This is a genomic window from Actinokineospora inagensis DSM 44258, assembly GCF_000482865.1.
GTDB classification, from domain to species: Bacteria; Actinomycetota; Actinomycetes; order Mycobacteriales; family Pseudonocardiaceae; genus Actinokineospora; species Actinokineospora inagensis.
In genome coordinates this window covers 1-50,711 of sequence record NZ_AXWW01000057.1, presented here as the reverse complement: position 1 = coordinate 50,711, position 50,711 = coordinate 1, and the positions used below count along the sequence as shown (strand labels likewise).

The 50,711-nt window shown below is 71.1% G+C and carries 52 protein-coding genes, 1 rRNA gene and 1 pseudogene; 43 read left to right on the top strand and 11 right to left on the bottom strand.

Annotated features, from left to right (window positions below):
* On the bottom strand, window positions 1-286 hold a 286-nt coding region (locus tag H504_RS43260), incomplete at its 3' end, for a transposase (protein ID WP_245614401.1).
* A gap of 221 nt (window positions 287-507) precedes the next feature.
* Window positions 508-645, bottom strand: a pseudogene (locus H504_RS44085) (transposase); the annotation flags it as partial.
* A 793-nt stretch (window positions 646-1,438) separates the two neighbouring features.
* On the opposite strand from H504_RS44085, the gene aroC reads away from it, so the two are divergent.
* The 4 genes from aroC to aroQ are packed head-to-tail and all read left to right on the top strand — an operon-like array spanning window position 1,439 to window position 4,696.
* Entirely contained in the window at window positions 1,439-2,629 is a 1,191-nt protein-coding gene (aroC, locus tag H504_RS0121115; protein WP_026424393.1) for a chorismate synthase, read from the top strand.
* Window positions 2,626-3,153, top strand: a complete 528-nt coding sequence (locus H504_RS0121110) for a shikimate kinase (protein ID WP_026424392.1) — start codon at window positions 2,626-2,628, stop codon at window positions 3,151-3,153. Before aroC ends, H504_RS0121110 begins: the two co-directional genes overlap by 4 nt.
* On the top strand, window positions 3,150-4,259 hold the full coding sequence (aroB, locus tag H504_RS0121105; RefSeq protein ID WP_026424391.1) for a 3-dehydroquinate synthase: 1,110 nt from the start codon (window positions 3,150-3,152) through the stop codon (window positions 4,257-4,259). Before H504_RS0121110 ends, aroB begins: the two co-directional genes overlap by 4 nt.
* On the top strand, window positions 4,256-4,696 hold the full coding sequence (gene aroQ, locus H504_RS0121100; RefSeq protein ID WP_026424390.1) for a type II 3-dehydroquinate dehydratase: 441 nt from the start codon (window positions 4,256-4,258) through the stop codon (window positions 4,694-4,696). Before aroB ends, aroQ begins: the two co-directional genes overlap by 4 nt.
* Here aroQ and H504_RS0121095 read toward each other — a convergent pair.
* Window positions 4,683-5,087 (bottom strand): B-4DMT family transporter, encoded by a 405-nt coding sequence (locus H504_RS0121095; protein WP_026424389.1) that lies wholly within the window; start codon window positions 5,085-5,087, stop codon window positions 4,683-4,685. The genes aroQ and H504_RS0121095 overlap by 14 nt on opposite strands.
* Window positions 5,088-5,281: 194 nt before the next feature.
* On the opposite strand from H504_RS0121095, the gene H504_RS0121090 reads away from it, so the two are divergent.
* From H504_RS0121090 to nusB, 3 genes are read left to right on the top strand one after another with little or no spacing between them, the layout of a single operon-like run.
* Entirely contained in the window at window positions 5,282-6,373 is a 1,092-nt protein-coding gene (locus tag H504_RS0121090) for a M24 family metallopeptidase (RefSeq protein WP_026424388.1), read from the top strand.
* Window positions 6,374-6,415: 42 nt separating this feature from the next.
* Entirely contained in the window at window positions 6,416-6,979 is a 564-nt protein-coding gene (gene efp / locus H504_RS0121085; protein ID WP_026424387.1) for an elongation factor P, read from the top strand.
* A 2-nt stretch (window positions 6,980-6,981) separates the two neighbouring features.
* The gene (gene nusB / locus H504_RS0121080) at window positions 6,982-7,401 is read left to right on the top strand and encodes a transcription antitermination factor NusB (protein ID WP_026424386.1); all 420 of its coding nucleotides are present in this window, start codon (window positions 6,982-6,984) and stop codon (window positions 7,399-7,401) included.
* An 860-nt stretch (window positions 7,402-8,261) separates the two neighbouring features.
* Here nusB and bldD read toward each other — a convergent pair.
* Window positions 8,262-8,750: a transcriptional regulator BldD gene (bldD, locus tag H504_RS0121075; protein ID WP_018686187.1), complete on the bottom strand. Its 489-nt coding sequence runs from the start codon at window positions 8,748-8,750 to the stop codon at window positions 8,262-8,264.
* Between the two features lie 253 nt (window positions 8,751-9,003).
* Here bldD and pyrR point away from each other — a divergent pair, with 253 nt between their 5' ends.
* The 14 genes from pyrR to H504_RS0121005 all read left to right on the top strand — a co-directional run bounded on the left by pyrR (window position 9,004) and on the right by H504_RS0121005 (window position 24,265).
* Window positions 9,004-9,594, top strand: coding sequence for a bifunctional pyr operon transcriptional regulator/uracil phosphoribosyltransferase PyrR (gene pyrR / locus H504_RS0121070; protein ID WP_026424385.1), 591 nt, complete (start codon window positions 9,004-9,006; stop codon window positions 9,592-9,594).
* Window positions 9,591-10,541 (top strand): aspartate carbamoyltransferase catalytic subunit, encoded by a 951-nt coding sequence (locus tag H504_RS0121065; RefSeq protein ID WP_026424384.1) that lies wholly within the window; start codon window positions 9,591-9,593, stop codon window positions 10,539-10,541. Before pyrR ends, H504_RS0121065 begins: the two co-directional genes overlap by 4 nt.
* Window positions 10,538-11,833 (top strand): dihydroorotase, encoded by a 1,296-nt coding sequence (locus tag H504_RS0121060; RefSeq protein WP_026424383.1) that lies wholly within the window; start codon window positions 10,538-10,540, stop codon window positions 11,831-11,833. Before H504_RS0121065 ends, H504_RS0121060 begins: the two co-directional genes overlap by 4 nt.
* Window positions 11,830-12,393, top strand: a complete 564-nt coding sequence (locus H504_RS0121055; RefSeq protein ID WP_084467972.1) for a PH-like domain-containing protein — start codon at window positions 11,830-11,832, stop codon at window positions 12,391-12,393. The genes H504_RS0121060 and H504_RS0121055 overlap by 4 nt, the downstream gene beginning before the upstream one ends.
* Window positions 12,386-13,513 carry a glutamine-hydrolyzing carbamoyl-phosphate synthase small subunit gene (carA, locus tag H504_RS0121050; RefSeq protein ID WP_026424381.1) on the top strand — a complete coding sequence of 376 codons (1,128 nt, stop codon included), beginning with the start codon at window positions 12,386-12,388 and terminating at the stop codon, window positions 13,511-13,513. Before H504_RS0121055 ends, carA begins: the two co-directional genes overlap by 8 nt.
* On the top strand, window positions 13,513-16,821 hold the full coding sequence (gene carB / locus H504_RS0121045) for a carbamoyl-phosphate synthase large subunit (RefSeq protein WP_026424380.1): 3,309 nt from the start codon (window positions 13,513-13,515) through the stop codon (window positions 16,819-16,821). The genes carA and carB overlap by 1 nt, the downstream gene beginning before the upstream one ends.
* Window positions 16,818-17,645 (top strand): orotidine-5'-phosphate decarboxylase, encoded by an 828-nt coding sequence (pyrF, locus tag H504_RS0121040; protein WP_026424379.1) that lies wholly within the window; start codon window positions 16,818-16,820, stop codon window positions 17,643-17,645. The genes carB and pyrF overlap by 4 nt, the downstream gene beginning before the upstream one ends.
* A 368-nt stretch (window positions 17,646-18,013) precedes the next feature.
* Window positions 18,014-18,331: an integration host factor, actinobacterial type gene (gene mihF, locus H504_RS0121035; RefSeq protein WP_018686179.1), complete on the top strand. Its 318-nt coding sequence runs from the start codon at window positions 18,014-18,016 to the stop codon at window positions 18,329-18,331.
* Window positions 18,328-18,945: a guanylate kinase gene (gene gmk / locus H504_RS0121030; RefSeq protein WP_026424378.1), complete on the top strand. Its 618-nt coding sequence runs from the start codon at window positions 18,328-18,330 to the stop codon at window positions 18,943-18,945. Before mihF ends, gmk begins: the two co-directional genes overlap by 4 nt.
* Window positions 18,942-19,229 (top strand): DNA-directed RNA polymerase subunit omega, encoded by a 288-nt coding sequence (gene rpoZ, locus H504_RS0121025; protein WP_157440545.1) that lies wholly within the window; start codon window positions 18,942-18,944, stop codon window positions 19,227-19,229. The genes gmk and rpoZ overlap by 4 nt, the downstream gene beginning before the upstream one ends.
* Window positions 19,226-20,461 (top strand): bifunctional phosphopantothenoylcysteine decarboxylase/phosphopantothenate--cysteine ligase CoaBC, encoded by a 1,236-nt coding sequence (gene coaBC / locus H504_RS0121020; RefSeq protein ID WP_026424376.1) that lies wholly within the window; start codon window positions 19,226-19,228, stop codon window positions 20,459-20,461. Before rpoZ ends, coaBC begins: the two co-directional genes overlap by 4 nt.
* A gap of 86 nt (window positions 20,462-20,547) precedes the next feature.
* A complete protein-coding gene (gene metK / locus H504_RS0121015) occupies window positions 20,548-21,729 on the top strand; it encodes a methionine adenosyltransferase (RefSeq protein WP_157440547.1) in 1,182 nt (393 codons plus the stop codon).
* Between the two features lie 55 nt (window positions 21,730-21,784).
* Window positions 21,785-22,216 (top strand): DUF5313 family protein, encoded by a 432-nt coding sequence (locus H504_RS36215; RefSeq protein ID WP_245614399.1) that lies wholly within the window; start codon window positions 21,785-21,787, stop codon window positions 22,214-22,216.
* A 21-nt stretch (window positions 22,217-22,237) separates the two neighbouring features.
* Complete coding sequence (locus tag H504_RS0121005) at window positions 22,238-24,265, top strand: primosomal protein N' (protein WP_026424374.1); 2,028 nt, start codon at window positions 22,238-22,240, stop codon at window positions 24,263-24,265.
* A gap of 846 nt (window positions 24,266-25,111) precedes the next feature.
* Here the strand turns inward: H504_RS0121005 and H504_RS0120995 are convergent.
* Together H504_RS0120995 and H504_RS36210 are read right to left on the bottom strand one after the other, a co-directional pair.
* Window positions 25,112-25,810: a hypothetical protein gene (locus H504_RS0120995; protein WP_026424373.1), complete on the bottom strand. Its 699-nt coding sequence runs from the start codon at window positions 25,808-25,810 to the stop codon at window positions 25,112-25,114.
* Window positions 25,807-26,445, bottom strand: a complete 639-nt coding sequence (locus tag H504_RS36210) for an RNA polymerase sigma factor (RefSeq protein WP_084467970.1) — start codon at window positions 26,443-26,445, stop codon at window positions 25,807-25,809. Before H504_RS36210 ends, H504_RS0120995 begins: the two co-directional genes overlap by 4 nt.
* Window positions 26,446-26,534: 89 nt before the next feature.
* Between H504_RS36210 and def the strand changes: the two genes are divergently transcribed.
* From def to H504_RS36205, 5 genes are all read left to right on the top strand, one after another.
* The gene (gene def / locus H504_RS0120980; protein WP_026424371.1) at window positions 26,535-27,080 is read left to right on the top strand and encodes a peptide deformylase; all 546 of its coding nucleotides are present in this window, start codon (window positions 26,535-26,537) and stop codon (window positions 27,078-27,080) included.
* Window positions 27,080-28,006, top strand: coding sequence for a methionyl-tRNA formyltransferase (gene fmt, locus H504_RS0120975; protein WP_026424370.1), 927 nt, complete (start codon window positions 27,080-27,082; stop codon window positions 28,004-28,006). Before def ends, fmt begins: the two co-directional genes overlap by 1 nt.
* On the top strand, window positions 28,003-29,430 hold the full coding sequence (locus H504_RS0120970; RefSeq protein ID WP_026424369.1) for an RsmB/NOP family class I SAM-dependent RNA methyltransferase: 1,428 nt from the start codon (window positions 28,003-28,005) through the stop codon (window positions 29,428-29,430). Before fmt ends, H504_RS0120970 begins: the two co-directional genes overlap by 4 nt.
* Window positions 29,427-29,933, top strand: coding sequence for a flavoprotein (locus tag H504_RS0120965; protein WP_026424368.1), 507 nt, complete (start codon window positions 29,427-29,429; stop codon window positions 29,931-29,933). Before H504_RS0120970 ends, H504_RS0120965 begins: the two co-directional genes overlap by 4 nt.
* Before the next feature lie 75 nt (window positions 29,934-30,008).
* Entirely contained in the window at window positions 30,009-30,983 is a 975-nt protein-coding gene (locus tag H504_RS36205; RefSeq protein ID WP_245614397.1) for an asparaginase, read from the top strand.
* Here H504_RS36205 and H504_RS41465 read toward each other — a convergent pair.
* Window positions 30,955-31,245 (bottom strand): hypothetical protein, encoded by a 291-nt coding sequence (locus H504_RS41465; protein WP_157440544.1) that lies wholly within the window; start codon window positions 31,243-31,245, stop codon window positions 30,955-30,957. The two genes, H504_RS36205 and H504_RS41465, sit on opposite strands and share 29 nt — an antisense overlap.
* Before the next feature lie 36 nt (window positions 31,246-31,281).
* Between H504_RS41465 and H504_RS42620 the strand changes: the two genes are divergently transcribed.
* Window positions 31,282-31,524, top strand: coding sequence for a hypothetical protein (locus tag H504_RS42620; RefSeq protein ID WP_211239374.1), 243 nt, complete (start codon window positions 31,282-31,284; stop codon window positions 31,522-31,524).
* 155 nt (window positions 31,525-31,679) lie between these two features.
* On the opposite strand, the gene H504_RS0120945 is transcribed toward H504_RS42620, so the two are convergent.
* Window positions 31,680-32,435, bottom strand: a complete 756-nt coding sequence (locus H504_RS0120945) for an HNH endonuclease (RefSeq protein ID WP_026424365.1) — start codon at window positions 32,433-32,435, stop codon at window positions 31,680-31,682.
* Window positions 32,432-33,790: an AAA family ATPase gene (locus tag H504_RS0120940; protein ID WP_026424364.1), complete on the bottom strand. Its 1,359-nt coding sequence runs from the start codon at window positions 33,788-33,790 to the stop codon at window positions 32,432-32,434. Before H504_RS0120940 ends, H504_RS0120945 begins: the two co-directional genes overlap by 4 nt.
* Window positions 33,791-34,272: 482 nt before the next feature.
* On the opposite strand from H504_RS0120940, the gene H504_RS0120935 reads away from it, so the two are divergent.
* From H504_RS0120935 to H504_RS0120925, 3 genes are read left to right on the top strand one after another with little or no spacing between them, the layout of a single operon-like run.
* On the top strand, window positions 34,273-35,193 hold the full coding sequence (locus tag H504_RS0120935; protein WP_026424363.1) for an amino acid ABC transporter permease: 921 nt from the start codon (window positions 34,273-34,275) through the stop codon (window positions 35,191-35,193).
* Window positions 35,190-35,948, top strand: coding sequence for an amino acid ABC transporter ATP-binding protein (locus tag H504_RS0120930; protein ID WP_026424362.1), 759 nt, complete (start codon window positions 35,190-35,192; stop codon window positions 35,946-35,948). The genes H504_RS0120935 and H504_RS0120930 overlap by 4 nt, the downstream gene beginning before the upstream one ends.
* A gap of 60 nt (window positions 35,949-36,008) precedes the next feature.
* Window positions 36,009-37,007, top strand: coding sequence for a transporter substrate-binding domain-containing protein (locus H504_RS0120925; protein ID WP_026424361.1), 999 nt, complete (start codon window positions 36,009-36,011; stop codon window positions 37,005-37,007).
* Window positions 37,008-37,050: 43 nt separating this feature from the next.
* Here the strand turns inward: H504_RS0120925 and H504_RS0120920 are convergent, their stop codons facing one another.
* On the bottom strand, window positions 37,051-37,740 hold the full coding sequence (locus tag H504_RS0120920) for a GNAT family N-acetyltransferase (protein WP_051386088.1): 690 nt from the start codon (window positions 37,738-37,740) through the stop codon (window positions 37,051-37,053).
* A 92-nt stretch (window positions 37,741-37,832) separates the two neighbouring features.
* Window positions 37,833-38,207, bottom strand: coding sequence for a cupin domain-containing protein (locus tag H504_RS0120915; RefSeq protein WP_026424359.1), 375 nt, complete (start codon window positions 38,205-38,207; stop codon window positions 37,833-37,835).
* Between the two features lie 94 nt (window positions 38,208-38,301).
* Between H504_RS0120915 and H504_RS0120910 the strand changes: the two genes are divergently transcribed.
* From H504_RS0120910 to H504_RS0120850, 13 genes are all read left to right on the top strand, one after another.
* Complete coding sequence (locus H504_RS0120910) at window positions 38,302-38,754, top strand: MarR family winged helix-turn-helix transcriptional regulator (RefSeq protein WP_026424358.1); 453 nt, start codon at window positions 38,302-38,304, stop codon at window positions 38,752-38,754.
* 74 nt (window positions 38,755-38,828) lie between these two features.
* The gene (argC, locus tag H504_RS0120905; protein WP_026424357.1) at window positions 38,829-39,848 is read left to right on the top strand and encodes an N-acetyl-gamma-glutamyl-phosphate reductase; all 1,020 of its coding nucleotides are present in this window, start codon (window positions 38,829-38,831) and stop codon (window positions 39,846-39,848) included.
* Window positions 39,845-41,020 (top strand): bifunctional glutamate N-acetyltransferase/amino-acid acetyltransferase ArgJ, encoded by a 1,176-nt coding sequence (argJ, locus tag H504_RS0120900; protein ID WP_026424356.1) that lies wholly within the window; start codon window positions 39,845-39,847, stop codon window positions 41,018-41,020. Before argC ends, argJ begins: the two co-directional genes overlap by 4 nt.
* A complete protein-coding gene (gene argB, locus H504_RS0120895; RefSeq protein ID WP_026424355.1) occupies window positions 41,017-41,925 on the top strand; it encodes an acetylglutamate kinase in 909 nt (302 codons plus the stop codon). Before argJ ends, argB begins: the two co-directional genes overlap by 4 nt.
* Window positions 41,922-43,115 carry an acetylornithine transaminase gene (locus H504_RS0120890; RefSeq protein WP_035305161.1) on the top strand — a complete coding sequence of 398 codons (1,194 nt, stop codon included), beginning with the start codon at window positions 41,922-41,924 and terminating at the stop codon, window positions 43,113-43,115. Before argB ends, H504_RS0120890 begins: the two co-directional genes overlap by 4 nt.
* 1 nt (window position 43,116) lies before the next feature.
* Window positions 43,117-44,037, top strand: a complete 921-nt coding sequence (gene argF / locus H504_RS0120885) for an ornithine carbamoyltransferase (RefSeq protein WP_026424353.1) — start codon at window positions 43,117-43,119, stop codon at window positions 44,035-44,037.
* On the top strand, window positions 44,037-44,567 hold the full coding sequence (locus H504_RS0120880) for an arginine repressor (protein WP_026424352.1): 531 nt from the start codon (window positions 44,037-44,039) through the stop codon (window positions 44,565-44,567). The genes argF and H504_RS0120880 overlap by 1 nt, the downstream gene beginning before the upstream one ends.
* Complete coding sequence (locus tag H504_RS0120875) at window positions 44,564-45,760, top strand: argininosuccinate synthase (protein WP_026424351.1); 1,197 nt, start codon at window positions 44,564-44,566, stop codon at window positions 45,758-45,760. Before H504_RS0120880 ends, H504_RS0120875 begins: the two co-directional genes overlap by 4 nt.
* 78 nt (window positions 45,761-45,838) lie before the next feature.
* The gene (gene argH / locus H504_RS0120870) at window positions 45,839-47,296 is read left to right on the top strand and encodes an argininosuccinate lyase (protein ID WP_051386087.1); all 1,458 of its coding nucleotides are present in this window, start codon (window positions 45,839-45,841) and stop codon (window positions 47,294-47,296) included.
* A complete protein-coding gene (locus H504_RS36200) occupies window positions 47,269-47,991 on the top strand; it encodes an SGNH/GDSL hydrolase family protein (RefSeq protein WP_051386086.1) in 723 nt (240 codons plus the stop codon). Before argH ends, H504_RS36200 begins: the two co-directional genes overlap by 28 nt.
* On the top strand, window positions 47,973-48,638 hold the full coding sequence (locus H504_RS36195; protein WP_051386085.1) for a DNA-3-methyladenine glycosylase: 666 nt from the start codon (window positions 47,973-47,975) through the stop codon (window positions 48,636-48,638). Before H504_RS36200 ends, H504_RS36195 begins: the two co-directional genes overlap by 19 nt.
* A 20-nt stretch (window positions 48,639-48,658) precedes the next feature.
* On the top strand, window positions 48,659-49,933 hold the full coding sequence (gene tyrS, locus H504_RS0120855) for a tyrosine--tRNA ligase (RefSeq protein ID WP_026424349.1): 1,275 nt from the start codon (window positions 48,659-48,661) through the stop codon (window positions 49,931-49,933).
* A gap of 589 nt (window positions 49,934-50,522) precedes the next feature.
* Window positions 50,523-50,711 (top strand): 16S ribosomal RNA (locus H504_RS0120850); the annotation flags it as partial.

Below are 50,711 nucleotides of genomic sequence, written 5' to 3'. Positions count from 1 at the left end.
GTGGTCGTCCGCCGGCGCGGCCTTTGCGTTTGCGGTTGTCTTGTTGGTCGCGGCGTTCCGGGATGGTGGCCGGGGTGCCTCGTCGGCGCAGGTGGTCGCGGATGGCCTTGGTGGAGTGGCCCTTGTCGGCGAGGACGCGGCCCGGTCTGGTCGCCGGGCGGCCCGGACCCGGTCGTCGGAACGTGATGCCGGCCATGACCCGGGTGAGTTGGGTGCGGTCGTTGACGTTGCCGCCGGTCGGCACGACCGACGGTGGTCGTGCGTGGCCGTCGCGGGCGAGGTGGATCTTGGTGGTGGGTCCGCCGCGGGAGCGGCCGATGGCATGATCGTCTGGCTCACCGTGCCCGCCGCGCGATCCGTCCGGCCCCCTGTGTGGGACGCGGTCGCGCGGCGGGCGCCGGCGGCGTGCTGATGCGCCCGCACGATGCTGGAATCCACCGGGACCTCACGGTCGGGTTCGTCGACGGCCTCGGCGATCACCCGGACCCTCGACACCAGCGTGGTCAGGACACCGTTGCGCGACCAGCGCCGGAACCGGTTGTACACCGTCTTCCACGGCCCGTACCGTTCCGGCAGGTCCCGGCACGCCACACCCCGTCTTGGCCTTGAACGGCATCCCGTTGACCACTCGCCGGTCGTCCACACGCGGACGCCCCTTCACGCCCGAGGCGGGCGACAACGATTCGATCGCCTGCCACTGCTCATCCGCCTGCCACTGCTCATCGGTCAACTCGTGCCTGCGGATCACGACCCAGGATCAAACCAGGTCAACCACACCAGCTTTGAGGACACGCCCTAGCCCGCCAAGTCCACTAGCCCGCCCATCGAGCCCCGCCCGTGCCCTCAGCGCGCCCAAGGAGCCCACGCCCATGACCGCCAATCGCCCGCCCACTAATGCCGCTTGCCCATCAAGTCCCGTCCGCGTCCTCCCCGCCCCCAAGGAGCCGACCCTCCAATGCTCAGCACCGACCCAGTCATCAAGTCCACCCACTCATCGGCTCGCCCCACCCTCCCGCGCGCTGTCGTCCCCTTGCGCTCTCGCCACCTCAGTCACGCCCCTCGACATGCCCGCCTCCCCACCTTCCCATGCCGTTTCCCGCCCAGCAGCCCCCTCCGGTCAACCGATCCCACCGAGCCGACCACCGCCGTGCGCATTCACCCGGACCGCCCCTACCCACAGTTCGGCCCGGCTTCTTCCTGGCCTTCCTCGCAGCGTGAGAAGCGCAACCGCGACAACAAAGTGGTCCGGTCATCCCCTGTATCACCTGCCGAGGAGCCGCGATCCGCGCTGGCCACGGTGGCCGTCCCGACGCAGGCCATCCACCCGGGTGGCCGTGGCCGAGCGCCGTCCACTGTCGACCGGAGTGGTGGGGGTCACGTGCGGGTTGGGCGGTTGGCCGGGCGCGGGGGAGTGGGGGTGGCGTGACAGGATCGGGGGGTGCTGCGTTGGATAACCGCTGGGGAGTCACACGGGCCCGCGTTGGTCGCCGTGCTGGAGGGCATGGTGGCTGGTGTGGAGGTCACCACGAGCGATCTGGCCGGGCAGCTCGCCCGCCGCCGGTTGGGGTTTGGGCGGAGTCCGCGGATGGGGTTCGAGACTGACAACGTCGAGATCCTCGGCGGGGTGCGGCACGGGCTGACCCAGGGCGGGCCGATCGCGGTGCGGATCGACAACGCCGAGTGGCCGAAGTGGGAGAAGGTCATGGCGGCCGATCCGGTGGCCGAGGCCGAGTTGGCCGAGACGGCGCGGAACGAGCCGTTGACCAGGCCGCGGCCGGGGCACGCCGACCTGCCGGGCATGCAGAAGTACGGGTTCGACGAGGCGCGGCCGGTCCTGGAGCGGGCCAGTGCCCGGGAGACGGCGGGGCGCACGGCTCTCGGCACGGTGGCGCGGGCGTTCCTGCGGCAGTTGCTGGGCGTCGAGGTCATCAGCCACGTCGTGTCGATCGGCAAGGCGGTCGCGCCCGAGGGGGAGCGGCCGGGGCCGGGTGACCTGGCGGCGATCGACGAGAGCCCGGTGCGGGCGTTCAGCCAGGCCGGGACCGATGCGATGGTCGCCGAGGTGGAGGCGGTCAAGAAGGCCGGGGACACGGTCGGCGGGGTGATCGAGGTCATCGCGTACGGGTTGCCGCCGGGTCTGGGGTCGCACGTGCACTGGGACCGGCGGCTGGACGCGCGGCTGGCGGGGGCGTTGATGGGCGTCCAGGCGATGAAGGGCGTCGAGATCGGCGACGGGTTCACCACCGCGCAGCGGTGGGGGAGCGAGGCGCACGACGAGATCGACCGGGCCGAGGGCACCGTCGCCGGGGTCACCCGGCGCAGCAACCGGGCGGGCGGGCTGGAAGGGGGGATCACCAACGGGGAACCGCTGCGGGCGCGGGTCGCCATGAAGCCGATCTCCACCGTCCCCCGCGCACTGTCCACAGTGGACGTGGTGACCGGCGAACCCGCGGTGGCGATCCACCAGCGGTCCGACGTGTGCGCGGTGCCGAGGGCCGGGGTCGTCCTGGAGTCCGTTGTGGCGCTGGTGCTGGCCGAGGCGGCGCTGGAGAAGTTCGGCGGTGACTCGCTGGCCGAGTCCAAGCGCAACGTCGAGGGGTACCTCGAGGCGCTGCGGGCCCGCTGGTGAGCCCGGTGGCCGTGGTCGTCGGGCCGCCCGGAGCCGGGAAGACCACGATCGGCGAAGGGCTCGCGGCGGCGCTCGGCGTGCCGTTCCGCGACACCGACGCCGATGTCGAGGCGAACCACGGCAAGGCGATCAGCGAGATCTTCACCGAGGACGGCGAAGACGTGTTCCGCGCGTCCGAGGCCCGAGCGGTGGCGACCGCGCTGGACGAGCACGACGGGGTCTTGGCGCTCGGCGGGGGAGCGATCCTCGCCGACGCGACGCGGGCCTTGCTGGCGAGTCAGACCGTCGTGTTCCTCAACGTCGGGCTCGCCGAGGGGGTTCGGCGCACGGGGTTGTCCACGGCGCGGCCGCTGCTCGCCGGGGTCAACCCGCGGGCGCGGTTCAAGGAGCTCCTCGACCAGCGGCTCCCGCTCTACCGGGAGGTCGCCACCATCGAGGTCGGCACCGACACGGCCACCCCCGAACAGATCATCGACACCCTGGTCACCACCCTGACCAGCCGCACCGTGCAGGGAGAACCGTGAGCGAGCAGCCGCAGCGGATCCGGGTCGCGACCAGCAGGCCCTACGACGTCGTCATCGGCACCGGGCTGCTCGACGAGCTGGTCGAGGCCGTCAAGGACGCGTCGAAGGTCGCGATCGTGCACACCTCGACCCTCGCCGCCACCGCGACCGCCACCCGCGACGAGCTCACCGGCGCGGGCGTCGACGCGCACACGGTCGAGATCCCGGACGCCGAGGACGGCAAGGCGTTGTCGGTCGCCGCGTTCTGCTGGGAGGTCCTCGGCCGGATGGGCATGGACCGGCAGGGTGTCGTCGTCGCCATCGGCGGCGGGGCGGTCACCGACGTCGCCGGGTTCGTCGCCGCGACCTGGATGCGCGGCATCCGGCTGGTCAACGTGCCCACCACGCTGCTCGGCATGGTCGACGCCGCGGTCGGCGGCAAGACCGGCATCAACACCGACGCGGGCAAGAACCTGGTCGGCGCCATCCACGAACCATCCGCCGTCCTGGTCGACCTCGCCACCCTCACCACCCTGCCCCGCAACGAGCTCGTCGCGGGCATGGCCGAGGTCGTCAAGGGCGGGTTCATCGCCGACCCGGTCATCCTCGACCTGATCGAGGCCGACCCGGTCGCCGCGCTCGACCCCACCGGCACCGTGCTGCCCGAGCTGATCCGCCGCAAGATCCAGGTCAAGGCCGACGTCGTCGCCTCCGACCTGCGCGAGGCCAGCCACCGCGAGATCCTCAACTACGGCCACACCCTCGGCCACGCCATCGAGCGCCGCGAGCGCTACCGGTGGCGCCACGGCGCCGCGGTCAGCGTCGGCCTCGTCTTCGCCGCCGAACTGGCCCGGCTCGCGGGCAGGCTCGACGACGCCACCGCCGACCGACACCGCGCCATCCTCACCGCCATCGGCCTCCCGGTCAGCTACGACGCCGACGCCCTGCCCCAGCTCGTCGAGGGCATGCTCGGCGACAAGAAGACCAAGTCCGGCGTGCTGCGCTTCGTCGTCCTCGACGGCCTCGCCAAGCCCGCCCGCCTCGAAGGCCCCGACCCGTCCCTGCTCGCCGCCGCCTACTCCGCCGTCGCCGCGGCCAACGATCGACCGGGGGGTGTCCTGCTGTGAAGGTCCTCGTCCTCAACGGCCCCAACCTGGGCAGGCTCGGCCTCCGCGAGCCCGACGTGTACGGCGCCACCACCTACGCCCAGCTCGCCGACCGGCTCCGCGCCGTCGGCACCGAACTCGGCCTGGACGTCGACGTCCGGCAGACCGAGCACGAGGGCGAGATGACCACCTGGCTGCACGAGGCCGCCGACGGCCGCTTCCCCGTCGTCCTCAACGCGGGCGCCTGGACCCACTACTCCATCGCCGTCCGCGACGCCGCCGCCCAGCTCAACGCGCCCCTGGTCGAGGTGCACATCTCGAACGTGCACAAGCGCGAGGAGTTCCGCCACCACAGCCACATCTCGGCGATCGCCGCGGGCGTCATCGTCGGCCTCGGGGTCGACGGCTACGCCCTCGCGCTGCGTTGGATCGCCGACAACGCCACTACCCAGGCTTAGCCCGCTTCTCCAACCGCGGCCCCACGACCAGTCCCAGACCGGCGGGCACCAACACGAGCAACGCGGTGAACGCGGCCCCACCGGTCAACGCCGACCCCAACGCGCTCGTCCCGGTCTGGTCCACGAACATCGCGCGCCCCACCACGCCCAACACCGCCGCACCCCACCCGGCGATCAACGCGGCCACCACCCACGCCCGCCCCCGGTCCGGCACACCAACCCATCCGTCCACCGCCGCCCACACCGCCGCGGCTGCCACCAAGGCCCCTAACGCCAGCGCCTCGACCAAGCCCCACCCCGTCGGGTTCGACGCCTTCAACGCCGCCACCGCGACCGCCACCACGGCGTGCACCACCGCGAGAACCCCACCCCGGATCAGCCAGGTACGCATTACCCAAGAGTAGGCGCGACCGCTCACCGCATCCGACCAGAGGCTCGTCGTTCCGCCCTTCGCCGACGGCTTCAGGCAGCCGGTCTTGTCGGTGCCCGTCAGTAGCGGTTACCACCTCACCTGTTGCCCGTTCGCGCTGTGGCTGTTGCCCGATCGCGCCAAAGTCGTTGCCCCGCGGTCCTAAGCTCAAGGTCATGTCCGATCCCCACGAGCGACGCCGTGCCGCGCTCCGCACCGCACTGCGCGACCGGGGCCTCGACGCCCTCCTCATCGGTGACCTGCGCAACCTGCGCTACCTCACCGGGTTCACCGGGTCCAACGGCGCCCTGCTCGTCCACGCCGACGGCGACGACCGCACCGTCTTCTGCACCGACGGCCGCTACAAGGAGCAGGCGGCCAAGCAGGTCCGCGGCCTGGAACACCTCATCGAGCGGGCCAGCGCCCTGGCCCTCGCCGCCCGCGCCGCCACCGCCGGGCTGCGGGCCATCGGCTTCGAGAGCCAGCACGTCACCGTCGACGGCCTCGACACCCTCACCGCGGCGGCCGCCGGGGTCGACCTGGTCCGCGCCGCCCACCTCGTCGAGACCCTGCGGCTGGTCAAGGACGACACCGAGGTCGAGGCGCTGCGCCAAGCCTGCGCCATCGCCGACTCCGCCCTCGCCGAGCTCATCGCCGACGGCGGCCTGCGGCCCGGCCGCACCGAACGCGACGTCGCCCTCGACCTCGACCGGCGGATGCTCGCGCACGGCGCCGTCGCCCCCGCGTTCGACACCATCGTCGCCACCGGCCCCAACTCGGCCATCCCGCACCACCAGCCCACCGACGCCGTCCTGCGCACCGGCGACTTCGTCAAGCTCGACTTCGGCGCCCAGTTGCACGGCTACCACTCCGACATGACCCGCACCCTCGCCCTGGGCGACCCCGCCGACTGGCAGCAGGAGATCTACGACCTGGTCGCCGCCGCCCAGTCCGCGGGCACAACCGCGCTCACCCCCGGCACCGAGGTGCGCGCCGTCGACGCCGCCGCCCGCCAGGTCATCGAGGACGCGGGCCGCGGCGAGCAGTTCGTCCACGGCCTCGGTCACGGGGTCGGCCTGCAGATCCACGAGGCACCGAGCCTCGCCAAAACGGGCGAAGGTAGACTGTCCGCCGGAATGGCGGTCACCGTCGAGCCGGGCGTGTACGTGTCCGGCCTGGGTGGGGTCCGCATCGAGGACACGCTCGTCGTGCGGGACGCACAACCCGAGCTCCTCACCCAGACCACCAAGCAACTCATGGTCGTCTAGACCCGGCGGACGGCCACGCGCGGACAACAGGAGATCCATCCAGTGGCCTCGACCAACGACCTGAAGAACGGCCTGGTGCTCAACATCGAGGGCCAACTGTGGACCGTGGTGGAGTTCCAGCACGTCAAGCCGGGCAAGGGCCCCGCGTTCGTGCGGACCAAGCTCAAGCACGTGCTCAGCGGCAAGGTCGTCGACCGGACGTTCAACGCGGGCGTCAAGGTCGAGACCGCCACCGTGGACCGCCGCGAGATGACCTACCTGTACAACGACGGCGCCGAGTTCTACTTCATGGACGGCGACACCTACGAGCAGATCGGCATCAGCTCCGAGGTCGTCGCCGAGCAGGCCCGGTTCCTGCTGGAGAACGGCACCGCCGTCGTGTCCTCGCACGAGGGGGCGCCGCTGTTCATCGAGCTCCCCACCTCGGTCGAGCTGATCATCCAGCACACCGACCCCGGCCTGCAGGGCGACCGCTCCACCGGCGGCACCAAGCCCGCCACCCTGGAGACCGGCGCCGAGATCCAGGTCCCGCTGTTCGTCACCACCGGCGAGAAGGTCAAGGTGGACACCCGCGACGGTCGTTACCTCGGCCGCGTCAACGGCTGACCGTGGGCGCCCGCAGCAAAGCACGCAAGCGGGCGGTGGACCTGCTGTTCGAGGCCGCCGTGCGCGGCGAGGACCCGGTCAGCCTGCTGGCCGACCGGGTCGGCTCGCCCGACGTCCCCCCGGTCAACGACTACACGGTCACCCTCGTCGAAGGCGTCACCGCCCACCGCACCCGCATCGACGAACTCCTCACCGAACACGCCGAGGGCTGGTCCCTCAACCGCATGCCCGCCGTCGACCTGGCCGTCCTGCGCCTCGGCCTCTACGAGTTGCTGTGGGCCACCGACGTCCCCGACCCGGTCGCCATCGACGAAGCCGTCCAACTGGCCAAGTCCCTCTCCACCGACGACTCCCCCCGCTTCGTCAACGGCGTCCTCGGCCGCATCGCAGGCATCGCCGACCGCCTCCGCGCCACCCTCTAGCTCTTCCCCGCCCAGCGCCTGGCGCCGCAGGCCCGTGCCCGTCGCGCACACCGGATCGATGTCACTCGTGTCACGCTCCGCGCCATCACCAAACACGACGCCCCGCATCGGCTGATCACCACCCCCCGGATCACACCGCCCCGTCGCCCCCTCGACCGACTCCCCTTCACCCAACCGAGCGCTTGACTTCCCCCCACCCCGCCGCCAGCCAGACCCCACCCACCCGGGGTCCGGGCGCCCATTCCTGAACTTACCGCGACCGACGACTTGTCAAGAGCCGCCCGGGTCGACCTGTGGATGGCGAAACCCGTTGTGGACAACCACAACACCGCTATCCGACCGTCGCAATGGGGGCTGGACACCGGGCCAAGGCGAATTGCCACGCCTACCTGGGAAGACAGCCGAGCGCGGAACAGCACCGCCTGTCCGGCGGTTGCCTCGCTTGACCTGGACCGCCAAGCACACTCACCGGGCAGCCCTACCCCGCGGAATTACCCCCGCACGCGACAAAACCGCCCCCGACGGGTGGCACCAGACCCGCCCCTGATCCACCGCTCGCCGATCCCGACCGAGTGAACTTGCCCGCCCCCGCCCGCCTCACCCCACGTTCCCCCAGGTCAAGTTCTCCACCATGCCCGAAGTTGTCCACAGCCCAGCCGCCATCCCGCCGATTCGCCCCCAGAACCGGTAAACTGGCATCGGGGACGCCCCCCGGGAAGGGTGGGGGCCGCCCGGAGGGCGGTGGGGTGGCGGTGGGTGAGGCGGCGGGGAAGAGGGCGGGGGAGAAAAGTGGAGAACACCCGACCGGGCAGCATCCCCGTCTGCGCGGTCGGGTGTTGGGGGCCTCGTGGGGGCCGGGGTCAGTCTTCCTTGGACGGGCGGGCCTCGGGGGGCAGCACTCCCCAGTCGATGAGCTGCTCGGTGAGTTCGCCCGGGGTCATGTCGTAGATGATGGCGAGGGAGCGGAGGTCCTCGGTGCGGATGGAGAGGACCTTGCCGTTGTAGTCACCTCGCTGCGACTGGATGGTGGCCGCGTAGCGGGCGAGGGGGCCGACCTTCTCGGCGGGCAACTGTTGCAGCCGTTCGAGGTTGATGACGATTTTGGTGGCTGGCTCGGCTCCGGAGGGGACGCGGCCCTCGGGGAGGAGTTCCACCACCGGCACGCCGTAGAAGTCCGCGAGTTCGGCGAGCTTCTGGACGGTGACGGCGCGGTCGCCGCGCTCGTACGAGCCGACGACGACGGCCTTCCAGCGGCCACCGGACTTCTGCTCGACGCCGTGCAGCGACAGCCCCTGCTGCTGGCGGATGGCGCGGAGCTTGGCTCCCAACGCCTTGGCGTAGTCGCCCATGCGGCGGTTCTCCATTCGTTCGCCCCGTCGGCGCTAAGGACTGCCGCGGGTAGCTTCAAATCAACACGCAGAGTAATGGTTACCCAGAGTTGTCACCAGGTCAAGCTGGTTCGTCAACGACACAGTCACGACCGCGCCCCGACCACCCGGTCGGCGCCGCGGGCCATCCTGGTACCGTCGGGTCGATCCCAGGTCAGAGGGGTCGACAGACACCTTTAATGACCCGTCCGGAGAGGCGGGAAAGGAGTCCCCCGTGCCGCCACGGCCCAGTGGCGCGCCGGAACCGGCCGAGCGGCGTGAGCTGCTCTCCGCCGGTGACGTCGCGCGCACCATCGCCCGAATGGCCCATCAGGTCATCGAGAAGACCTCGCTCGGCGCGTCCGGCGCGGGCCCGGTCGTGTTGCTGGGCATCCCCACCCGGGGTGCCCCGCTCGCCACCCGGCTCGCCGGGAAGATCGCCGAGTTCGGCGCCGTCGAGGTGCCCGTCGGCGCACTCGACGTGACGCTCTACCGCGACGACCTGCGCCGCAAACCCACCCGCCCGCTCGGGCAGACCGCGCTCCCACCAGGTGGGATCGACGACGCCTTAGTGGTGCTCGTCGACGACGTCCTGTTCTCCGGCCGCACCATCCGCGCCGCCCTCGACGCCCTCCGCGACGTCGGCAGGCCGCGCGCCGTGCAGTTGGCCGTGCTGGTCGACCGGGGTCACCGCGAGCTGCCCATCCGCGCCGACTACGTGGGCAAGAACGTGCCCACCGCGCGCGCCGAGGAGGTCCACGTCCAGTTGTCCGAGATCGACGGGAACGACGTCGTGATGCTGCACCGACCGGGGGAGGGCGCGTGAAGCACCTCCTGGGCACCGAGGGCCTGGACCCGGCGACGGCGCTGGCGATCCTGGACACGGCGGACGGCCTCAAGCGCACCCTGCTCGGCCGCGAGGTCCGCAAGCTCCCCACGCTGCGCGGCCGCACCGTGGTCACCTGCTTCTACGAGGACTCCACCCGCACCAGGGTCTCCTTCGAGATCGCCGGGAAGTGGATGAGCGCGGATGTGGTGAACGTCTCCGCCGGTAGTTCTTCCGTGAAGAAGGGCGAGTCCCTGCGCGACACGGCGCTCACCCTCGCGGCGGCGGGCGCCGACTGCGTCGTGGTGCGCCACCCCGCGTCGGGCGCCGCGCACCGGCTCGCGTCCTGGCTGTCGCACACGAACACGTCCGTGGTCAACGCTGGTGACGGCACCCACGAACACCCCACGCAGGCGTTGCTGGACATGGCGACCCTGCGGGAACGGCTCGGTGGGGTCGAGGGCCGTCGGATCGCCATCGTCGGCGATGTGCTGCACAGCCGGGTCGCCCGGTCGAACGTGCACCTGTTGACCTCGTTCGGCGCGGACGTGGTGTTGGTCGCGCCGCCGACGCTGCTGCCCACCGGGGTGGCGGACTGGCCGGTGGGCGCGGCGGGCTCGCTGCGGATCTCGCACGAGCTGGACCCAGAACTGCCGACGCTGGACGCGGTGATGGTGCTGCGGGTGCAGGCCGAGCGCATGCACGGCGGGTTCTTCCCGTCCGCCCGCGAGTACTCGATCGCCTACGGGCTCAGTGCGGCGCGCGCGGCTGTGCTGCCGGAGCACGCCGTGGTACTGCACCCGGGCCCGATGCTGCGCGGCATGGAGATCGCGGGTTCGGTGGCCGACTCGGGCCGCGCCGCGATCACCCAACAGGTCACCAACGGGGTACACGTGCGGATGGCCGTGCTCTACCACCTGCTGGCCGGAGAGGAAGAGGCCGCATGAGCACCGTCAACAACACCCTGGTCATCAAGGGCGCCAAGCCTTACGGCGAGGACCCGGTCGACATCGAGGTCACCGACGGCGTCATCACCGCCATCGGTCCCGACCTGACCGGCGACGAGACGGTCGACGCGACCGGCTTGGTTGCCCTGCCCGGGTTCGTCGACCTGCACACCCACCTGCGGGAACCGGGCCGCGAGGACACCGAGACCATCGAGACCGGGTCCCGCGCCGCCGCCATCGGCGGGTACACGGCCGTGTTCGCCATGGCCAACACCGACCCGGTGGCCGACAACTCCGTTGTCGTGGAACACGTGTGGCGGCGGGGCCGCGAGGTCGGCCTGGTCGACGTGCACCCGGTCGGCGCGGTCACGGTCGGGCTCAAGGGCCAGCAGTTGGCCGAGTTGGGCACGATGGCGCGGTCGGCGGCCCGGGTGCGGCTGTTCTCCGACGACGGGCTGTGCGTGGCGGACCCGCTGGTCATGCGGCGGGCGCTGGAGTACACGAAGGCGCTGGACGCGGTGATCGCCCAGCACGCCGAGGAGCCCCGGTTGACCGTGGGCGCCCAGGCGCACGAGGGCGACTTGGCCGCGCGGCTGGGTCTGGCGGGCTGGCCGTCGGTGGCCGAGGAGGCGATCGTCGCCCGGGACTGCCTGCTGGCCCGGCACGTCGGCGCCCGGCTGCACGTCTGCCACGTGTCGACCGAGGGCACCGCCGAGGTGCTGCGGTGGGCGAAGGCGCGTGGCACCCGGGTGTCCGCCGAGGTCACCCCGCACCACCTGCTGCTCGACGACGAGCGGTTGTCCACTTACGACCCGGTCAACAAGGTCAACCCGCCGCTGCGCACGGCGGCCGACGCGAAGGCGCTGCGGCAGGCGCTGGCCGACGGCACGCTCGACTGCGTCGCCACCGACCACGCCCCGCACGCCGCCCAGGACAAGGACTGCGAATGGTCCGCGGCCCGGCCCGGCATGCTCGGCCTGCAGACGGCGCTGTCCATCGTGGTCGAGACGATGGTGGTGCCCGGCCTGCTCGACTGGCGCGGCGTGGCGCGGGTGATGAGCGAGCGCCCGGCCGAGATCGCGGGTCTGCCCGACCAGGGCAGGCCGATCGAGGTGGGCGAGCCCGCGACGCTGGCGCTGGTCGATCCCGACGCCCGCTGGACGGTACGCGGCGCGGACCTGGCGAGCATCGCCGCGAACACCCCGTACGAGGGCATGGAGCTACCGGGCGCGGTGGTCGCCACCTTGCTGCGTGGCCGTATCACCGCACGTGACGGGAAGGCGACCGCGTGAACCGGCTGGGTCTGACGCTCCTGTTCCTCTTGCTGATCGTGGTCCTCGGCCTGCTCATGTGGTGGGGCTACCGCAACCGTGCGCGTAGACAGGCGAAGGTTCTACCGGCCTTTCCCGAGGCGCCCACCGCGCTTGTCACCGCCGTGCACGAGGGGACAGCGGAGACCCTGCTGCCGCCCAGCACCGGCGTGTACGCCAGCACGGTCACTTCCCAGAGCTGGCAGGACCGCGTGGCCGTGGGTGACGTGGGTTTCCGCTCGGAGGCCACCGCGCACCTGCTCGAAGAGGGCCTGCTGTTCGAACGCGCCGGTGCCAACCCGGTGTGGATCCCCGCCGGGTCGCTGCGCGCGGCCCGCACCGAGGCCGGGATCGCGGGCAAGGTCATGGGCGCCGACGGCCTGCTGGTCGTCCGGTGGGCCATCGACGACCACGAGTTCGACACCGGCTTCCGCGCCGACGACAAAGACGACTACGAACGGTGGGTTCCCGCGCTGAGTGCGTTGACCTCGCGCGCGACACCGAAGACACCGATGACACCGGAGGGCGAGAACGGTGACTGACAAGACGAAAACAGCGGCCGCACTGGTGTTGGAAGACGGCAGGGTGTTCCGCGGCGCGGCGTTCGGCGCCACCGGCACCACCTTCGGTGAGGTCGTGTTCTGCACCGCCATGACCGGCTACCAGGAGACCCTGACCGACCCCTCTTACCACCGTCAGATCGTGGTGGCCACGGCCCCGCAGATCGGCAACACGGGCTGGAACGACGAGGACGACGAGTCGGACCGCGTCTGGGTCGCCGGATACGTGGTGCGCGACCCGGCGCGGATCCCGTCGAACTGGCGGTCCACCAAGTCCCTGGACGACGCGCTCGTCGACCAGGGTGTGGTGGGCATCAGCGGGATCGACACGCGTTCGTTGACCCGGCACCTGCGCGAGCGCGGTGCCATGCGGGCTGGGGTGTTCTCCGGTGACGCGGTGACCGACGCGGCCGCGATGCTGGCCAAGGTCACCGAGAGTCCTCGGATGGCGGGCGCCGAGCTGGCGAGCCAGGTGAGCACCGCCCAGACCTACGTGGTGCCCGCCCGGGGTGAGCGCCGGTTCCGGGTCGCCGCCCTGGACCTGGGGATCAAGTCGAACACCCCGCGCATGCTGGCGGCGCGCGGCATCGAGACGCATGTCTTGCCCGCCAACAGTTCCCTCGACGACCTGCTGGCCGTCGAGGCCGACGGCGTGTTCCTCTCCAACGGCCCCGGTGACCCGGCGACCGCCGATCACGCGGTCGGGTTGACCCAGGGCATCTTGGAGCGCCGGATTCCGCTGTTCGGCATCTGCTTCGGCAACCAGATCCTGGGCCGCGCCCTGGGTCTGGGGACGTACAAGCTGCGCTACGGCCACCGGGGGATCAACATCCCGGTGATCGACGTGGCGACCGGCGCGGTGGCGATCACCGCGCAGAACCACGGTTTCGCCCTGGAAGGCGAGCCGGGCAAGGACTTCGACACCCCGTACGGCCGGGCCACCGTCAGCCACTTCTGCCCCAACGACGGCTGTGTCGAGGGTGTCGCGGCGCTGGACGTGCCCGCGTTCTCCGTGCAGTACCACCCCGAGGCCGCCGCCGGTCCCCACGACGCGGCCACCCTGTTCGACCGGTTCGCGACCATGATGGAGGGCGGGAACTGATGCCCAAGCGCCAAGACATCAAGCACGTGCTGGTGATCGGCTCCGGCCCGATCGTCATCGGCCAGGCCTGCGAGTTCGACTACTCCGGCACCCAGGCCTGCCGGGTGCTGCGCGAGGAGGGGCTGCGGGTCAGCCTGGTCAACTCCAACCCGGCCACGATCATGACCGACCCGGAGTTCGCCGACGCCACCTACATCGAGCCGATCACCCCCGAGTTCGTGGAGAAGGTGATCGCGGCCGAGCGCCCCGACGCCCTGCTCGCCACCCTCGGTGGGCAGACCGCGCTGAACACCGCCGTGGCCCTGCACGAGCGCGGCGTGCTGGAGAAGTACAACGTCGAGCTGATCGGCGCCGACATCGACGCCATCCAGCGCGGCGAGGACCGGCAGAAGTTCAAGGACATCGTCGCCCAGATCGGCGGCGAGACCCCGCGCAGCCGCGTCTGCCACTCCATGGCCGAGGTCCGCGACACGGTCGCCGAACTCGGCCTGCCGGTGGTCATCCGCCCGTCGTTCACCATGGGTGGCCTCGGCTCGGGCATGGCGCACACCCCGGAGCAGTTGGAGCGGCTGGCCTCCACCGGTCTCGCCGAGTCGCCGGTCACCGAGGTGCTCATCGAGGAGAGCGTCCTCGGCTGGAAGGAGTACGAGCTCGAGCTCATGCGGGACCGGCACGACAACGTGGTGGTCATCTGCTCGATCGAGAACATCGACCCGATGGGCGTGCACACCGGCGACTCGGTGACGGTGGCCCCGGCGATGACCTTGACCGACCGCGAGTTCCAGCACATGCGCAACGTCGGCATCGACGTCCTGCGCGCGGTCGGGGTCGACACGGGCGGCTGCAACATCCAGTTCGCGATCAACCCGGCCACCGGCCGGATGGTCGTGATCGAGATGAACCCGCGCGTCTCCCGCTCCAGCGCCCTGGCGTCCAAGGCCACCGGGTTCCCGATCGCCAAGATCGCCGCGAAGCTCGCCATCGGCTACACCCTCGACGAGATCCGCAACGACATCACCGGCGAGACCCCGGCCAGCTTCGAACCGACGCTGGACTACGTGGTGGTCAAGATCCCCAGGTTCGCGTTCGAGAAGTTCCCCGGCGCCGACCCCACCCTCACCACCACCATGAAGTCGGTGGGCGAGGCCATGGCCATCGGCCGCAACTTCGTCGAGGCCCTGGGCAAGGCGCTGCGCTCGATGGAGACCAAGGCTGTCGGGTTCTGGACCCGCCCCGACCCGGAGATCTCCCTCGAAGACACCGTCGACGCGCTCCGCGTCGCGCACGACGGCCGCCTCTACACGGTCGAACGCGCGCTGCGGCAGGGTGCGAGCATCGAGCAGGTCCACGAGGCGTCGGGGATCGATCCGTGGTTCCTCGACCAGATCTCCTCCCTGGTCGAACTGCGCGTCGACCTCGAAACCGCTCCGGTCCTGGACGAACCCCTGCTGCGGCTGGCGAAGCGCTCGGGCCTGTCCGACCGGCAGATCGCCGCGCTGCGGCCGGAATTGGCCGGTGAGGACGGGGTCCGCAGCCTGCGCCACCGCCTCGGTGTCCGCCCGGTGTTCAAGACCGTCGACACGTGCGCCGCCGAGTTCGCCGCGCTGACCCCGTACCACTACTCGGCCTACGAGCTCGACCCCGACGCCGAGACCGAGGTCCTCCCGCAGCCGGACAAGCCCAAGGTGCTGATCCTCGGCTCGGGCCCGAACCGGATCGGCCAGGGCATCGAGTTCGACTACTCCTGCGTGCACGCCGCGATGGCGCTGCGGGCCGCCGGGTACGAGACCGTCATGGTCAACTGCAACCCGGAGACGGTGTCGACCGACTACGACACGAGCGACCGCCTGTACTTCGAGCCGCTGACGTTCGAGGACGTCCTGGAGGTCTTCCACTCCGAGCAGGAGTCCGGCACCGTCGCGGGCGTCATCGTCCAGCTCGGCGGCCAGACCCCGCTCGGCCTCGCCCGGCGACTGGCCGATGTCGGCGTCCCGATCGTGGGCACCCCGCCCGGCGCCATCCACCTGGCCGAGGACCGGGGTGCGTTCGGCGAGGTCCTGACCACCGCGGGCCTCCCCGCCCCCAAGTACGGCACCGCCACCTCCTTCGCGGGCGCCAAGCGGATCGCCGACGAGATCGGCTACCCCGTGCTGGTCCGCCCCTCTTACGTGCTCGGCGGGCGCGGCATGGAGATCGTCTACGACGAGGAGACCCTCGCCGGCTACATCCAGCGGGCCACCGAGGTCAGCCCCGAGCACCCGGTGCTGGTCGACCGGTTCCTCGACGACGCCATCGAGATCGACGTGGACGCCCTGTGCGACGGCACCGAGGTCTACCTCGGCGGCGTGATGGAACACATCGAGGAGGCCGGGATCCACTCCGGTGACTCCGCCTGCGCGCTGCCGCCGATCACCCTCGGCCGCACCGACATGGAGTCCGTGCGCCGCTCCACCGAGGCCATCGCCCGCGGTGTCGGCGTACGCGGCCTGCTCAACGTGCAGTACGCCCTCAAGGACGACGTGCTCTATGTCCTGGAGGCCAACCCGCGCGCGTCGCGGACCGTGCCGTTCGTGTCCAAGGCCACCGCCGCCCCCCTCGCGAAGGCGGCCGCCCGGATCATGCTCGGCGCCACCATCGCCGAGCTGCGCGCCGAGGGCCTGCTCCCGGCCACCGGCGACGGCGCCGAGCTTCCCCCGGGTGCCCCGGTCGCGGTCAAGGAGGCGGTCCTGCCGTTCCACCGGTTCCGCACCCCGGACGGGCACGGCGTCGACTCGCTGCTCGGCCCGGAGATGAAGTCCACCGGCGAGGTCATGGGCATCGACACCTCGTTCGGCAAGGCGTTCGCCAAGTCGCAGACCGCGTCCTACGGCAACCTGCCCACCTCCGGGCGGGTGTTCGTCTCGGTCGCCAACCGCGACAAGCGGGCCATGGTCTTCCCGGTCAAGCGCCTGGCCGACTTCGGGTTCGAGGTCCTGGCCACCTCCGGCACCGCGGAAGTGCTGCGCCGCAACGGGATTCCGTGCACCGTCGTGCGCAAGCACTTCGAGGGCGATGACAACATCGTCGACCTCATCCGCGACGGCGGCGTCGAGATGGTCATCAACACCCCGTACGGCAACCACGGCCCCCGCGTCGACGGCTACGAGATCCGCACCGCCGCCGTGTCCCGCGACATCCCCTGCATCACCACGATCCAGGGCGCGGCGGCGGCGGTGCACGGCATCGAGGCGCTGATCCGCGACGACATCGGGGTCCGGCCGCTGCAGGCGCTGCAGGCCGCGTTGCGGGCGAACTGGGCCAACCGGTGACCCCGTTCGGGGCCCGGCTGACCGCTGCCGTCGCCGACCGCGGGTCGCTGTGCGTCGGCATCGACCCGCACCCCGGGCTGCTCGACCAGTGGGGCCTGCCCTGCGACGTGAGCGGCCTGGAGCGGTTCGCGTTGACCTGCGTGGACGCGTTCGCCGACGACATCTCGGTGCTCAAACCGCAGTCGGCGTTCTTCGAGGCGCACGGCTCGCGGGGGGTCGCCGTGCTGGAACGGGTGATCGCCGACGCGCGGTCCGCGGGCGCGTTGGTGCTGCTCGACGTCAAGCGCGGCGACATCGGCTCGACCATGGCCGCCTACGCCCAGGCATACCTGTCGGACGACTCACCGCTGGCGGCCGACGCGATCACCGTGTCCCCGTACCTGGGCTTCGGCTCGCTGGACCCGGCCATCGACCTGGCCGAGCGCACCGGTCGCGGTGTGTTCGTGCTCGCGCTGACCTCCAACCCGGAGGGCGCGGGCGTGCAGCGGGCGAGCGCGGACGGCAGGCCGGTCGCCCAGTCGATCGTCGACCAGGCCGCCGCGCGCAACGCGGACCAGGCCCCAGTCGGCTCCGTGGGGCTCGTGATCGGCGCGACCGTGGGTCGTACGGACCTGGACCTCACCAGCCTCAACGGGCCGATCCTGGCCCCGGGACTGGGTGCCCAGGGCGCCGGACCGGCCGACCTGGCCCGCGTCTTCGGCCCGGCCCTGCCGCACGTCCTGCCGACCAGCTCCCGCGACGTGCTCCGGCACGGCCCGGACGTCGCCGCGCTGCGGTCGGCGGCCCGGCGGGTCCGCGACGAACTGGCGGCCGCCGCGCGCTGAACCCCACCCGCTCAATCCCCCCGGCCCGGCCCGATTCGTGGCCTCCGGGGGGATTTGGGTTGCCCGCGTCGCGTTCACGCAGGTAGACGGCTGTGGGCTGACCGGGTGTGTTCGGGGGGCTTCCGGGAGTGGCGGAGGCGACACTTTCGCGAACCGCCGATGACGCGACAACGCTGCGTGACGGTGACTGTGACGGTCGCCACGAGGGTGTAGTCGCAGGTCAGGCTGCCGGACATCACTGGTTGTTGATCAACTTCGGTCGGCCGTTCACGCATCGCACATGGCGGACCCGCGTTGTCCCCGCAGGCCAGGGGTCGGTAACGTCGCGGCACCGATCCGGAAGAAATCCCACCCCCACGGAGGAAATCGTGGCCCTTCCCCAGCTCACCGAGGAGCAGCGGGCCGCAGCGCTGGAGAAGGCGGCTGCCGCTCGTCGCGCCCGAGCCGAACTCAAGGAGCGCCTGAAGCGAGGCGGAACCACCCTCAAAGACGTGCTGGCCCAGTCTGACAACGACGAGGTCCTGGGCAAGATGAAGGTCACCGCCCTGCTGGAGGCCCTGCCGGGCGTCGGCAAGGTGCGCGCCCAGCAGATCATCGAGCGCCTGGAGATCGCGCCGAGCAGGCGCCTGCGCGGCCTCGGTGACCGGCAGCGCAAGGCGCTGCTGGCCGAGTTCAGCGGCGAGTGACCGAGCAGTCGCCTGGCGGTGAGCCGGGACCGGGCCAGTACCGGTCCCGGCTCACTGTCGTGTCGGGCCCGTCCGGGGTCGGCAAGTCGAGCGTGGTCGCCGAGCTGCGCAGGCTGCACCCGGACGTCTACTTCAGCGTGTCCGCGACCACCCGCCGCCCCCGGCCGGGCGAGGTCGACGGCGCGCACTACCACTTCGTCGACCACGCCGAGTTCACCCGCATGGTGCGGTGCGGTGAGCTGCTCGAACACGCCGAGTACGCGGGCAACTGCTACGGCACCCCACGCGGCCCGGTCGAGGCCGCGCTGGTCGCGGGCAGGCCCGCGGTCCTGGAGATCGAACTCCAGGGCGCGCGCCAGGTGCGCGCCGCGATGCCCGGGGCGTACCTGGTCATGCTGGTGCCGCCGACCTGGGACACCCTGGTGTCCCGGTTGACCGGCCGCGGCACCGAGGACCCCGACGTGGTGGCCCGCAGGCTGGCCGTGGCCAAGGAGGAACTGGCCGCCGAGGCCGAGTTCGACGCGGTCGTGGTGAACGCCGATGTGCGGGCCGCCGCCCGGGAGTTGCTAACCTTGGTACTTCCGGACCCCTCGAACCAGGAGTACCACGAGTGATCACCCCTACCGAGCTCGGCGCTCTCGGCGAGCCGCAGACCCAGCTCGAAGGCATCACCAACCCCCCGATCGACGACCTGCTGGACAAGGTCAGCTCCAAGTACGCGCTGGTCATCTACGCGGCCAAGCGCGCGCGGCAGATCAACGACTACTACGCGCAGCTCGGTGAGGGCCTGCTGGAGTACGTCGGCCCGCTGGTCGAGCCCGGCCCCCGGGAGAAGCCGCTGTCCATCGCCCTGCGCGAGATCCACTCCGGCCTCCTTGAGCACACCGAGGGCGAGTGAGCGGGCGACCCAGGGTCGTTCTGGGTGTCGGCGGCGGGATCGCCGCCTACAAAGCCTGTGAGGTCCTGCGCCGGTTGACCGAGTCCGGTCACCACGTGCGGGTGGTGCCCACCGAGGCCGCGCTGCGGTTCGTCGGGGCGGCCACCTTCGAGGCACTCTCCGGCAACAAAGTGCACACCGGCGTGTTCTCCGACGTGCCGGAGGTGCCGCACGTCCGGCTCGGCCAAGAGGCCGACCTGGTGCTCGTCGTCCCCGCGACGGCGGACCTGCTGGCCCGCGCCGCGCACGGCATGGCCGACGACCTGCTCACCGGCACGCTGCTCACCGCGCGCTGCCCGGTGCTGATGGTCCCGGCCATGCACACCGAGATGTGGGAGCACCCGGCCACCCGGGCCAACGTGGCGACCCTGCGCGAGCGCGGGACGGTCGTCACCGAGCCCGCCAGCGGCAGGCTGACCGGCGCCGACACGGGCAAGGGCCGCTTGGCCGACCCGGCCGAGATCGTCGACCTCGCCCGGCTGCTGCTGCACCGCGGCGACGCGCTGCCGCGCGACCTCGATGGCGTCCGGGTCGTCGTCTCCGCCGGTGGGACCCGCGAGCCGCTGGACCCGGTCCGCTACCTGGGCAACCGGTCGTCCGGCAAGCAGGGCTACGCGCTGGCCCGCACCGCCGCCCAGCGCGGCGCGCACGTCACGCTGGTGTCCGCGCACACGCTCGCGCTGCCTGAGCCCGCCGGGGTCGACCTGGTGCGCGCCGGTACGGCGCTGCAGTTGCGCGACGCCGTGCACGCGGCCGCCGAGCACGCGGACGTGGTGGTCATGGCCGCCGCGGTGGCGGACTTCCGGCCGGTCGCCGCGGCCGAGTACAAGATCAAGAAGACCGAACGGGACCCCGACCCGGTGGCGCTCACCCGCAACCCGGACGTGCTCGCCGAGCTGGTCACCGCGCGCGGGAACGGGAAGTTACCCGCTGACCAGGTCATCGTCGGGTTCGCCGCGGAAACCGGCGACTCCGGGGCCGACGTGCTCGACCACGCCCGCGCCAAGCTCCGGCGCAAGGGCTGCGACCTGCTGGTCGTCAACGCGGTCGGCGAGGGCAAGGCGTTCGAGACCGAGGACAACGCGGGCTGGCTGCTCGCCGCGAGCGGCGCCGAACGCCCTATCGCGTTGGGCTCCAAGGCGCAGTTGGCCACCGAAGTGTGGGACGCCGTTGTGGGTCTGCTCAAACGTTGAGCCCGGTGTCACCGTGCTTCAGTACAGTTGCCCGGACACAGGGCGGATGAGTGGGGTAACTCGTGAGCGAGAACGGTAGTCGGAGGCTGTTTACGTCCGAGTCGGTCACTGAAGGCCACCCGGACAAGATCTGCGACGCGATCAGCGACTCCGTGCTGGACGCGCTGCTGGCCAAGGACCCGAGGTCCCGGGTGGCCGTGGAGACCCTGGTGACCACCGGTCAGGTGCACGTCGCGGGCGAGGTGACCACCGAGGCGTACGCCGACATCCCGAGCATCGTGCGCGACGTGATCCTGCGCATCGGCTACGACTCGTCGGCCAAGGGCTTCGACGGCAACTCCTGCGGGGTCAACGTGGCGATCGGCGCGCAGTCGCCGGACATCGCTCAGGGCGTGGACACCGCGCACGAGACCAGGGTGGAGAACGCCGCCGACGAGATCGACCGGCAGGGCGCGGGCGACCAGGGCCTGATGTTCGGCTACGCCTGCACCGACACCCCCGAGCTGATGCCGCTGCCGATCGCGCTGGCGCACCGGCTGTCCCGGCGGCTGACCAAGGTCCGCAAGGACGGTGTGCTGCCCTACCTGCGCCCGGACGGCAAGACCCAGGTCACCATCGAGTACGACGGCGACCGGGCGGTCCGGCTGGACACCGTGGTCGTCTCCAGCCAGCACGCCGACGGCGTCGACCTGGAGAAGCTGCTCGGCGTGGACGTGCGCGAGCAGGTGGTGGCCCCGGAGATCGCCGAGCTCGACCTGGCCACCGAGGGGGTGCGGCTGCTGGTCAACCCCACCGGCCGGTTCGTCATCGGCGGCCCGATGGGCGACGCGGGCCTCACCGGCCGCAAGATCATCGTCGACACGTACGGCGGCATGGCCCGGCACGGCGGCGGCGCGTTCTCCGGCAAGGACCCGTCCAAGGTCGACCGGTCCGCCGCGTACGCGATGCGCTGGGTGGCCAAGAACGCCGTGGCCGCGGGCCTGGCCGACCGGATCGAGGTCCAGGTCGCGTACGCGATCGGCAAGGCCACCCCGGTCGGGCTGTTCGTGGAGACCTTCGGCACCGAGCAGGTCGACCCGGCCAAGATCCAGACCGCCGTGCGCGAGGTGTTCGACCTGCGTCCCGCCGCGATCATCCGGGACCTGGACCTGCTCCGCCCGATCTACGCGCAGACCGCGGCGTACGGCCACTTCGGCCGCCCCGAGCTGGACCTTCCCTGGGAACGTACCGACCGCGTCGACGACCTGCGCACCGCCGCGGGCGCCTGAGACAAGAGGTGTCACCTCTCCCCCGGTGGGTAACCCGGGGGAGAGGTGATCATCCGTGTCCACCCGCACTGACATGCGATTTCAGCGACCTGGGCCGTGTCGTTGGGTCTGGTACGCGGTCGGCGGGACGCTGCCCGAGCGCTACCGGCCGTGGGTGCTCTGGGACCTGACTGCCCGTACCTGGGTGCTGCGGCACTTCTCGCGGGTGCTCGTGCTGTTCCTGCCGTTGTGGTTGTTGCTGCTGGTGCCCGGCGACCTGTCGTTGCGGCTGTCGATGGTCGCGGCGGGGTACCTCACCGGACTGTACTTCTCGCTGTCGTTCATGGAGGACGCGTCCGAGCGGCGGTTGCTCAAGCACGGCTTCCCGGCGGGTCTCAACCGCCGCGTCCGCGAAGAGGCCCGAACGGGTGACCGCGCCGAGATCGCCGCCCTGTACGCGGCCTACCTCGACGTCGAGCGGGTCGACCGGACTGACGGCGGCGAGTGAGGGTCTGGTAGACCAGCCGCTATGCCCGAACCCGACACCGACGCCCTGTTCGAGGTGCCGGTCAAGCCGCCCCCGGTGGCCAAGGGCAACCAGACCGCCGCCGCGACCCTGCCGGTGGCGAGGGTGTGGGTGGACGCCCCGCTGGCCCACCTGGACCGCACGTTCGACTACCTCGTGCCCGCCAAGCTCGACGCGGAGGCGGTACCGGGGTGCCGGGTCCGCGTCCGGTTCAACCGGCAACTGACCGACGGTTTCATCGCCACCCGCGTCGCCGAGTCCGATTTCGACGCCCGGCGGCTGCTGTTCCTGGAGAAGGTCGTCTCACCGGAACCGGTCCTCACCCCCGAGCTCGCGGACCTGTGCCGCGCGGTGGCCGACCGCTACGGCGGGACCATGGTCGACGTCCTGCGGCTGGCGATCCCGCCCCGGCACGCGCGGGTGGAGGCCGAGGAACCCGGCCCACCCGCCGAGGCACCGGCCGAGCCGGACCTGGCCGGGTGGTCGCGTTATCCGCGTGGGACGGCCTTTGTGGACGCCTTGCGCGCGGGACGGCAGGCGCACGCCGTGTGGCAGGCGCTGCCGGGGGAGGACTGGCCCGCCCGGCTGGCCGAGGTCGCGGTGTCGTCCCCGCGCGGCGCCGTGATCGTCGTCCCCGACCACCGCGACGTCGCCCGCGTGCACGCGGCCTGCGCCGCCATCGCGGGCGCGGACGCCGTCGTCACGCTGTCGGCTGATCTTGGCCCCGCCAAGCGGTACCGGGGTTGGCTGCGGTTGCGCCGCGGCCAGGCGAAGATCGTCGTCGGCACCCGGGCCACCGCCTACGCGCCGATCCCGAACGCGGGGGTCCTGGTCGTCTGGGACGACGGCGACGACCAGCACGCCGACCAGCGCTCCCCGTACCCGCACGTCCGGGACGTGCTGATCCAGCGCGCCACCCGCACCGGCGCCGCCCTGCTCGTCGGCGGTTTCGCCCGCACCGCCGAGGCCCAGTTGCTGGTCGAGTCCGGCTGGGCGCCCGCCATCGTCGCCGACCGCGCCGAGGTCCGGGCCGCCGCCCCCCGCGTCACCGCGATCGGCGAGCACGACTCCCAGTTGGCCAGGGACCCCGCCGCCCGCACCGCCCGGGTGCCGACGGTGGCCTTCGAGGCCGCCCGATCCGCGTTGGCCGCAGGCCACCCGGTACTCGTCCAGGTCCCCCGCCGGGGCTACGTGCCCGCCCTGACCTGCCAGGAATGCCGCGCCCCCGCCCGCTGCCGCCGCTGCGCAGGCCCCCTCGGCGTGCCCTCGTCCGCTGGAGAAGCCCGCCCCCCCGCCTGCCGCTGGTGCGCCGCCACCGAAGCCAACTTCAAGTGCCAACACTGCGGCTCCCGCCGCCTCCGCGCCGCCGTCGTCGGCGCCAAACGCACAGCGGAGGAGTTGGGCCGGGCCTTCCCCGGCTTCCCCGTCCGCACCTCCGGCGCAAGCGAGGTCCTGGCCACCGTCGACGGAAAACCGGCCATCGTCGTCGCCACCCCCGGCGCCGAACCCGTAGCCCCCACCGGCTACGGCGCCGCTCTGCTACTTGACGCCTGGTCCCTCCTCGGCCGCGCCGACCTGCGCGCCACCGAGGAAGCCCTCCGCCGCTGGATGACCGCCGCCACCCTGGTCCGCCCCGCCCCCACCGGCGGCCGAGTCATCGTCCTCGCCGACTCAACCCTGCCCCCCGTCCAAGCCCTCGTCCGCTGGGACCCCGCCTGGCACGCCGCCCTCGAACTCGCGGCCCGCACCGACCTCAACTTCCCCCCCGCCGTCCGCATGGCCTCCATCGACGGCCCCCCCAGCGCCCTTGCCCGCCTCCTCGACGACCTCACCCTCCCCGACACAGCCGAAGTCCTCGGCCCCGTCCCCCTCCCCAACACCCCCGACCCCCGCGAACGCGCCCTCATCCGAGTCGACCGCACCCAAGGCCGCGCCCTGGCCACCGCCCTCGCCACCGCCCAAGCCATCCGCACCGCCCGCAAAGACCCCGCCCCCCTCCGCATCCAACTAGACCCCCTCGACCTCATCTAACCCCCATAAAACAACAACAACCGCCCAATTACCCCCACTCACTATCGAGAATGCGCCCCCCCGCGCCCTCAAACCCGCCACCCCTCATCGACGAAGCCCCACTCCCACACCGCACCCCCTCGAACCCTCACGCAAATCGACAAAGCTCCACACCTGCCCCGCGCGCCTCGAAACCCACCCCACATCGACGAAGGCCGCCAACCGCCCCGCGCGCCTCGAAACCCACTCCTCACCGACGAAGCGCCACTCCCGCACCCGCGCCCTCAAAACCCACCCTATATCGACGAAGGCCGCCAACCCGCCCCGCGCGCCTCAAAACCCACCCCACATCGACGAAGCTCCACACCGGCGCCGCGCGCCTCGAAACCCGCCGATCCCAACCGCCCGTTGTGGTGAAGTTGTTTTGTTTGGGGGGAGCGGTGGCCTAAGCCGGCTGGCGGGTAAGGCCACGTCTTTCCAGTGGCCCCGCCTTTTAGCCTTACCCAGGCCACCGCTAGGGGCCCCAAACAAAACAACTTCACCACAACGGGCACCACCGCTTTATCTGGCGCCCAAGCGCCGGCGTCGCCGAAGGCGACCAGGCCGACCCCCGAGGCGCAGCCGAGGCCCAGCCGAGGCCCAGCGCCCCCTCACACCAAGATCAACCGAGAACAGAGCCCCCGAATACACAGCCTACCCAAGCCCACCGACAAAACCGCCCGCCGACCAACAACCATGATCAACCCGAACTTGAGCCCCTGAATGCACAGCCTAAACGACCCCACCGACAGTCCACCCCACCCGAGCCCACCCCAGCCGGCAGTACCGCCCACCCAGCAGCACCGCCATCACCCGGCAACGCGCCAGTCAATCAACCTGCGTAAACCCCGGAATGGGCAACGAATCCAACCGAAACGCGCCCCGCCCAGGAATATCCGCCACCGGCGGCGTAACCGGCCGATTCCCCCCAAACGCCGCCACAAAGATCCCCGCCACCACCTTCACCTGCGCACCAAACCCATCAGCCGAAACCCGCAGTTCATCAACACCTTCAGGCACCAACCCCATGATCACCCCCTCCGTAGTCGCCATCAGCACCGTCGGAGTCGTCGGCCGCCGCAGAACAACGGGCGTCGACAGGGCCACCGATTCCGGAGTTGTCGTGCACGCGAACATGGTCTGGCCAGAAGCGACCACGGTCACGTCGCTGCTGAAGGCGGAGAAGGTGAACAGCGGGACCCAGTCGGTCGGGTTCGGGTAGTCCGTGCGACCGGCCGCGCTCAGCCGCAGCCAGCAGCGGCCGATGTCGGCGCGCGCCTGGGCGTCGTCGACCAGGGTGGGTCGCACCTCCGGCAGGGTCATCGCGGCCATGTCCGCGCGGGGCCCCGGCCACCGCACCAGCGGGACGGCCACCAGCGTCATGGCGACCACCCCGGCGGCGACCAACGCCACCAGTCCGGGCCAGCGGCGCGGTTGCCGGTCGGCGATCCTGGCCCGCAGCCGGACCCGGATCTCCGCGGGCAGTGGCCGCCGCGGCGGCAGCGGTGGGGTCCATTCCTCGTTCACCGGGTCACCTCCAGCATCGTCCGCAGCCTGCTCCGCGCCCGGGACAGCCGGGCCCGCACGCTAGGTTCCGCGATCCCCAGCAGCGCCGCGGCGTCGGCCACCGGCACCCCGCCGAGCAGGCACAACTGAACCGCCTCCCGTTCCGCCCGCGGCAGCGACTGCACCGCGTGCGACACCTGCCTGGTCCGCCGGTCAACGTCGACCCGTTCCACCACCGCGTCGGCGTGGTCCTCGCCCACCCCGTCAGTGGGTAATCGGCGCAGCGCGCGCAGGAACCGGGTCGACCGGCGGTGTTCGGTGCGGGCGATGTTGCCCGCCACCGCGTACAGCCAGGGCAGCGCGCTCTCCCGCACCAGCGTCATCCCGGTCACCTTCCGCCACGCGGTCAGGAACGTCGCCGACGTCACGTCCTCGGCGAGCGCCCACGACCCGGTCAGCCGGTACGCGTGGTTCCACACCGCCTCGGCGTGCCGCTCGAACAACTCGCCGAACGCCGACCGGTCGCCCTCGGCGGCCCGCCGCCACAGCACGTGGTCCAGCGTCGGCGTCTCGGTGTCCAGCTCGCTCGCCCCCTCGGCACGGACCGCGACCCGGGTGGTGGCACGGGTGTAGCCGCTCCGGCTGATCGTGCTCATGCGGGTAGGTGTCCGCAGCGGCCACCGGTGTTGCGTCGTGTCCGCCGCCAGGGTGAATAGACTGGCCGGACCGAGGTGAGGGGAGACGCGTGACCGTCCAGCAGATCCGACTCTTCGGCGATCCGGTGTTGCGCACCCGCGCCGCCGAGGTCGTCGACTTCGACCGGGAGCTGCGCAACCTGGTGCGCGACCTGTTCGACACGATGCACGACGAGGGCGGGGCCGGGTTGGCCGCGCCGCAGTTGGGGGTCGGGCTGCGCGTGTTCACCTTCAACTGCGACGGCGTCGAGGGGCACCTGGTCAACCCGGTGTGGACGGCGCTGGACGACGAGGAGCAGGTGGGCCCCGAGGGATGCCTGTCCATCCCCGGCCTGTCCTGGGACTGCACCCGGCTGCGCAACGTCGTCGCCCGCGGTTTCGACGTGCACGGCGAGCAGGTGGAGATCCAGGGCACCGACCTGCTCGCCCGCGCGATCCAGCACGAGACCGACCACCTCGACGGGGTGCTGTTCCTCGACCGGCTCGACGAGGAGACCCGCAAGCTGGCCATGGGGGAGATCCGGCAGGCCGAGTGGTTCGACGGCGCGGTGCCCACCATCAAGCAGAGCCCGCACCCGCTGTTCGGGGTCCGCTGATGCGGTTGGTGTTCGCGGGCACGCCGGAGGTGGCGTTGCCGTCGCTGCGCGCGCTCATCGCGTCCCGGCACGAGGTGGCCGCCGTCGTCACCCGGCCGGACGCGCCGGTGGGCCGCGGGCAGCACGTGTCCCGGTCGCCGGTCGGCGTGCTCGCCGACGAGCACGGCATCGAGGTGCTGACCCCGGCGAAGGCGTCCGACCCGGCGTTCCTGGACCGGCTGCGCGAGATCGCCCCCGACTGCTGCCCGGTCGTCGCCTACGGCGCCCTGCTGCGCCAGGCCGCCCTGGACATCCCGCCGCACGGATGGGTGAACCTGCACTTCTCCGTGCTGCCCGCCTGGCGCGGCGCCGCCCCGGTCCAGGCCGCGATCAAGCACGGTGACGAGATCACCGGGGCCAGCACGTTCCGCATCGTCCAGGAACTCGACGCGGGCCCGGTGTTCGGCGTGCTGACCGAGCCGGTCCGCGCCGACGACACGGCCGGTGCGCTGCTCGACCGGCTCGCCGAGTCCGGCGCCGGACTCCTGCTGTCCACTGTGGACGGCATCGCGGACGGCGCGCTCACCGCGGTCGAGCAGCCCGCCGACGGCGTCAGCCACGCCGCCAAGATCACCGTCGACGACGCCCGCGTCGACCTCGGCCTGCCCGGTCTCGCCGTCGACCGGCTCATCCGCGCGGTCACCCCCGACCCGGGGGCGTGGACCGACTTCCGCGGCGAACGGCTCAAACTCGGCCCGGTCACCCGCGCCGAGACCGACACCGCGCTCGCGCCGGGGGAGATCCTGGTCGAGCGCAAGCGGGTCGTCGTCGGCACCGCCACCTGGCCGGTCCGACTCGGCGAGGTCCAGGCCCAGGGCAAGAAACGCATGCAGGCCACCGACTGGGCCCGCGGCACCAGGATCGAACCCGGAGAGCGACTCGGATGACCCAGCCAGGCAAGCGGTCGCACCGGCCGTCCCGACCCCAGCGGTCGCACCCACCCAAGCGCCCGGCCACGCCGGACCGCCCCCCGGTCGACGACCCGGCCCGACGCGCCGCCCTCGACACCCTGCGAGCCGTCCGCGCGGACGACGCGTACGCCAACCTCGTGCTGCCCCGGCTGCTGCGCGAACGCCGCATCACCGGCCGGGACGCCGCGTTGGCCACCGAACTCGCGTACGGCACCTGCCGCGCCTGGGGGCTGCTCGACGAGATCCTCGCCGAGTGCGTCGACCGGCCGCTCGGCAAGGTTGAACCGGTCCTGCTCGACGCACTCCGGCTCGGCGCCTACCAGTTGCTGCGCACCCGCATCCCCGCGCACGCCGCCGTCGCCTCCACGGTCGACATCGTCCGCCGCGACCTCGGCCCCCGGGTCACCGGTTTCGCCAACGCGGTGCTGCGCAAGGTGTCCGAGCGGGACGAGGCGGGCTGGCTGACGTCGGTCGCGCCCACCCTCGAAGAGGACCCGGTCGGTCACCTGGCCGCCCGCACCAGCCACCCCCGCTGGATCGCCCGCGCGTTCGCCGACGCGCTCGGCACCACCGGCGACGACCTGGCCGCCGCCCTGCAGGCCGACGACGAACGCCCCGCCGTCCACCTGGTCGCCCGTCCCGGCGAGGTCACCGCCGAGGAACTGGCCGCGATGACCGGCGGCGACCCGGCGCCCTACTCGCCCTACGGCGTCCGCCTGGAGCCCGGCTCCGGTGACCCGGCCGACCTCGACCCCATCCGCGAGCGCCTCGCGGGCGTGCAGGACGAGGGCAGCCAACTCTGCGCCGTCGCGCTCACCCGCGCTCCGCTGGAGGGCTCGGACCTGCGTTGGCTGGACCTGTGCGCGGGGCCCGGCGGCAAGGCGGCGCTGCTGGGTGCCCTGGCGGGTATCAACGGGGGCACCCTGGACGCCGTCGAACCTGCCCCGCACCGCGCCCGCCTGGTCGAACAGGCCACCCAGGGCCAGCCCGTCACCATCCACGTCGCCGACGGTCGCGAACCCGGCCTGACCGGCGGGTTCGACCGGGTCCTGGTCGACGCCCCGTGCACCGGCCTCGGCGCGCTGCGCCGCCGACCGGAGTCCCGGTGGCGCCGTCGCCCCGAGGACGTCGGTGACCTCACCAAACTCCAGTCGGAACTGCTCACCAGCGCGCTGGAGTTGGTCCGACCCGGCGGCCTGGTCGCGTACGTCGTCTGCTCGCCGCACCTGTCCGAGACCGAGGGCGTGATCTCCTCGGTCGTCCGCAAGACCGACGCGACCGTGCTGGACGCCCGCCCCCACTTCGACGGGGTACCCGACCTCGGCGAAGGCCCGTACGTCCAACTCTGGCCGCACCGGCACGGCACGGACGCCATGTTCTTCGCCCTGCTCCGCCGGTGATCCTGGCGCTCACCGCCGCGGCGGGCGGTGGCCTGCCGGACCGGTTCCGCACCGAGTTGGCCGTCCCCGCCGCCGCGCGGGGCTGGCGCCTGGCCATCACGTTCACCCCGACCGCGGGCCGCTGGATGGACGCCTGCGGGGAGGCGGACCGGCTGCGGGACCTGACCGACCTCCCGGTGCGCAGCCAGTCCCGGCTGCCGACCGAGCCCAAGCCGTACCCGGTGCCGGACGCGTTCATCTTCGCCCCGGCGACGGCCAACTCGATCGCGAAGCTGGCCATGGGCATCACCGACAACCAGGCTCTGACGGCGTTGGTGGAGGCGATGGGGACCCCCGGTGTGCCGGTGGTCATCCGCCCGCAGGCCAACGCGGCGCAACGGGCCCATCCGCTGTTCCAGGCCCACCTCGACACGCTGGGGCGCGCGGGCTGCGTCATCGCCGACGCCGACCCGGCGGACCCCTGGGAGCCGCTGCTGGATCTCGTCGAGGGCACCGTTCGCTAGCTCACGTTCCGGAGGCGTCCCGGTCGCCCGTGTGGTTACCTCCCGGCGGCACCCCGACGGCCCCGGAGGCTTTCCTTGACGCACATCTCCGTCATCGCCATGGGCGGGACCATCGCCATGGTCCCCGGCTCGTCCGGTGGCGTGGTCCCCGCGCTCACCGCCGCCGACCTCCTGGCCGCGGTCCCCGGGTTGGCGGACGTGACGATCACGGCTCAGACGCTGCGATCCCTGCCCAGCCCGTCGCTGGGTTTCGCCGACCTGGTCGCGCTGTCCCAAGCCGTGCGGGCGGAGATCGACGCGGGAGCCGAGGGGGTTGTCGTCACCCACGGCACCGACACCATCGAGGAGACCGCGATCTTCCTCGACCTGACCGTCGACTCCGACACCCCCGTCGTCGTCACCGGTGCCATGCGTCATCCGGCGTCGGCGGGGGCAGACGGGCCCGCGAACCTCTATGCGGCGGTCCGCGTCGCCGCGTCCGAGGCGGCGCGTGGGTTGGGGGCGCTGGTGGTCATGTCGGACGAGGTGCACGGCGCGCGGTTCGTCCGCAAGGGGCACACGAGCAGCACCGCCGCCTTCGTGTCGCCGGGTTTCGGCCCGCTCGGGCTCGTCGTGGAGGGGGAGCCGAGGCTGCGCGGCACACCGAGGATCCCACTGCACCTCCCGGCCACCGACCGGGTCACCGAACTGCGAGTCGGCCTGGTGACGGTAGCCCTCGGCGACGACGGCGAACTCCTCCGCCGCGGCGGCGACGCGTTCGACGGCATCGTGCTGGCAGGCCTCGGCGCGGGACACGTCCCGGCGACCATGGTCCCGACCGTGGCCGACCTCGCCGCGAAGATCCCCGTCGTCCTGGCCTCGCGAACCGGATCAGGCCCAGTCCTGCGCCAGACCTACGGCTACCCCGGCTCCGAACGCGACCTCCTCGACCGCGGCCTCCTGCACGCCGGCTTCCTCGACCCCGCAAAGGCCCGCGTCCTACTCCTGCTGCTGCTCGCCGACAACGCCGACCGCGACCGGATCACGGCGTCGTTCGACTACTACCGCTGAGCCGGTGGCGGAACTCGTCTTGCAGCAGCACCGTCAACGCCCCGGGTTGGTCGGCGAAGACGTCCTCGACCGCCGTCTCCTGAACGCCGGGTTTCTCGATCCCGCGAAGACCCGGGTGCTTCTTCTGTTGTTGCTCGCGGACAACGCGAACCGTGATCGGATCACGGCATCGTCGACCACTGTCGCGGAACTTGTCGTGTAGCAGTACCGTCAGCGCTCCGGGTTGGTCGGCGAAGGTCTCCTTGACCGTGGTCTTCTGCACGCCGGGTTCCTCGACCGCGCGAAGGGCTGGGTTCTGTTGCTGCTCGCCGACAACGCCGACCGCAACCGGATCACGGCGTCGTTCGGCCGCTACCGCTTGGGCTGGTGGCGGAACTCGTCGCGCAGCGGTACCGCCAGCGCCGGATTGGTCGGCGAAGACCTCTTCGACCGTGGTCGCCTGAAATGCCGGGTTGCTGGACCCGTGAAGGCCCGGGTGTTGCTGCTCGTCAACAACGCGGACCGTGACCGGATCATGGCGTCGTTCGACTACTACCGTTGAGCTGGTGGCGGAACTCGTTGTGTAGCAGTACGGTCAACGCCCGGGGCTGGTTGGCGAAGACCTCTTCGACCGTGGTCTTCTGCACGCCGGGTTCCTCGACCGCGCGAAGGGCTGGGTTCTGCTGCTGCTCGCCGCCAACGCGGACCGTGACCGGATCATGGCGTCGTTCGACTACTACCGCTGAGCTGGTCGCGGAACTCGTCGCGCAGCAGCACCGTCAACGCCCCGGGCTGGTCGGCGAAGACCTCCTCGGCGCCAGGACGCGTGCTGTAGCGGACCATCGCCTGCACCACGTCGGCGAATGGTTGTTCCCGGACGGTTCGCACCACTCGGCTCATTGTCGCGGTGTCTCCGGCGGCGCGGGCGGATTCCCAGCGGTCGAACAGGAAACCGAGTGTGGTGCGCGCGTCTTGGCGGCCGCGGGTCAGGATGTCCCGGTTGAGGCCGCACACCTGCTCGGTTACCTCACCCCGCTCGGTCAACGCCCGGTAGCGGCCCAGGGTCAGCGACAGCGCCAGGTGCTCGAACGGGTCGTCAACCGTGGGGTCCAGCAACAACGGCCTGCCGCGCGCGTCGCGCGGGAACTGGTCGCGTTTGTGGTGGCTGTTGCACACCGAGCACGCGAGCAGGTGGTTGCTCCACACGAATGTCAGCAGCGGGGTCAGCGCCACCGGCGAGAAGTGGTCGATGTCGGTGCCCTGGTTGTCGCCGCAGTACATGCACCGTTCGCGGCCGGGGGCGAACTCGCGTAATCGGTGACCGAGCGCCTGCCGCAGTTGACCCCTCGACCGCCACATCGTCCGCGCGCGGGCCGCGTGTTCCCGGCGCGGCACCGACCGCACGCCCTCGGTCGCCCGCTGCAGGGTCTCCGCCAGCTCGACGGGCAGCGGCGGCCGCACCAACCGGATCATCGCTGTTCGTCGCCCGCGATCAGCCTGGCCGCCACCTCGGTCACCCTGGCCGACGGCGAGCTCGTCAACGTCTGCTTCAACGCGTGGTACCGGGCCCGCTCCTCCTCGTCGGCCACCCCGTCGAGCACCTTCAGCTCCAGCTCGACCAGCAGGTGCCGCAGCCTGATCGCCCGGTTCGAGTACGCCGTGTCCAGGCCGAACAGGTCCGAGAGCACCGCGTCGTCGCCGGTGCCGTAGACGATGCGCTCCCACAGGTCGCCGTCCACCGTCTGCGGGCTGGTGTCCTGGTCCGGGCCGGGCAGCCGGATCAGCCCGGCCGGGTCAGCCGACTGGCAGATGTACGGGCTGTGCGTGGTCACGATGAACTGGATCTGCGGGAAGTGCTGCTTGAGCCACTCGCCGATCCGCTTCTGCCACGACACGTGCAGGTGCGCGTCGATCTCGTCGATGATCACCACCCCAGGCACGCCGACCACCGTGCCCGCCGCGTCCAGGTGCAGGTCGCCGTAGCTCTCGTAGAGCTGCTTGAGGAGGTCGACCACCAGCGCCACCACCGTGCGGTAGCCGTCGCTCATCTCCCGCAGCGGGAACCGGTGGCCGCCGTCGGACACCCACAGGCCCTCCGAGTCGACCTCGTTGATGCGGTAGTCGTCGGGCAGCAGCCCGTCGCCGAGGATGCGCAGCGCGGACTCCTTGAGGTAGCGGGCGCCCTCCCGCCGCTCCAACGCCCGCAGGTGCTGCTCGATCAGCCACGCCACGCCCTCCGCCAGCGACGCGTCCTCGTGGAACAGGCTCGCCATCCGCGCCACGCTGCCCGCGCCCAACATCAGCCGCTGCACGTCGCCGGTGCCACCCACCAGCCTGCGGAACGGCCCGTACGCCGCGCAGAACCACCCCGACGGGTTGTCGTGCCACGGCCCGTTGCGCGGCGCCGTCTTAGCCCGGCCGTCCTCGCTGTGCTCCTCCAACGACGGCTGCGCGGGCCGCCGCGCCCACGTGGTGTCCTCGCTGTCCGGGGCCGTCCAGCGCAGCCCCGCCCAGAACGGCCGCTCCGGCGGCCTGCCCTTGCGGAACCGCTCCACGGTCAGGTCGAAGGTCAGTTGGACGGCCGCCGTGGCGCTCGCCTGCCCCACCGAGATCCAGTTGTCGAAGTCCGCCACCAGCGTGCGCGCCGCCGCCGGACCTCCCACCGCCAACGCGATCCCCCGGAGCAGGGACGTCTTCCCCGACCCGTTCCGGCCCGCCAGGACGGTCCAGCCCGCGTAGGTGTTGTCCGGCCGCCGCAGGTCCAGGTCCACGACCCGGCCGCTGTGGAAGCCCCGGACGTTGACCAGCCGAACCCGCGACACGTACATGCTCGAAGATTAGCGCCCCACCCCGACCCCCACCCCGGCTGACCAGCGCGGTTGGGGACTGGTGGCGAGCATGTGGACAACTCCGGGCTTGGCGGGCCGCCGCGACCGGGGAACCCCGTTGTGGTGCGGGTCGACCTGCGGAAATGTCGCCGGAACCGGTCACAACGCCCCCGAACAAACAGCCTAGCGGCGACCACCGACAAAGCCGCCAACGGCGACTGGACCCCGGGTTCGAGCGCCGCCAACGCCGAACACCTCCCGCCTGCCGTCGCGGGCGGCGGAGGCAGTCTAGTCCACTGTGGACCAACGGGCGATTGCCGTTCTGTTGCGGCGGAGTTGTTGTCCAGCAACGTGGTCGGCGGCTCTCACATCGTGAACGTGCGTCCCTCGAACGGGTGAGGCCCCTAGCATTTGCCGGGTCGACCCCGGTGCCGTGCCGAGACGTGGAGTGCGTCGTGACATCCTCGCCCCCCTTACCCGCTGTGGCTGAACCGGTGGAAGAAGCCGAGTTGCTGTCCCACGAGGTGGTGCCGTTGCGGCATCCGTGGCGGTGGGTGGCGACCGCGGTGGCGTTGGTGTTGTTGGCGCAGGCGGTGCACGCGCTGGTGACGAACTCGGCGTTCCAGTGGGCGGCGTTCGGGTACTGGTTCTTCCGGCCGGTCGTGCTCGACGGCCTGTGGTTGACGTTGCAGCTCACCGGGTTGGCCGCGGTGTTCGGGCTGCTCGGCGGGATCGTGTTGGCGTTGATGCGGTTGTCGCGCAACCCGGTGCTGCGGGCGGTGGCGTGGGGCTACATCTGGCTGTTCCGCTCGATCCCGCTGATCGTCCTGCTGTTGTTCCTGGCCAACGTGACGGCGCTGTACAGCACGTTGAGCCTGGGCATCCCGTTCGGCCCGTCGTTTGTGGAGTTCAGCGCGAACGACCTGCTGAGTTTCTACTTCGTCGCCGTCCTGGGCCTCAGCCTGAACGAGGCCGCCTACGCCGCGGAGATCGTGCGGTCCGGGATCATCTCGGTGGACCAGGGGCAGTTGGAGGCCGCGGCGGCGTTGGGGCTACCGAAGTCGCGGCAGTACCGGCGGATCATCCTGCCGCAAGCTACGAGGGCGATCATTCCCTCTTACGCCAACCAGCTCATCGGCCTGCTCAAGGGAACCTCCGTCGTCTACATCACGTCGCTGCTGGAGCTGTTCGGCGTGGTGCAGACGCAGGCGAGTGTGAACAGCGGGCAGATCATCCCGCTGCTGGTCGTGGGCACGATCTGGTACATCATCCTGACCAGTCTGCTGTCCGTGGTGCAGTACTACCTCGAACGCCACTTCTCCCGTGGCGCACTGCGAACCGTCCCGCCCACACCGTTCCAACGCTTGCGTGCCAGCCTTCGCACGGTAGGAGTGGCTCGATGACGGCGGCAGTGGTCGTGCGCGGCGCGGTCAAGTCCTACGGCGCGCACCGCGTGCTCGACGAGGTCGACTTCATCGCGCGGGCCGGTGAGGTGACGGCGATCGTGGGGCCTTCCGGCTCCGGTAAGTCCACGTTGCTCAGGGCCATCAACTACCTGGAGCCGTTGGACAGCGGATACGTAACTGTGCAAGGCGAACTCATCGGTGTCCGGTTACACCGGGGACGGTTGCACCAACTCAGCGAGCGGGCGATTCTGCGGCAACGGTCGCGCATCGGTTTCGTGTTCCAGAACTTCAACCTGTTCCCGCACCTGTCCGTGCTGGAGAACGTCATAGAGGCCCCCATCACCAAGGGAGTCCCCAAGCCGCAAGCGGTTGCGCGCGCTCAGGAGTTACTGGTCAAGGTCGGGCTCAAGGACAAGGCGGGTGCTTACCCGCGCCAGCTCTCCGGCGGGCAGCAGCAACGGGTTGCCATCGCGCGGGCGTTGGCGTTGGAGCCCGACCTGGTCCTGTTCGACGAGCCCACGTCCGCGCTCGACCCGGAGCTTGTGGGAGAGGTGCTCACCGTGCTGCGCGACCTCGCCGCGGCCGGGACGACGATGGTCGTGGTGACGCACGAGATCGGCTTCGCCCGGGACGTCGCCGACCACGTGGTGTTCCTGGACGCGGGCCGGATCGTCGAGCAGGGCCCGCCCCGCCAGGTGCTCCTCGCGCCGGAACACGCGAGAACTCGGGAATTCCTGGGCAAGCTCGTCTAGCCCCGTCAACCCCGTTGTGCCGGACGGGTTTTCGCATCACTGTGAGAGAAAGGGGCGCCAATGCGTGCCAAGATCCTGGCTGCCGTCGCCGCGGCGGTGGCTGTGGGCAGCCTTACCGCGTGCGGGTCGCAGCCGTCGCAAGCCGCCGGCGTTGACTCCAACGGCAACACGGTCGTCACTGTCGCCGCGAACACGGACTTCACCAAGCCGGTGGACCTGACCGTGTCCAAGGTGGACGCCATCCGCGCGAAAGTGCCGAAGGCCGTGCTCGACCGGGGCACACTGGTCATCGGCGTCGGCGGCCTACCCAACAGCACGCCGCCGCTGAACCTCATCGGCACCGACCAGAAGACGCTGACCGGCAACGAACCCGACCTCGGCCGCCTGGTCGCCGCCGTGCTCGGGTTGACGCCGGACGTGCAGAACGCGTCCTGGCAGAACATGTTCGTCCGCATCCAGAGCGGCCAGTTCGACGTCGGTTTCTCCAACATCACCGACACCGAGGAACGCAAGAACCAGGGCTACGACTTCGCGTCCTACCGGCAGGACAACCTCGGTTTCGAGGTGAACAAGGCCAGCACCTTGACCTTCACCGGCGACTACCACAGCCTGGCTGGCAAGTCGGTCGCCGTGGGCACCGGCACGAACCAGGAGAAGATCCTGCTGGAGTGGCGCAACCGGCTGCAGGCCGAGGGCAAGACGCTGGACGTGCGCAACTTCGGCGACACCAACAGCACCTACCTCGCGCTCGCGTCCGGTCGCATCGACGCGTACTTCGGCCCGAACCCCTCCATCGCCTACCACGTCGCCAAGACCGCGAACACCCCCAACCCGACCCGCAACGGCGGCAAGTTCTCCGGCGCGGGGGAGTCGCTGCAGGGGCTGATCGCCGCGACGACCAAGAAGGGCAGTGGCCTGGTCGAACCGCTCAACGAGGCCATCAACTACCTGATCGAGCACGGTCAGTACGCCAAGCTGTTGGCGGCATACGGTCTCGGTGACGAGGCGGTGCAGCGCTCGGAGATCAACCCGCCCGGCCTGCCCATCAACAACACCTGACAAGCGACTGCCCTGGCTCTTATGGAGCCAGGGCAGTCCCGTCTCACACCGTCTGACCTACCGGCACGAACACCGACGCGAACCGCACGTGCCTGCGCAGCCGGAACCCCAGCGCCTCATAGAGCCTGATGGCGTTCACGTTCGCCGCGCCCGTGTGCAGGAACGGCGTGTCTCCCCGCTCCCTGATCCCCGCCGCGACCGTCAACACCAACCGCGTCGCCAACCCCCGCCCGCGAAACGCCGGATCGGTGCACACCGCGCTGATCTCCGTGTACCCCGGCGGGCGCAGCCGCTCACCGGCCATCGCCACCAGCGCGCCCTCGTGCCGCAACCCCACGTAGTTGCCCAGGATGATCGTCCGCCGCCGCAACGGCCCCGGCTGCGTGCGCTCCACCAGGTCCAACATCTCCGGCACGTCGGCCTCGGTCAGCCGCACCGCGTCCGGGTCGACCACGGGCGCCACGTGGTCGTCGATGAGCTGCACCCCCGCGATGTCGATCCCCGGCACCCACCCGGCGGGCGGTTCCGGCAAGTGCGGCGACACGGTGACCTCCGTACCGGGCCCCGCCAACGCGGCGATGTCCGCCCACACCCCCGGACCACCCCCGGCCCCGAGGAACGGCGCGACGTCTACCGGGTAGCGGGCGGCCTCCCCCCGTCGTTCGGCCAGGTACGCGTGCGGCCCGGTCAACGACTCCCACACCACGTTGTCCAGCACACTCTCGTCAGCCACGCTCGCTCCTCCGGTCACGATCGGCCACCGGAGATCCCAACACCCGAAACTCCGCGGCATTCCCCGTCCCACATGGTGAATGCCGCGGCGGGTCACAGAGCCCAAGGCGGCTCGAACGACGCGCCGTCCATGCCTGCCCGGACGCCGACCGAGGTCACGGCCGTGGCGGTGGCGGGGGAGTCCGGGCTGGCGTTGCGGACGCTGAGGCGCGTGTGCGCGGGGACGATGACCGCGTCACCCGGGCCCGCGGTGTGTTCCTCGGTTCCGACGGTCACGGTGAGGTGGCCGGAACGGACCACGAAGACCTCCTCCCGGTCCAGTTCGTGTGTGTCGCTGGTCGCGCCCGGCGCGACCTCGAGCGTCCAGATGGCGAGTTCGGCGCTGCCGCGGGACGGCGCGGCGAGGGGTCTGAAGACGAAGCCGGGCCGTTCGAACACGGGCGCGTCGGCGAGGGTGGACAGCGGCATGGCGACCTCCGGGGAGATATAGTCAACTTGCTTGACCACAAGCTAGCCGGACGTGGTCGATAAAGTCAACCAGGTTGACTACAAGGAGGCGTGTGTGACCCCGGTCCCGTTCCTGCTCGCCATCGCCTACCGGGCGATGACCGAGGACTTCCACGCCCGGCTCGCCGAGTTGGACCGGGAACCGCTGCGCCCGGCGCACGGCTACACGTTCCGCTACCTCGCCGAGAACCCCGAGGCGACGACGGTGGGCCTGGCCGAGTTCCTGGGGGTCACGAAGCAGGCGGCGTCCAAGGCGGTCGCCGAACTGCACAACTGGGGCTACGTCGAACGCAAGCCGCATCCCACCGACCGGCGTGCGCACATCGTCGCCCTCACCGAACGCGGCTGGGAGTACCTGGGCGTCGCCGACCGGCTGTGGGGCGAGGTGGAACGGGGCTTGGCGGACGTCATCGGCGCTGGTCAGGTCGCCGCGATGGCCGACAGCCTCGGCGCCTACATCGATCATGTCTCCGGTGGCCGGTCCGCGCCGCCACGGCCGGTCTGGTGAGCGTCTGGTGAGGAGGGACACGATCGGGCGAACCTGGTTTGAGTGAGTTTGCATAACAGTGCATACTCATCCACATGACGGTGCGGGCCGCGGTGGCGGGGGCGAGCGGGTACGCCGGGGGTGAGCTGCTCCGGTTGCTGCTCGGCCACCCGGACGTCGAGATCGGGGCGGTGACGGCGGGCGGCAACGCCGGGACGCGGTTGGGTCAGCACCAGCCGCACCTGGTGCCGCTGGCCGAGCGGGTGCTGGGGGAGACCACGGCGGACGCGCTCGCCGGGCATGACGTCGTCTTCCTCGCGCTGCCGCACGGGCACTCGGCGGAGATCGCCGCGCGGTTGCACCCGGACACCCTGGTCGTCGACTGCGGAGCCGACCACCGGTTGGCCGACGCGCGGGACTGGGACCGGTGGTACGGCGGCGCCCACGCGGGTCAGTGGCCGTACGGGCTGCCCGAGTTGCCCGGTCACCGCGACAAGCTCAAGGCGACGAAGCGGATCGCCGTACCGGGCTGCTACCCGACGGTGAGTTCGCTGGCTCTTGCTCCGGCCGTGCAAGAGGGCCTGATCGGCGACGAGGTCGTAGTGGTCGCTGTGTCCGGCACGTCCGGTGCGGGTAAGAGCCTCAAACCGCACCTCCTGGGCTCCGAGGTCATGGGCTCTCTCAGCGCCTACGGCGTCGGCGGCGCACACCGGCACACGCCCGAGATCATTCAGAACCTGAGCGCCATCGCGGGTAAGAGGGTCAACGTGTCGTTCACCCCCGTGCTCGCCCCGTTGCCGCGCGGGATTCTGGCCACCTGCTCCGCGCCGCTCGCCAAGAACGGCGACGTCAGGTCCGCGTACGAAAACGCTTACGCCGACGAGCCGTTCGTCCACCTGCTGCCGGAAGGCCAGTGGCCGACCACGGCGGCCGTCCTCGGCTCCAACGCCGTCCAGTTGCAGGTAACCGTCGATGAGGACCTGAACCGGCTGGTCGTCGTGGCCGCCATGGACAACCTCACCAAGGGCACCGCCGGTGGTGCCCTGCAGTCCATGAACATCGCACTCGGCCTCCCGGAGACGGCGGGCCTGTCCACTGTGGGGGTGGCGCCGTGAGCGTCGATCGGGAACAGGGCGTCGCGACCGCCGCGGGCTTCCGGGCGGCCGGGGTGGCCGCGGGCATCAAGAGCAACGGCAAGCCGGACCTGACCCTGGTGGTCAACGACGGCCCCACCAACGCGGCGGCAGGCGTGTTCACCCGCAACAAGGTCAAGGCCGCGCCGGTGCTGTGGTCGCGCCAGGTCCTCACCACCGGCACCCTCCAGGCCGTGGTGCTCAACTCCGGCGGCGCCAACGCGTGCACCGGCCCGGAGGGCTTCCAGGACTCGCACGCCACCGCCGAGAAGGTCGCCGAGGTGCTGTCGATCGGCGCGATCGACGTCGCCGTCTGCTCCACCGGCCTCATCGGCGAGCGCCTGCCCATGGACGCCGTGCGCTCCGGGATCGACCTCGCCACCAAGGAACTCGCCACCGGCCCTGCCGCGGGCCTGGCCGCCGCCACCGGCGTGATGACCACCGACACGGTGCCCAAGCAGACAGCGCTGACGCGGAACGGTTGGACCGTCGGCGGTTTCGCCAAGGGCGCCGGTATGTGCGCGCCCAACATGGCGACCATGCTCAGCGTCATCACCAGCGACGCCGTGGTCGACGCGGCCATCCTGGACGCCGCGCTGCACACCGCCGTCGACTCCACCTTCAACCGGCTCGACGTGGACGGTGGCACGTCCACCAATGACACTGTGCTGCTGCTGGTCTCCGGTGCGTCCGGCGTCGAGGTCAACCCGGACGAGTTCACCGAGGCTCTTACCGCCGTGTGCGCGGACCTCGTCGCGCAGTTGCAGGCCGACGCGGAAGGTGTCACCAAGCACGTCACCATCACCGTCCGGGGAGCCGCGACCGACGCCGAGGCCGTCGCGACCGCGCGCACTGTCGCCGTGGACAACCTGTGCAAGACCGCGTTCTTCGCCAGTGACCCGAACTGGGGCCGCATCGCGATGGCCATCGGCAACGCCCCCACCGAGTTCGACCCGGCCAACCTCGACATCACCCTCAACGGCGTGACCGTGTGCCGCGCCGGTGGCACGGGCGAGGACCGACACTCGGCGGACCTGTCCGGTCGCGACATCCTCGTTGAGATCGACCTGCACGCGGGTGATGGCACCGGAACCATCCTCACCACCGACCTGTCCCACGCGTACGTCGAAGAGAACAGCGCGTACTCGTCATGACCGATGCTCTGACAGCCAGCGACAAAGCAGGCGTCTTAATAGAGGCCCTGCCGTGGTTGCGGCGGCTGCACGGCGCTCTTGTCGTCATCAAGTACGGCGGCAACGCGATGGTCGACGACGCCCTTAAGCGCGCGTTCGCCGAGGACATGGTGTTCCTCCGGTTGGCGGGCCTGCGCCCGGTCGTCGTGCACGGCGGGGGACCGCAGATCGGCGCGATGCTCGCCACCATGGGCATCCCCAGCGAGTTCCGCGCGGGCCTGCGGGTGACCACGCCGGAAGCCATGGCCGTGGTCCGGATGGTCCTCACCGGACAGGTCAGCCGCGAGCTGGTCAGCCTGCTCAACCAGCACGGCCCGTACGCGGTCGGCATCTCCGGCGAGGACGCGCACCTGTTCACAGCCGAGCGCCGCACCGCGGTCATCGACGGGCAGCAGGTCGACCTCGGCCTGGTCGGCGACGTCGTCGAGGTCAACCCGGCCGCCGTGCTCGACATCGTCGCCGCGGGCCGTATCCCGGTTGTGTCCACTGTGGCCGCCGACCGCGACGGCGTCACCCACAACGTGAACGCCGACACCGCCGCCGCCGCGCTCGCCATCGCGCTGCGCGCCGAGAAGCTTGTTGTCCTCACCGATGTTGAGGGCCTCTACGCGAACTGGCCCGACCGCTCGTCCCTGCTGCGCGAGATCCGCGCGAGCGCGCTGGCGGAGTTGCTGCCCGACCTGGAGAGCGGCATGGTGCCCAAGATGGAGGCCTGCCTGCGCGCGGTCACCGGCGGCGTCCCGCGCGCGCACGTCATCGACGGCAGGCTCGCGCACTCGGTACTGCTCGAAGTGTTCACCAGCGGCGGCGTCGGCACCATGGTGTTGCCGGACGACGCGCGGCCGGATGAGGGGTGCAAGTCATGATCGAGTCCAATGTGGATGGACAGGCGCGGTGGAAGTCCGCGCTGATGGACAACTACGGCACCCCCGGTCTCGCGCTGGTCCGCGGCGAGGGCGCGCACGTGTGGGACGCCGACGGGAACCGCTACCTGGACCTGGTCGGCGGCATCGCCACCACCGTGCTCGGGCACGCGCACCCCGCCGTCGTCGCCGCCGTCACCGCGCAGATCGCGACCATGGCGCACGTCTCCAACCTCTACATCAACCCGGTCGCGGTCGAGCTCGCCGAGGCCCTGCTGGACGTGGCCGGCCTGACCGGCGACGCGAAGGTGCTGTTCTGCAACTCCGGCGCCGAGGCCAACGAGGCCGCGTTCAAGCTGGCCAGGCTCACCGGCCGCCGCAAGGTCGTCGCCGCCGAGGGCGCCTTCCACGGCCGCACCATGGGGTCGCTGTCGCTGACCGGGCAGCCGACCAAGCGCGACCCGTTCCAGCCGCTGGTCCCGGGCGTCGAGCACGTGCCGTTCGGCGATGTCGACGCCCTGCGCGCCGCGGTTGACGCGGACACCGCCGCCGTCATCCTGGAGCCGGTGCTCGGCGAGGGCGGCGTCGTCCCCGCCCCGGACGGCTACCTGCAGGCCGCCCGCGAGATCACCACCGCGGCGGGCGCGCTCCTCGTCCTCGACGAGATCCAGACCGGCATCGGCCGCCTCGGTAGCTGGTTCGCGTTCCAGCAGGCGGGCATCACCCCCGACGTCGTCACCCTCGCCAAGGGGCTCGGCGGCGGACTCCCGCTGGGTGCCTGCGTCGCCGTGGGCGCGGCGGCGGACCTCTTCGCCCCCGGCCACCACGGGACAACCTTCGGCGGTAACGCCGTCTGCGCCGCGGCCGGTCTCGCGGTCATCCGCACCATCGCCAACGAGGGCCTCCTCGACCACGTCGCCACCCTCGGCAAGGACATCTCCGCCCGGATCGAACAGCTCGACCACCCGTTGGTCTCCGGCGTGCGCGGCCGCGGCCTGCTCCTCGGGGTCGGCCTCGCCCGGCCCGCGGCGGGCGCGGTCGCCGCCGCGGCGGCCGCCCAGGGCTTCCTGGTCAACAACGTCCAGCCGGACGCGATCCGGCTCGCCCCGCCGCTGATCCTCACCGACGACCAGGCGGACGAGTTCGTCGCCGCCCTGCCCGCCATCCTCGACACCGCCGAGAAGGGGGCCTGACGTGCCGAGGCACTTCCTCCGCGACGACGACCTCACCCCCGCCGAGCAGCGCGAGGTCCTCGACCTCGCCGCCGCGCTCAAGGCCGACCCGCTCGCCGACCGGTCGCTCACCGGCAAGTCCGTCGCCGCGATCTTCGAGAAGAACTCCACCCGCACCAGGGTGTCCTTCGAGGTCGGCGTCGCCCAGCTCGGCGGCACCTCGGTGATCGTCGACGGCCGCACCATGCAACTGGGCCGCGAGGAGACCATCGAGGACACCTCCCGGGTGCTCTCCCGCTACGTCGACGTCGTCGTCTGGCGCACCTACGCGCAGAAGCGCATCGAGGCGATGGCGTCCGCGGCGAGCATCCCGGTCGTCAACGCGCTCACCGACGAGTTCCACCCCTGCCAGGTCCTCGCCGACCTGATGACCATCCGCGAACGGCACGGCAGGCTCGACGGGCTCACCGTCACCTACCTCGGCGACGGCGCCAACAACATGGCCCACTCCCTGCTGCTCGGCGGCGCCACCGCGGGCATGCACGTGCGGGTCGTGTCCCCCGGCGGCTTCGAGCCGCGGCCGGACATCCTCGCCGACGCAGGCCGCCGCGCCGAGGACACCGGCGGCTCGGTCGCCCTGCTCACCGACCCGCTCACCGCCGTCGCGGGCGCGGACGTCCTGGTCACCGACACGTGGACCTCCATGGGCCAGGAGAACGACGGCCGCGACCGGGTCAGCGCGTTCCGCCCGCTGCGGGTCGACGACGCCCTGCTCCGGCAGGCCGCCCCCGGCGCCATCGTGCTGCACTGCCTGCCCGCGCACCGCGGCTGGGAGATCACCGACGACGTCATCGACGGCCCGGCCAGCGCCGTGTGGGACGAGGCGGAGAACCGGCTGCACGCGCAGAAGGCCCTGCTCAGTTGGCTGGTGGCGCACCCGTGATGACCACCGCCGCCGCCACCCGTGTCGCCAGGCAGGCCCGCATCGTCGAGCTGGTCGCCGAGCGCGCCATCCGCAGCCAGACCGAGCTGGCCACCCTGCTGCAGGCCGAGGGCATCGAGGCCACCCAGGCGACGCTCTCGCGCGACCTCGACGAGCTCGGCGCGGTCAAGCTGCGCGGAGCCGACGGCGGCGCCCCGACCTACGTCATCCCCGAGGACGGCAACCCGGTCCGCGGCGTGCAGGGCGGCACCTCCCGGCTCACCCGGTTGCTCGCCGAGCTGCTCGTCTCCGCCGACGGCTCGGGCAACCTCACCGTCCTGCGAACCCCGCCCGGCGCCGCGCAGTTCCTGGCCAGCGCGATCGACCGGGCGGCGCTGCACGAGGTCGTCGGCACCATCGCGGGCGACGACACCCTCATGGTCATCTGCCGCGAACCCGTCACCGGGCTGCAGATGGCCGGGCGGTTCACCGCGATGGCCGCCCGCACCCCCGCGAACCCGGACCCGGTCGAACAAGGAGAAAAGCAATGAGTGAGAGGGTTGTCCTGGCCTACTCCGGCGGGCTGGACACGTCGGTGGGCATCGGCTGGATCGCCGAGCAGACCGGGGCCGAGGTCGTCGCGGTGGCGGTCGACGTCGGCCAGGGCGGCGAGGACATGGACACGATCCGCAAGCGGGCACTGGCCTGCGGCGCGGTCGAGGCCGTGGTCGCCGACGCCCGCGACGAGTTCGCCGAGCAGTACTGCCTGCCCGCGCTGCAGGCCAACGCGCTCTACCAGGACCGCTACCCGCTCGTGTCGGCGCTGTCCCGCCCGGTGATCGTCAAGCACCTGGTCGAGGCCGCCAAGTACCACGGCGCGGGCACCGTCGCGCACGGCTGCACCGGCAAGGGCAACGACCAGGTCCGGTTCGAGGTCGGCATCGGCGCCCTCGCCCCCGAACTGGCCGTGGTCGCCCCGGCCAGGGACTACGCGTGGACCCGCGAGAAGGCCATCGCCTGGGCCGAGGAGCGCGACCTGCCCATCGACGTGTCGAAGAAGTCGCCGTTCTCGATCGACCAGAACGTGTGGGGCCGCGCCGTCGAGACCGGGTTCCTCGAGGACATCTGGAACGGTCCGACCGAGGAGGTCTACGACTACACCGCCAACCCGGCCGACCCGCGCGACGCCGACGAGGTCGTCATCACCTTCGACAAGGGCGTCCCGGTCGCCGTCGACGGCGAGACCGTCACCGTGCTGCAGGCGATCCAGGAGCTCAACCGGCGCGCGGGCGCCCAGGGCGTCGGCCGGATCGACATGGTCGAGGACCGGCTGGTCGGCATCAAGAGCCGCGAGGTCTACGAGGCCCCCGGCGCGATCGCGTTGATCGCCGCGCACCAGGAGCTGGAGAACGTCACCATCGAGCGCGACCTGGCCCGGTTCAAGCGCGGCGTCGAACAGCGCTGGACCGAGCTGGTCTACGACGGCCTGTGGTTCTCCCCGCTCAAGGACGCGCTGGACACCTTCATCGCGCGCAGCCAGGAGTACGTCTCCGGTGACGTGCGGGTGGTCCTGCACGGCGGCCGCGCCGTGGTGACCGGTCGACGCTCCGAGCAGTCGCTCTACGACTTCAACCTGGCCACCTACGACGAGGGCGACACCTTCGACCAGTCGCTGGCCAAGGGCTTCGTGCAGCTGTGGGGCCTGCCGTCGAAGATCGCCGCCAAGCGCGCCCAGCAGCGCTGACCCGGTACGGACACACTGTGGGGACCCCGGATACGTCCCGGGGTCCCCACCCCGTTTGTGGAGAGGATTTGAGTTTCGTTGAGTGAGCAGGGCGCCGCACCGGAAGTCGCCGCCGCACCGGAAACCACGGCGCTGTGGGGTGGGCGGTTCAGCTCCGGCCCCGCCGAGGCCATGGCCGCGCTGAGCCTGTCGACCCACTTCGACTGGCGGCTCGCCCGCCACGACATCGCCGGGTCCCGCGCGCACGCCCGGGTGCTGCACCGCGCGGGCCTGCTCACCGACCCCGAGCTGACCGGCATGCTCGCCGCCCTCGACACCCTCGAGCGCGATGTCGCCGACGGCACCTTCACCCCGGTCCCGGCCGACGAGGACGTGCACACCGCCCTCGAACGCGGCCTGATGGAACGGGCGGGCGTGGACCTCGGCGGCAAGCTCCGCGCGGGCCGTTCCCGCAACGACCAGATCGCCACCCTGTTCCGGATGTACCTGCGCGAAGCGGCCCGGCTGGTGGCCGCGGGCACCCTGGACGTGGTCGACGCCCTGGTCGCCCAGGCCGACCGGCACCCGACCGCCGCCATGCCCGGCCGCACCCACCTGCAGCACGCCCAGCCGGTGCTGCTCGCCCACCACCTGCTCGCGCACGTCCAAGCCCTGCTGCGCGACGTCGACCGGCTGCGCGACTGGGACACCCGCACCGCCGTCTCCCCGTACGGCTCCGGCGCGCTCGCGGGCTCCTCGCTGGGCTTGGACCCGGCCGCGGTCGCGGCGGAACTGGGCTTCGACGCGCCGACCGAGAACTCCATCGACGGCACCGCGTCCCGCGACTTCGCCGCCGAGTTCGCCTTCGTGGTGGCCATGCTCGGGGTCAACCTGTCCCGGATCGCCGAAGAGGTGATCATCTGGACCACCGCCGAGTTCGGCTACGCCACCCTGGACGACGCCTGGGCCACCGGCAGTTCGATCATGCCGCAGAAGAAGAACCCGGACGTCGCCGAGCTGACCAGGGGCAAGTCCGGCCGCATGATCGGCAACCTGGCCGGCCTGCTGGCCACCCTGAAGGCCCAGCCGCTGGCGTACAACCGGGACCTGCAGGAGGACAAGGAGCCGGTCTTCGACTCGGTCGCCCAGCTCGAACTGCTGCTGCCCGCGCTCGCAGGCATGCTCGGCACGCTCACCTTCGACACCGACCGGCTCGCCGCGCTGGCCCCCGCCGGGTTCACCCTGGCCACCGACATCGCCGAGTGGCTGGTCCGCGAGGGCGTGCCGTTCCGGGTCGCGCACGAGGCGGCGGGGGATTGCGTGCGCCGCGCCGAGGCCCGCGGCGTCGGCCTGGACGAGCTGACCGACGCGGAGTTCGCCGAGGTCAACCCGGCGCTCACCGACAAGGTCCGCGAGGTGCTCACGGTCTCCGGATCGATCGCCTCGCGCGACGCGTACGGTGGGACCGCGCCGCGCCGGGTCGCGGAGCAGCGGGACCGGGTCGTGCGGCGAGTCGAGGAGTACCGGGCATGGGTGGGGCAGTCGGGGCAGGGCTGAGTCGGGTTCTGTTTGTCGGCAACAGCTTCACCTATTTCCACAACCTCCCCCAGCAGCTCGCCGTGCTCGCGCGGCCCGAGGTCGAGGTCGTGCCGAGGATGATCGCCGCGGGCGGTGCCATCCTCGGCGAGACCTGGCCCACCGGGCCTCCCGCCGCCGCGCTGCGCGCGGGGACGGACTTCGTCGTGCTGCAAGAGCAAAGCATGCTCGGCGGTGGCGTTGTCGTCGATGACATCCCTCGACCCCGGGACCCCGCCGACTTCCACAGCGCCGTGCGCACCGCCGTCGCCGACATCCGCGCCGCTGGTGCCGTGCCCGCGCTCTACCTGACGTGGGCACGGCGGGACGACCCTGAAGCGCAAGAGGCACTGACCGACGCCTATGTGTCGATCGGCTCAGAGCTCGATGTCGCCGTAGTGCCAGTCGGCCTCGCGTGGCAGGCAGCGTTATCCGCGCGCCCCGAGTTCGTCCTGCACGACGAGGACGAGAGCCACCCAGCTCCCGCTGGCTCTTACCTCGCCGCGTGCGTGTTCCTGAAGACCCTGTTCAACCTCGATCCACGTGGACGAGCACGCAACATCTCCGGCGTAACCATTGACTCCGAAGGCGCACCGGGCGAGGACGGCACGCTGATAGACCTATCGGCCACGGACGCCGCCTTCCTGCAAGACATCGCTTGGCGGACAACGTGCTGACCCGCGAAGAACTCGCCATCGACCCCATCGACGCCGCCAAGCTCCTCTTGGGCGCGGAACTGCACTCCGACAGCCCCGAAGGACCCGTCCGCGTCCGCATCGTCGAGGTCGAGGCATACCGCGGTCAGGACGACCCGGCGTCGCACTGCTACCGCGGTAAGACACCCCGCAACGAGGTCATGTTCGGCCCCGCCGGGTACCTGTACGTGTACTTCGTCTACGGGATGCACTTCTGCGCCAACGTGGTGTCCCTGACCGACGGCGTCGCCGGTGCCGTCCTACTACGGGCAGGCGAGATTATAGAGGGCGTGGACATCGCCCGCGTCCGACGACCCTCATCGCGATCGGATGCCGAACTCGCCAAGGGACCGGCTCGCCTCACCTCCGTCCTCGGGCTCAACCGCGCGCACAACGGCCTGGACCTCACCGACCCGGCATCCCCTGTTCGCCTCTACGCGGGAGAGCGCGTACCGCCGGAGAAGATCCAGGCAGGCCCCCGCGTGGGTGTGGCGGTCGCCATCGACGTGCCGTGGCGGTTCTGGGTGGCGGGTTCGAAGGCCGTCAGCCCGTACCGACTCGGCGGCAAGCGCGGTGTCGTGCGGGTGGTACCCGGCCCTAGCGCAAACCCGGTGGTAGGCGGCCGGTAGCCCGGGAGAAAATAGCCGGCGTGAGCGAACACATCCTCGACGAGCTGACCTGGCGCGGTCTGATCGCGCAGTCCACCGACCTCGACGCCCTGCGCAAGGACCTCGACGCGGGACCGCTCACCCTCTATGCCGGGTTCGACCCCACCGCGCCCAGCCTGCACGCGGGCAACCTGGTTCCGCTGCTGATGCTGCGCCGCTTCCAGCGCGCCGGGCACAGGCCAATCGTCCTCGCGGGCGGCGCCACCGGCATGATCGGCGACCCCAGGGACTCCGGCGAGCGGACCCTCAACACGCTCGACGTGGTCGCCGCCTGGGCCGACCGCATCCGCGGCCAGTTGGAGCGCTTCGTCGACTTCGACGACTCGCCCACCGGGGCCGTCGTGGCCAACAACCTCGACTGGACCGGCACCGTGTCCGTCCTGGAGTTCATGCGGGACATCGGCAAGCACTTCTCGATCAACGTCATGCTCGCCCGCGAAACGGTCAAACGCCGCCTTGAAGGCGACGGGATGTCTTACACCGAGTTCAGCTACCTGCTCCTGCAGTCCCACGACTACCTGCGGCTGCACGAGTCGCACGGCTGCAAGCTCCAGGTGGGCGGCTCCGACCAGTGGGGCAACATCATCGGCGGGGTTGAGCTGACGCGACGGGTGGCGGGTGCGTCCGTACACGCGCTAACCGCGCCTCTTGTCACCGACGCCGAGGGACGCAAGTTCGGCAAGTCCACCGGCGGCGGGAACGTGTGGCTGGACCCGACCATGACCTCCCCGTACGCGTGGTACCAGTACTTCGTGAACGTGGGCGACGCCGACGTCATCCGCTACCTGCGCATGTTCACCTTCCTCAGCCGGGAGGAGGTCGACGCCCTGGCCGAGGACACCGCGCAACGGCCGCACCTGCGGGCCGCGCAGAAGCGGCTCGCTGAGGAGTTCACCACCCTCGTGCACGGTGAGCGGGAGACCGCGCAGGTGATCGCCGCGAGCCAGGCCCTCTTCGGGCGGGGGGAGCTGGCGGGACTTGACCTGTCGACGCTGGACGCGGCCATGGCGGAGGCCCCGACCGGGCAGGCTCGCCTGTCCGACGGACCCACGATCGTGGACCTGCTGGTGGCCTCCGGTCTCGCGGACAGCCGCGGGGCCGCCCGGCGCACGGTCAACGAGGGTGGCGCGTACGTGAACAACGCGAAGGTCGCCGACGAGGCCTGGGTCCCCGCGAAGGACGACCTCCTGCACGGCAAGTGGCTGGTGCTGCGCCGCGGCAAGCGGAATACGGCCGGGATCGAGGTGCGGGGGTAACTCTGCGCGGTGCCGAGCACGCCATCCGAGTGGTCCTCACGTGGCCGCCGACCGTCCATGGTCGGCGGCTGCGGCCGTTTCCGCAGTTCAGCGGCCCGTTACTGGGCCGTGACGGGCGGCTGAGGAGAAAGTTGATGTGATCGCGGTCACATACCAAGCCGTCTGAGGGTGGGTTACGGTGGCTTTGTGGCCCGACACAGGGGCGATGACCTGCGGTTTCGCCCTGTGGTGGGTACCTGGGGGTGCGATTTGACCCTGGGTTTGAGGCCGTGTAACTTTCTCTCTGTCAGCGCGACACGGGCCGGGAAAACCGGAACGAGCGCCAGACCTCCGAGGGGCACGAACCAAGCTCCCACCGCCAGGTGGTAGAGTGGGTGCCCTCGAAGTTCGAGACAAAGCCGAAGCAGTTCCAGCCTCTGGTGAGTCCGCTCCGCGCGGTCGATCTGGATGTGCGTGTGTTGTTTGAGAACTCAACAGTGTGCCGATTTAAGCCAGTAGAGCTTGAATGATTGAACCCCTTTGTGGGTTCCTTTGAGATGAATGTGATGCCAGTTTGGTGTCTGTTTGTCAGGTAACACTCTGAAAAGCATTTTTGGAGAGTTTGATCCTGGCTCAGGACGAACGCTGGCGGCGTGCTTAACACATGCAAGTCGAGCGGTAAGGCCCTTCGGGGTACACGAGCGGCGAACGGGTGAGTAACACGTGGGTAATCTGCCTCATACTCTGGGATAAGCCCGGGAAACTGGGTCTAATACCGGATAGGACTCTCCACCGCATG

Bases quoted from the DNA above. Each gene is read 5' to 3' on its own strand.
- H504_RS0121095 (WP_026424389.1), bottom strand. From the start codon at position 5,087: ATGCGTACCTGGCTGATCCGGGGTGGGGTTCTCGCGGTGGTGCACGCC.
- H504_RS0121090 (WP_026424388.1), top strand. From the start codon at position 5,282: ATGTCCGATCCCCACGAGCGACGCCGTGCCGCGCTCCGCACCGCACTG.
- bldD (WP_018686187.1), bottom strand. From the start codon at position 8,750: ATGGGCGACTACGCCAAGGCGTTGGGAGCCAAGCTCCGCGCCATCCGC.
- H504_RS0121060 (WP_026424383.1), top strand. From the start codon at position 10,538: ATGAGCACCGTCAACAACACCCTGGTCATCAAGGGCGCCAAGCCTTAC.
- carB (WP_026424380.1), top strand. From the start codon at position 13,513: ATGCCCAAGCGCCAAGACATCAAGCACGTGCTGGTGATCGGCTCCGGC.
- H504_RS0121005 (WP_026424374.1), top strand. From the start codon at position 22,238: ATGCCCGAACCCGACACCGACGCCCTGTTCGAGGTGCCGGTCAAGCCG.
- H504_RS36210 (WP_084467970.1), bottom strand. From the start codon at position 26,445: ATGAGCACGATCAGCCGGAGCGGCTACACCCGTGCCACCACCCGGGTC.
- fmt (WP_026424370.1), top strand. From the start codon at position 27,080: ATGCGGTTGGTGTTCGCGGGCACGCCGGAGGTGGCGTTGCCGTCGCTG.
- H504_RS0120970 (WP_026424369.1), top strand. From the start codon at position 28,003: ATGACCCAGCCAGGCAAGCGGTCGCACCGGCCGTCCCGACCCCAGCGG.
- H504_RS0120945 (WP_026424365.1), bottom strand. From the start codon at position 32,435: ATGATCCGGTTGGTGCGGCCGCCGCTGCCCGTCGAGCTGGCGGAGACC.
- H504_RS0120940 (WP_026424364.1), bottom strand. From the start codon at position 33,790: ATGTACGTGTCGCGGGTTCGGCTGGTCAACGTCCGGGGCTTCCACAGC.
- H504_RS0120930 (WP_026424362.1), top strand. From the start codon at position 35,190: ATGACGGCGGCAGTGGTCGTGCGCGGCGCGGTCAAGTCCTACGGCGCG.
- H504_RS0120925 (WP_026424361.1), top strand. From the start codon at position 36,009: ATGCGTGCCAAGATCCTGGCTGCCGTCGCCGCGGCGGTGGCTGTGGGC.
- H504_RS0120915 (WP_026424359.1), bottom strand. From the start codon at position 38,207: ATGCCGCTGTCCACCCTCGCCGACGCGCCCGTGTTCGAACGGCCCGGC.
- argC (WP_026424357.1), top strand. From the start codon at position 38,829: ATGACGGTGCGGGCCGCGGTGGCGGGGGCGAGCGGGTACGCCGGGGGT.
- argB (WP_026424355.1), top strand. From the start codon at position 41,017: ATGACCGATGCTCTGACAGCCAGCGACAAAGCAGGCGTCTTAATAGAG.
- H504_RS0120890 (WP_035305161.1), top strand. From the start codon at position 41,922: ATGATCGAGTCCAATGTGGATGGACAGGCGCGGTGGAAGTCCGCGCTG.
- H504_RS0120880 (WP_026424352.1), top strand. From the start codon at position 44,037: ATGACCACCGCCGCCGCCACCCGTGTCGCCAGGCAGGCCCGCATCGTC.
- H504_RS0120875 (WP_026424351.1), top strand. From the start codon at position 44,564: ATGAGTGAGAGGGTTGTCCTGGCCTACTCCGGCGGGCTGGACACGTCG.
- H504_RS36200 (WP_051386086.1), top strand. From the start codon at position 47,269: ATGGGTGGGGCAGTCGGGGCAGGGCTGAGTCGGGTTCTGTTTGTCGGC.